This is a genomic window from Nonomuraea sp. NPDC003201, assembly GCF_053590415.1.
In genome coordinates, this window is record NZ_JBSFTC010000048.1 from 1 (window position 1) to 52,675 (window position 52,675).

General features: G+C 70.0%; 54 protein-coding genes and 1 riboswitch. Of the genes, 30 read left to right on the forward strand and 24 right to left on the reverse strand.

All coding sequences use genetic code 11. The features are described from left to right. From ACWDX9_RS19565 to ACWDX9_RS19575, 3 genes are all read right to left on the reverse strand, one after another. The coding region (locus ACWDX9_RS19565) for a DNRLRE domain-containing protein (protein ID WP_449955689.1) at positions 1-1,430 on the reverse strand (1,430 nt) is incomplete at its 3' end. A 142-nt stretch (positions 1,431-1,572) separates the two neighbouring features. Then, positions 1,573-2,028: an acyl-CoA thioesterase gene (locus ACWDX9_RS19570; RefSeq protein ID WP_449955692.1), complete on the reverse strand. Its 456-nt coding sequence runs from the start codon at positions 2,026-2,028 to the stop codon at positions 1,573-1,575. Continuing rightward, a complete protein-coding gene (locus ACWDX9_RS19575; protein WP_449955695.1) occupies positions 2,006-2,344 on the reverse strand; it encodes a hypothetical protein in 339 nt (112 codons plus the stop codon). Before ACWDX9_RS19575 ends, ACWDX9_RS19570 begins: the two co-directional genes overlap by 23 nt. 125 nt (positions 2,345-2,469) lie before the next feature. On the opposite strand from ACWDX9_RS19575, the gene ACWDX9_RS19580 reads away from it, so the two are divergent. From ACWDX9_RS19580 to ACWDX9_RS19590, 3 genes are all read left to right on the forward strand, one after another. Next, a complete protein-coding gene (locus ACWDX9_RS19580) occupies positions 2,470-3,447 on the forward strand; it encodes an NAD(P)-dependent alcohol dehydrogenase (protein WP_449955698.1) in 978 nt (325 codons plus the stop codon). A 38-nt stretch (positions 3,448-3,485) separates the two neighbouring features. Then, positions 3,486-4,133 (forward strand): class I SAM-dependent methyltransferase, encoded by a 648-nt coding sequence (locus ACWDX9_RS19585; RefSeq protein WP_449955701.1) that lies wholly within the window; start codon positions 3,486-3,488, stop codon positions 4,131-4,133. 135 nt (positions 4,134-4,268) lie between these two features. Beyond that, on the forward strand, positions 4,269-4,586 hold the full coding sequence (locus ACWDX9_RS19590; RefSeq protein WP_449955704.1) for an HIT family protein: 318 nt from the start codon (positions 4,269-4,271) through the stop codon (positions 4,584-4,586). Between the two features lie 130 nt (positions 4,587-4,716). Here ACWDX9_RS19590 and ACWDX9_RS19595 read toward each other — a convergent pair whose 3' ends face one another. Then, the gene (locus ACWDX9_RS19595; protein ID WP_449955706.1) at positions 4,717-5,181 is read right to left on the reverse strand and encodes a hypothetical protein; all 465 of its coding nucleotides are present in this window, start codon (positions 5,179-5,181) and stop codon (positions 4,717-4,719) included. 405 nt (positions 5,182-5,586) lie between these two features. Here ACWDX9_RS19595 and ACWDX9_RS19600 point away from each other — a divergent pair, with 405 nt between their 5' ends. The 5 genes from ACWDX9_RS19600 to ACWDX9_RS19620 all read left to right on the forward strand — a co-directional run bounded on the left by ACWDX9_RS19600 (position 5,587) and on the right by ACWDX9_RS19620 (position 8,874). Beyond that, positions 5,587-6,120, forward strand: a complete 534-nt coding sequence (locus tag ACWDX9_RS19600; RefSeq protein WP_363976163.1) for a PadR family transcriptional regulator — start codon at positions 5,587-5,589, stop codon at positions 6,118-6,120. Further along, complete coding sequence (locus ACWDX9_RS19605) at positions 6,117-6,836, forward strand: siderophore-interacting protein (RefSeq protein WP_449955709.1); 720 nt, start codon at positions 6,117-6,119, stop codon at positions 6,834-6,836. The genes ACWDX9_RS19600 and ACWDX9_RS19605 overlap by 4 nt, the downstream gene beginning before the upstream one ends. Positions 6,837-6,909: 73 nt before the next feature. Continuing rightward, positions 6,910-7,677: a type I methionyl aminopeptidase gene (map, locus tag ACWDX9_RS19610; protein WP_363976157.1), complete on the forward strand. Its 768-nt coding sequence runs from the start codon at positions 6,910-6,912 to the stop codon at positions 7,675-7,677. 464 nt (positions 7,678-8,141) lie between these two features. Then, entirely contained in the window at positions 8,142-8,405 is a 264-nt protein-coding gene (locus tag ACWDX9_RS19615; protein WP_192787646.1) for a hypothetical protein, read from the forward strand. Between the two features lie 205 nt (positions 8,406-8,610). Then, on the forward strand, positions 8,611-8,874 hold the full coding sequence (locus ACWDX9_RS19620) for a hypothetical protein (protein WP_355208778.1): 264 nt from the start codon (positions 8,611-8,613) through the stop codon (positions 8,872-8,874). 246 nt (positions 8,875-9,120) lie between these two features. Here the strand turns inward: ACWDX9_RS19620 and ACWDX9_RS19625 are convergent, their stop codons facing one another. Further along, on the reverse strand, positions 9,121-10,047 hold the full coding sequence (locus ACWDX9_RS19625) for an adenosine deaminase (protein WP_350729620.1): 927 nt from the start codon (positions 10,045-10,047) through the stop codon (positions 9,121-9,123). 88 nt (positions 10,048-10,135) lie between these two features. Between ACWDX9_RS19625 and ACWDX9_RS19630 the strand changes: the two genes are divergently transcribed. Continuing rightward, positions 10,136-11,293, forward strand: a complete 1,158-nt coding sequence (locus ACWDX9_RS19630) for a PucR family transcriptional regulator (RefSeq protein ID WP_449955714.1) — start codon at positions 10,136-10,138, stop codon at positions 11,291-11,293. Here the strand turns inward: ACWDX9_RS19630 and ACWDX9_RS19635 are convergent. Then, complete coding sequence (locus ACWDX9_RS19635; RefSeq protein WP_449955717.1) at positions 11,249-12,442, reverse strand: metal-dependent hydrolase family protein; 1,194 nt, start codon at positions 12,440-12,442, stop codon at positions 11,249-11,251. The two genes, ACWDX9_RS19630 and ACWDX9_RS19635, sit on opposite strands and share 45 nt — an antisense overlap. Positions 12,443-12,661: 219 nt before the next feature. Between ACWDX9_RS19635 and ACWDX9_RS19640 the strand changes: the two genes are divergently transcribed. The 4 genes from ACWDX9_RS19640 to ACWDX9_RS19655 are packed head-to-tail and all read left to right on the forward strand — an operon-like array spanning position 12,662 to position 15,979. Next, the gene (locus ACWDX9_RS19640) at positions 12,662-13,714 is read left to right on the forward strand and encodes an ABC transporter substrate-binding protein (RefSeq protein WP_449955720.1); all 1,053 of its coding nucleotides are present in this window, start codon (positions 12,662-12,664) and stop codon (positions 13,712-13,714) included. Continuing rightward, on the forward strand, positions 13,711-14,463 hold the full coding sequence (locus ACWDX9_RS19645; RefSeq protein WP_350729627.1) for an ABC transporter ATP-binding protein: 753 nt from the start codon (positions 13,711-13,713) through the stop codon (positions 14,461-14,463). Before ACWDX9_RS19640 ends, ACWDX9_RS19645 begins: the two co-directional genes overlap by 4 nt. After that, positions 14,460-15,209 carry an ABC transporter permease gene (locus ACWDX9_RS19650; RefSeq protein WP_350729629.1) on the forward strand — a complete coding sequence of 250 codons (750 nt, stop codon included), beginning with the start codon at positions 14,460-14,462 and terminating at the stop codon, positions 15,207-15,209. Before ACWDX9_RS19645 ends, ACWDX9_RS19650 begins: the two co-directional genes overlap by 4 nt. Further along, complete coding sequence (locus ACWDX9_RS19655; RefSeq protein ID WP_449955723.1) at positions 15,206-15,979, forward strand: ABC transporter permease; 774 nt, start codon at positions 15,206-15,208, stop codon at positions 15,977-15,979. Before ACWDX9_RS19650 ends, ACWDX9_RS19655 begins: the two co-directional genes overlap by 4 nt. Before the next feature lie 133 nt (positions 15,980-16,112). Here ACWDX9_RS19655 and ACWDX9_RS19660 read toward each other — a convergent pair whose 3' ends face one another. The 3 genes from ACWDX9_RS19660 to ACWDX9_RS19670 all read right to left on the reverse strand — a co-directional run bounded on the left by ACWDX9_RS19660 (position 16,113) and on the right by ACWDX9_RS19670 (position 19,285). Beyond that, complete coding sequence (locus ACWDX9_RS19660) at positions 16,113-16,904, reverse strand: CAP domain-containing protein (protein ID WP_449955726.1); 792 nt, start codon at positions 16,902-16,904, stop codon at positions 16,113-16,115. Positions 16,905-17,082: 178 nt separating this feature from the next. Beyond that, complete coding sequence (gene dacB / locus ACWDX9_RS19665) at positions 17,083-18,627, reverse strand: D-alanyl-D-alanine carboxypeptidase/D-alanyl-D-alanine endopeptidase (RefSeq protein WP_449955729.1); 1,545 nt, start codon at positions 18,625-18,627, stop codon at positions 17,083-17,085. 106 nt (positions 18,628-18,733) lie between these two features. Beyond that, complete coding sequence (locus ACWDX9_RS19670; RefSeq protein ID WP_350729636.1) at positions 18,734-19,285, reverse strand: DUF1707 and FHA domain-containing protein; 552 nt, start codon at positions 19,283-19,285, stop codon at positions 18,734-18,736. A gap of 88 nt (positions 19,286-19,373) precedes the next feature. On the opposite strand from ACWDX9_RS19670, the gene ACWDX9_RS19675 reads away from it, so the two are divergent. The 3 genes from ACWDX9_RS19675 to ACWDX9_RS19685 are packed head-to-tail and all read left to right on the forward strand — an operon-like array spanning position 19,374 to position 23,124. After that, entirely contained in the window at positions 19,374-19,895 is a 522-nt protein-coding gene (locus ACWDX9_RS19675) for a PadR family transcriptional regulator (protein ID WP_449955731.1), read from the forward strand. Beyond that, positions 19,892-20,572 carry an ABC transporter ATP-binding protein gene (locus ACWDX9_RS19680; RefSeq protein WP_449955734.1) on the forward strand — a complete coding sequence of 227 codons (681 nt, stop codon included), beginning with the start codon at positions 19,892-19,894 and terminating at the stop codon, positions 20,570-20,572. The genes ACWDX9_RS19675 and ACWDX9_RS19680 overlap by 4 nt, the downstream gene beginning before the upstream one ends. After that, positions 20,569-23,124, forward strand: a complete 2,556-nt coding sequence (locus tag ACWDX9_RS19685) for an FtsX-like permease family protein (protein ID WP_449955736.1) — start codon at positions 20,569-20,571, stop codon at positions 23,122-23,124. Before ACWDX9_RS19680 ends, ACWDX9_RS19685 begins: the two co-directional genes overlap by 4 nt. On the opposite strand, the gene ACWDX9_RS19690 is transcribed toward ACWDX9_RS19685, so the two are convergent. Then, positions 23,084-24,445 carry an MFS transporter gene (locus ACWDX9_RS19690; RefSeq protein ID WP_449955739.1) on the reverse strand — a complete coding sequence of 454 codons (1,362 nt, stop codon included), beginning with the start codon at positions 24,443-24,445 and terminating at the stop codon, positions 23,084-23,086. The genes ACWDX9_RS19685 and ACWDX9_RS19690 overlap by 41 nt on opposite strands. A 97-nt stretch (positions 24,446-24,542) precedes the next feature. Further along, entirely contained in the window at positions 24,543-25,304 is a 762-nt protein-coding gene (locus ACWDX9_RS19695; protein WP_350729645.1) for a hypothetical protein, read from the reverse strand. A 333-nt stretch (positions 25,305-25,637) separates the two neighbouring features. Between ACWDX9_RS19695 and serA the strand changes: the two genes are divergently transcribed. Next, complete coding sequence (gene serA, locus ACWDX9_RS19700) at positions 25,638-27,227, forward strand: phosphoglycerate dehydrogenase (RefSeq protein ID WP_449955743.1); 1,590 nt, start codon at positions 25,638-25,640, stop codon at positions 27,225-27,227. A gap of 353 nt (positions 27,228-27,580) precedes the next feature. Here serA and ACWDX9_RS19705 read toward each other — a convergent pair whose 3' ends face one another. The 5 genes from ACWDX9_RS19705 to ACWDX9_RS19725 are packed head-to-tail and all read right to left on the reverse strand — an operon-like array spanning position 27,581 to position 32,241. Continuing rightward, complete coding sequence (locus ACWDX9_RS19705; protein WP_449955746.1) at positions 27,581-28,396, reverse strand: class I SAM-dependent methyltransferase; 816 nt, start codon at positions 28,394-28,396, stop codon at positions 27,581-27,583. Positions 28,397-28,400: 4 nt separating this feature from the next. After that, positions 28,401-29,252, reverse strand: coding sequence for an ROK family protein (locus tag ACWDX9_RS19710; protein ID WP_449955749.1), 852 nt, complete (start codon positions 29,250-29,252; stop codon positions 28,401-28,403). After that, the gene (locus tag ACWDX9_RS19715) at positions 29,249-30,433 is read right to left on the reverse strand and encodes a sugar ABC transporter permease (protein WP_449955752.1); all 1,185 of its coding nucleotides are present in this window, start codon (positions 30,431-30,433) and stop codon (positions 29,249-29,251) included. Before ACWDX9_RS19715 ends, ACWDX9_RS19710 begins: the two co-directional genes overlap by 4 nt. After that, a complete protein-coding gene (locus ACWDX9_RS19720; RefSeq protein ID WP_449955755.1) occupies positions 30,430-31,149 on the reverse strand; it encodes an ATP-binding cassette domain-containing protein in 720 nt (239 codons plus the stop codon). The genes ACWDX9_RS19715 and ACWDX9_RS19720 overlap by 4 nt, the downstream gene beginning before the upstream one ends. Further along, positions 31,150-32,241, reverse strand: coding sequence for a sugar ABC transporter substrate-binding protein (locus ACWDX9_RS19725; protein ID WP_449955758.1), 1,092 nt, complete (start codon positions 32,239-32,241; stop codon positions 31,150-31,152). Positions 32,242-32,342: 101 nt separating this feature from the next. Between ACWDX9_RS19725 and ACWDX9_RS19730 the strand changes: the two genes are divergently transcribed. After that, entirely contained in the window at positions 32,343-33,509 is a 1,167-nt protein-coding gene (locus tag ACWDX9_RS19730) for an ROK family transcriptional regulator (protein WP_449955761.1), read from the forward strand. 32 nt (positions 33,510-33,541) lie between these two features. Here ACWDX9_RS19730 and ACWDX9_RS19735 read toward each other — a convergent pair whose 3' ends face one another. Then, entirely contained in the window at positions 33,542-34,072 is a 531-nt protein-coding gene (locus ACWDX9_RS19735; RefSeq protein WP_449955764.1) for a C40 family peptidase, read from the reverse strand. Positions 34,073-34,120: 48 nt separating this feature from the next. After that, a riboswitch (cyclic di-AMP (ydaO/yuaA leader) is annotated at positions 34,121-34,264 on the reverse strand. Between the two features lie 101 nt (positions 34,265-34,365). Between ACWDX9_RS19735 and ACWDX9_RS19740 the strand changes: the two genes are divergently transcribed. Next, positions 34,366-35,412, forward strand: a complete 1,047-nt coding sequence (locus ACWDX9_RS19740) for a 3-isopropylmalate dehydrogenase (RefSeq protein ID WP_397373053.1) — start codon at positions 34,366-34,368, stop codon at positions 35,410-35,412. Positions 35,413-35,627: 215 nt separating this feature from the next. Next, entirely contained in the window at positions 35,628-36,725 is a 1,098-nt protein-coding gene (locus ACWDX9_RS19745; RefSeq protein ID WP_364262491.1) for a branched-chain amino acid aminotransferase, read from the forward strand. A gap of 38 nt (positions 36,726-36,763) precedes the next feature. Here ACWDX9_RS19745 and ACWDX9_RS19750 read toward each other — a convergent pair whose 3' ends face one another. Then, positions 36,764-37,408, reverse strand: coding sequence for an O-methyltransferase (locus tag ACWDX9_RS19750; RefSeq protein WP_364262494.1), 645 nt, complete (start codon positions 37,406-37,408; stop codon positions 36,764-36,766). Positions 37,409-37,467: 59 nt separating this feature from the next. Here ACWDX9_RS19750 and ACWDX9_RS19755 point away from each other — a divergent pair, with 59 nt between their 5' ends. Then, a complete protein-coding gene (locus ACWDX9_RS19755; protein ID WP_449955767.1) occupies positions 37,468-38,112 on the forward strand; it encodes a DsbA family protein in 645 nt (214 codons plus the stop codon). A gap of 192 nt (positions 38,113-38,304) precedes the next feature. Continuing rightward, on the forward strand, positions 38,305-39,882 hold the full coding sequence (gene cimA / locus ACWDX9_RS19760) for a citramalate synthase (protein ID WP_449955770.1): 1,578 nt from the start codon (positions 38,305-38,307) through the stop codon (positions 39,880-39,882). Positions 39,883-40,197: 315 nt separating this feature from the next. Here the strand turns inward: cimA and ACWDX9_RS19765 are convergent, their stop codons facing one another. Both ACWDX9_RS19765 and ACWDX9_RS19770 read right to left on the reverse strand, forming a co-directional pair. After that, a complete protein-coding gene (locus tag ACWDX9_RS19765) occupies positions 40,198-41,148 on the reverse strand; it encodes a GNAT family N-acetyltransferase (protein WP_449955773.1) in 951 nt (316 codons plus the stop codon). Between the two features lie 368 nt (positions 41,149-41,516). Continuing rightward, positions 41,517-42,299 (reverse strand): helix-turn-helix domain-containing protein, encoded by a 783-nt coding sequence (locus tag ACWDX9_RS19770; protein ID WP_449955776.1) that lies wholly within the window; start codon positions 42,297-42,299, stop codon positions 41,517-41,519. Positions 42,300-42,395: 96 nt separating this feature from the next. On the opposite strand from ACWDX9_RS19770, the gene ACWDX9_RS19775 reads away from it, so the two are divergent. Then, positions 42,396-43,220 (forward strand): SDR family oxidoreductase, encoded by an 825-nt coding sequence (locus ACWDX9_RS19775; RefSeq protein WP_449955779.1) that lies wholly within the window; start codon positions 42,396-42,398, stop codon positions 43,218-43,220. A 67-nt stretch (positions 43,221-43,287) separates the two neighbouring features. On the opposite strand, the gene ACWDX9_RS19780 is transcribed toward ACWDX9_RS19775, so the two are convergent. Continuing rightward, positions 43,288-44,151 (reverse strand): helix-turn-helix domain-containing protein, encoded by an 864-nt coding sequence (locus ACWDX9_RS19780; RefSeq protein ID WP_449955782.1) that lies wholly within the window; start codon positions 44,149-44,151, stop codon positions 43,288-43,290. Positions 44,152-44,228: 77 nt separating this feature from the next. Between ACWDX9_RS19780 and ACWDX9_RS19785 the strand changes: the two genes are divergently transcribed. The 3 genes from ACWDX9_RS19785 (at position 44,229) to ACWDX9_RS19795 (ending at position 46,029) form a co-directional block, all read left to right on the forward strand. Continuing rightward, on the forward strand, positions 44,229-45,071 hold the full coding sequence (locus ACWDX9_RS19785; RefSeq protein WP_449955785.1) for an alpha/beta fold hydrolase: 843 nt from the start codon (positions 44,229-44,231) through the stop codon (positions 45,069-45,071). After that, the gene (locus ACWDX9_RS19790) at positions 45,061-45,555 is read left to right on the forward strand and encodes a VOC family protein (RefSeq protein ID WP_449955788.1); all 495 of its coding nucleotides are present in this window, start codon (positions 45,061-45,063) and stop codon (positions 45,553-45,555) included. The genes ACWDX9_RS19785 and ACWDX9_RS19790 overlap by 11 nt, the downstream gene beginning before the upstream one ends. 93 nt (positions 45,556-45,648) lie before the next feature. Continuing rightward, the gene (locus ACWDX9_RS19795) at positions 45,649-46,029 is read left to right on the forward strand and encodes a nuclear transport factor 2 family protein (RefSeq protein WP_449955791.1); all 381 of its coding nucleotides are present in this window, start codon (positions 45,649-45,651) and stop codon (positions 46,027-46,029) included. Between the two features lie 84 nt (positions 46,030-46,113). Here the strand turns inward: ACWDX9_RS19795 and ACWDX9_RS19800 are convergent, their stop codons facing one another. Then, a complete protein-coding gene (locus tag ACWDX9_RS19800; protein WP_449955794.1) occupies positions 46,114-46,734 on the reverse strand; it encodes a TetR/AcrR family transcriptional regulator in 621 nt (206 codons plus the stop codon). A gap of 73 nt (positions 46,735-46,807) precedes the next feature. Between ACWDX9_RS19800 and ACWDX9_RS19805 the strand changes: the two genes are divergently transcribed. Continuing rightward, positions 46,808-47,563: an SDR family NAD(P)-dependent oxidoreductase gene (locus ACWDX9_RS19805; RefSeq protein WP_449955797.1), complete on the forward strand. Its 756-nt coding sequence runs from the start codon at positions 46,808-46,810 to the stop codon at positions 47,561-47,563. A 35-nt stretch (positions 47,564-47,598) separates the two neighbouring features. Here the strand turns inward: ACWDX9_RS19805 and ACWDX9_RS19810 are convergent, their stop codons facing one another. Then, on the reverse strand, positions 47,599-49,155 hold the full coding sequence (locus tag ACWDX9_RS19810; protein WP_364262529.1) for a heparinase II/III family protein: 1,557 nt from the start codon (positions 49,153-49,155) through the stop codon (positions 47,599-47,601). A gap of 225 nt (positions 49,156-49,380) precedes the next feature. Here ACWDX9_RS19810 and ACWDX9_RS19815 point away from each other — a divergent pair, with 225 nt between their 5' ends. Continuing rightward, positions 49,381-49,977: an HD domain-containing protein gene (locus ACWDX9_RS19815; protein ID WP_449955800.1), complete on the forward strand. Its 597-nt coding sequence runs from the start codon at positions 49,381-49,383 to the stop codon at positions 49,975-49,977. 30 nt (positions 49,978-50,007) lie between these two features. On the opposite strand, the gene ACWDX9_RS19820 is transcribed toward ACWDX9_RS19815, so the two are convergent. After that, complete coding sequence (locus ACWDX9_RS19820; protein ID WP_355208858.1) at positions 50,008-50,364, reverse strand: antibiotic biosynthesis monooxygenase family protein; 357 nt, start codon at positions 50,362-50,364, stop codon at positions 50,008-50,010. Positions 50,365-50,503: 139 nt separating this feature from the next. On the opposite strand from ACWDX9_RS19820, the gene ACWDX9_RS19825 reads away from it, so the two are divergent. Next, complete coding sequence (locus ACWDX9_RS19825) at positions 50,504-51,280, forward strand: fumarylacetoacetate hydrolase family protein (RefSeq protein WP_185068095.1); 777 nt, start codon at positions 50,504-50,506, stop codon at positions 51,278-51,280. 34 nt (positions 51,281-51,314) lie between these two features. Beyond that, positions 51,315-52,646: a glutamate--tRNA ligase gene (gene gltX, locus ACWDX9_RS19830; protein WP_449955805.1), complete on the forward strand. Its 1,332-nt coding sequence runs from the start codon at positions 51,315-51,317 to the stop codon at positions 52,644-52,646. Positions 52,647-52,675: the final 29 nt, after the last annotated feature.

A 52,675-nucleotide genomic window follows, 5' to 3' on the forward strand; every position in this document is an offset into this window, starting at 1 on the left:
ACCGGCCGCCCGTCACCGGAGACGCAGGGACCGCCCGGGTCCGACCAGGCGTCGGCGGCGACCGGGTCGGACGGGATCGAGTTGTACTCGATGACCAGGCTCGGGTTGTTCTTGAACTTCTTCCACGCGTACACGTCGGTCTCGCTGGTGGCCCGCAGACCGATCGTGACGTTGGGCCACTTCTTGGCGGCGGCGTCCACGACCTGCGAGGTGACGTCGAACTCGACGCCGCCGGGCAGGCAGGACGAGCCCCAGCCCTTGGCCACGTTCACGGTGGAGAGCAGCTTGACCCACGAGGGCTGCTTGTTCCAGGTCGTGGCCTTGCTGATGGTGTTGGTGGCCCAGGCCTCGACCTTGCGGGCGCTGCACGAGTACGACCACGTCTCGTACGTGCGCAGCGTGGCCTTGATGATCTGCTTGCCGTGGATGGTCGCGCCGGTGTTCATCTGGAAGAACGTGCGGTTCTTCTGCGACTCGACGTGGCCGACCCGGGCGACGTCGCTGGAGTTGAGGTAGTTGGAGTTGGGCCAGTTGCTCCAGACCGCCGTCCAGGCGTTGCGGGCGGCCGAGAAGTACGGGTCGAGATAGACGGGGAACTTGGTGTTCGGGTCCGTCATCATCTTTCTGTCGGGCTTGAGCCGCAGTTGCTTACCCGCGAGTTCCACGCCCATCGTCGCCTCGCGCGCCTCCGGGGAGCGGCCCTCCTTGAGCGCCTGCGGGCTCGTGATGCCCTTGGAGTCCCACATCTTCGGGGTGGGCGCGGTGAAGATCGTGCCCTCGTTCTTGTCGACGGCCTCGATGTTGCCCGCCTTGTCCGACTCGACCGACAGGCCGGAGGCCGACAGCGGGAACGTCAGCTCCGTCATGCTCTCCGCGGCGGCCCGAGACTTGACCACCAGGATGTGGGAGAAGCCGTCCACGTCCGCGGTGACCTGGAGGTCCACGCCGGGCATGACCTCGGGGTAGGTGGCGGTGTCGCCGTTCAGCGTGGGCTTGGGCAGGGTGCCCTGCCAGCCCAGCTCCAGGGACTTGGCGCCGCGCGACAGCTTGGCCAGCGGGGCGTTGCCGCCGCCGGAGAACCTCAGCCCGATCGCCGTCGCGGCCGGGCTGACAGAGCCGTCGGGGTTGAGGCGGAGCGTGGTGTCGACGGGGACCCAGCCGCCCGCCTGCCTGACGCGCACCGGGCGGACGTTCAGCTCCATCGAGAGCGTGCCGTCCGGTTTGGCGAAGACCTGGCGGGTCTCCGTACGCATCGATTCGATCTCCACCGGCCGGCCGGCGCTCCGAGCGGCCGCGACCGCGGACTCCTCGGCTTTCGGCGGCTCCTGGACGGCCTTCGGTGGTTTCGGCACATCGTCGGCCTGGGCGGCGACCGCCGGAGAGATGGTTAAGATCAGCGCCGCCGTGAGCAGCCCATGTACTACCCGCATACGTCCTCGCCCGTGTTGAGCAGGGGTTACGCGCGGAACAAGAGCTGCCCGGCGTTTCCACGATCTTCGGATGGACGATCGGATTTTCACCCGCCCCGGAACCGGGAGTCCAGGGTTTTGTGCATTCTGCTCGAATATTTCTTCAGGGGCCGAATCTGCGGGTGAGGCCGAGGAGCTCGGGTTTGGCGGCTCTCGTGTGCCACTCGCGGTCGGGATCGGGCACCAGCCGGCGGGTCTTCAGGTCGAGCAGGCCGCTCACGTGGCTCACCTCGGCCGCCACGGTGCCGTCCACGCGCCGCAGGAGATGGTGCACCCGGTAGGTCTTCCCGTCGCTCCACTCCCAGTCGCAGGTGACGTCCACCTCGTCACCGCCGCGCAGCTCGCGGTGGTATTTGATGACGGTCTCGAGGTTGACGGGGCCGAGGCCGCTGTCGAGCAGCTCCTCGACCGACACCCCGGCGGCCCGGACGCAGGCGAAGCGGGCGTGGTCGGCGTACTGGATGTAGAAGCCGCCGTTGAGGTGGAGCTGCGGGTCGATCTCGTAGATGCGGACCTCGAGGCGGACGCTGAAGGGCTCAGTCACGGGGCTGTGCGTCATCGGGGGCTCCTTGTCCGGCCAGCCAGTGCAGCGAACGTTCGGTGAGATAGCGGCGACCGTCCTCGCGGACCTCCAGCCAGTCGCCGCGAACCCAGCCGCCGGCGGCCTGGGGGGAGAAGCCGTGCTTGCGGAACAACGCGCTGGCTTCAGCCCTGGTCAGGCCATCGCGCCCCCATTCGGCGATGAGCGCTCGATGCCGGCTGTCTGCTGGGGGTTGAGCCGGATCGGCCGAGATCGCATCCGCCAGCGCCGCGAATCCGGCGCTGATCTGGCGTAGCGCCGCGGCTATCTGATCTTTCTGCGGCCATGGCTCCATGTCCATAGGTTAGCAATTGCTACCGATTGGTGAGCATTGTCGATGGCGATCGGTGAGTGTTACCGTCTTTCATGTGTAAGAAGAATCTTACATATGACCGAAGTCTCTGACCAGGGAGCATTGCCATGAAGGCCGTCCGCTACCACTCCTACGGCTCGCCCGACGTCATCAAGCTCCTGGATGTCGACAAACCCGAGATCGGCGACGATGACGTGCTGGTCCGCGTCCGGGCGGCCTCCGTCAACGCGGGGGACTGGCACCTCCTGCGCGGCCTGCCCTACATCTTCAGGGCGCAGGCCGGGCTGACCCGCCCCAAGGCCCACCTGCTGGGCGGCGACCTGGCCGGGGAGGTCGTGGCGGCCGGCAAGAACGTCACCGCGCTGCGGCCCGGCGACGAGGTGTACGGCTTCTGCCGTGGCGCGTTCGCCGAGTACGTGTCCGTTCCGGCGGAGGGGTTCGTGGTGCGGAAACCCGCCGGGCTGACGTTCGAGGAGGCGGCGGCCGTGCCGGTGGCGGCCGTCACCGCGTTACAGGCCCTCCGTGACAAAGCGCAGGTCAGGGCCGGGCAGAAGGTGCTGGTCAACGGCGCCGGGGGCGGGGTGGGGCCGTTCGCGGTGCAGATCGCCAAGGCGTTGGGCGCCGAGGTGACCGGCGTGTGCGGGCCCGGGAACGTGAAGATCGTACGCTCGATCGGCGCCGATCACGTCGTCGACTACACCAAGGAGGACTTCACGCGGAGCGGCGAGCGCTACGACGTCATCCTCGACAACGTGGCCAACCGCTCCCTGGCGGACTGCCGGCGCGTCCTCGCCCCTCAGGGGATCTATCTGCACAACAGCGGCGACAAGGGCGGGCGCTGGGTGGGGGTCATGACCCGCATCATCCACGTGATGGTGTCGTCCCTGTTCGTACGGCAGAGCCTGCTCGCCGGATACGTGGCCGACGAGAACACGGACGATCTCGTGGCCCTGCGCGACCTGCTCGAAGCGGGGAAGATCAGGCCGGTCATCGACCGGACCCACCCGCTGAGCGAGGTCCCCGAGGCGATCGGCTACATCGAGCGCGGCCACGCCCGGGGCAAGGTCGTCATCACCATGGCATGACGGCGGGATTGTCGGTGGCGGTTGAAAGGATCGGGCCCATGTCCGATCTCACCTCCGCGATCACCGGCTACTGGGACGCCGCCGCCCCCACCTTCGACGAGGAGCCGGACCACGGCCTGCGGGCCGACCGCACGCGTGCCGCCTGGGACCGCCGCCTGCGCGCCTGGACCCCGGCCCACCCGGCCGACGTCCTCGACGTGGGCTGCGGCACCGGATCCCTGGCCATGCTGCTGGCCGCGGCCGGGCACCGGGTGACCGGCGTGGACGTGGCGCCACGGATGGTCGAGCAGGCCCGCGCCAAGCTGTCGTCCGCCGGGCTCGCGGGCCGGTTCCTGGTCGGCGACGCCGCCGCCCCGCCCACCGGCGACGACCGCTTCGACGTGGTGCTCTGCCGGCACCTGGTGTGGACCCTGCCCGACCCCGGGGCGGCGCTGCGCGAGTGGGCCGGCCGACTGCGCCCGTCCGGCAGGCTCGTGCTCGTGGAGGGACGCTGGCGGGAGACCGGGCAGCCCTATGTGGAGGGAGCCGGATCGCTGCCCTGGAACGGCGGTCTCAGCGCCGCCGACCTGGCCGCCGCCGTCCGCCCGCTGGTCGCCGACCTGCGCGTCGAGCCGCTCAGCGACGACACCGACCTTTGGGGCAGTCCCGTGCACGACGAGCGCTATGCGATCATCGCCGATGCCTGACACAACGACTGGATCCCGCTGGGGCACGGCCACGTGCTGCAATCCGGCCAGGGCGCGCTCCCCCACCGCCTGTTCGAGCAGGACGCCGGATAATCGGTTGAGCGGGTTTCGGTGGGGCTGCGAGCATCGTGATCCGTGACGGACACCGAGGCCGGGCGCGTCGCCGGTGGCATGAGCGGCGGCACGTGTGTCTTCTGCCGGATCGTCGAAGGGGTCGAGCCCGCACAGACGATCCACGAGGACGACCACACGATCGCTTTCCTCAACCTCGCCCAGGCCACCAAAGGGCACACGCTCGTCGTGCCGAGAGCGCATCATCGGGATCTGACGGACATCCCGCTCGACGAGGCGGCCCACGTCATGCGGGCCACCGTGGAGGTGGGGCGCCGGCTCACGGGCGCGCTGGGGGTGGAGATCCGCCGGTTCCGGTCAGTGCCCCGCCGCCTCTCCTGAAGCGGCGGGGCACTCACCCGTCAATCAGTTCTCGCCGAGCTTCCCGGCCCCGGCGTCGTACCTGTCCATGCCATCGCCCACGCCGGCCAGGTCGATGCCCCCCGTTGCCGGAAAGCAGGTCGTCGCCCGACTACATCTCGATCACGTTGCCGGAGCCGCCGATGGTGGCGGCCCCGTTCCCCGAGATGAGGTTGTCCCGCCCCGGCGCCAGGTTCGCCCGCATCGGCAGGCGCGTACGGTTCCGCAGCGTGTCGTCGCCCGGCCCGGTGACCGCCACGATCGACTCGATCTCGTCGGCCGGGCAGGCCACCCGGTTGGCGCTCTCCCGCCTGCACGGCGCGGACGCTTCGATCCTGTCGCCGGAGTTCGAAACGATCACCCAGCGGCCGGACAGGGACAGGTCGATGTTGTCGGACGCGTCGCCCCCGTAGACGTACAGTTCCGAACCGGACACGCTCACGTCGGTCGTGGCGTGCGCCGGCCCGGCGACGGCCAGCAGCGAGGCGGCCAGCGTCCCTCCCACGGCCAGCGCCCGCACGCCGTGCGCGCGCAGAGCGCTGATCCGCGGCCGCTTGCCGTTCCCCCGTGTACTCATCAATTCCCCCTGTGTTGGATGGCTCGCCCCGCGTGTCCGGGACCTTGGATGAGTACGGCGCCACGACGGCCGCGCTCCTGTGACGAAGCGGAGACACGTTCTGTGGTTTTGCCATGTTCGCCGAGGAGCCGGGCATAGGACAGGCCATAGCCTTGTTTTCAGGCGTCCGTCATAGCGAGCGTGGACGGAAGAGGGGCGTACGGTGCGCACACGCCCTCCGGCAACAAACGACTCCACACCTTCCACAACAGCACCGTTAGCCTCCATACCCCCGACAGTGGCATCACCAACCGCCACCACAATCTCCGAAGAAGAGCCCTGTCCTGCGGCTTTGCCGGGTGGCCGGGCCGCGATGGGCTCGATCAACAGTTGCTTAGCTATATCGTTCGATATAGCATCCGAGCCATGATGCACGCACGTCGCGGCCCCGAGCGGGGCCCCACCGGGCGCTTCTTCGGTCCTGGCGAGCTTCGCCTGGCCATCCTGGCCCTGATCGTCGAGCGGCCCGGTCACGGTTACGAGGTCATGGGCCGCCTCGCCGACCGCTTCAACGGCACCTACGAGCCCAGCGCCGGCTCCATCTACCCCACCCTCCAACTGCTCGAGGACGAAGGACTCGTACGCGTCGAGCAGACGGACGGCCGCAAGGTCTACCACGTCACCGAGGACGGCAGGCGGGCGGCCGAGGAGCAGGCCGACGTGATCGAGCGGCTGTGGGGGCGGGCGGCGAGCAGGGGCGAGTGGGGGATGTTCCGCGAGCCCGAGGCCGCCGAGATCGTCGGGCCGGCGTTGCGCCTGGTCAAAGCCGCCGTGAAGGCGCTGGCCCACGCGCACGGCGACCCGGCCGTGGTCGAGCGCATCCAGGAGGTCTTCGTGGAGGCTCGCCGCAGGATCGAGGAGCTGGACACCAGGAGACGGCCATGGAAGGAGGCGCCATGAGGCGGAGCGTCGCACGGCGGTTACTCGACCGGATGTTCCTCACCGGCGAGGTGGTCGAGGTCGAGGAGATGGCCGCCCGCATGCGGCGGGTCAGGATTGGGGGAGAGGCGCTCGCCGACCTGGAATGGACGCCCGGCCAGCACGTGCGCCTCTTCATCGGCGGCGGCGGCCTGCTGGGCGGCGTCCTGCGCACCTACTCGATCTGGCGGCACGACCCGGCCTGGGAGGCCCTCGACCTGATCGGCTACGACCACGGCGGCGACTCGCCGGGCGCCTCCTGGATCAGGACCGCCGAGCCCGGCATGGAGATCTCCTTCACCAGGCCGGACGGCAGTTTCGTCACGCAGGAAGCCCGTTACCACCTGTTCGCGGGTGAGGAGACGGCCTCGGTGGCGTTCGGCGCGATGTTGCGGGCGCTCCCGGAAGGCGTCGCGGCATACGGCGCGGTGGAGGCCGAGGGGCCGGGCGACCATCTGGAGCTGTCCAAGGAGCTGCTCAAGGTGTGCCGGGGCGGCAAGCCGGCGGCCAGGTCGGAGGTCCTGGTCAACGCCGTCAGGGAGCTGGACCTGCCGGATGAGCCCGGCGTGGCCTACCTGGCCGGGGAGGCGCGCACGATCCAGGCCATCCGTGCCCACCTGGTCAACGAGCGCGGCTGGCAGCGCAGGGACGTCCGTACGAAGCCCTTCTGGACGCCCGGCAGAAAGGGGCTCGACTAGAGCGGTGCGACAGGCCCTCGTAGCGTGATAGTAATACCGGTATAGTTATTGGTAACGCACGCGAGGAGGGGCCATGATCGAGCTGAAGAGTGCCGGGGAGATCGACGCGATGCGGGAGGCGGGGCGGGTCGTCGCCGCCGTCCACGCCGCGGTGCGCGAGCGGGCCGCCGTCGGCGTCTCGCTGAAGGCGCTCGACGAGGTGGCCCGGACGGTCATCGAGGACGCGAAGGCGGGAGCGTCGTTCCTCGGCTACCACCCGTCGTTCGGCGCGACCCCGTACCCGGGGGTGATCTGCACGTCCGTGAACGGGGTCATGCTGCACGGCCTGCCGAGCCCGTACCGGCTGCGTGACGGCGACCTGATCAGCGTCGACTGCGGCGCGTTCGTGGACGGGTGGCATGCCGACGGCACGGTCAGCTTCGCGGTCGGCGAGCAGCGCGCGGAGGACCTCAAGCTCATCAGGGTCGCCGAGGAGACGCTGGCCGCCGGCATCGAGGCGGCCGTGCCCGGCGGCCGGATGGGAGACATCGGCCACGCCATGTCCACGGTCGGGCGCGGCGCGGGATACGGCATGCAGAACGACTTCGGCGGCCACGGCATCGGGCGGGCCATGCACGAGTCGCCGTTCGTGCCCAACGAGGCCCGCGCGGGACGCGGGATGCGGCTGCGTCCCGGCCTGGTGATCGCGATCGAGCCGAGCCTGATGGCCGGGGGCGACGACGAGTACTACATGTCCGAGGACGGCTGGTCGGTGTGCTCGGGAGACGGCAGCAGGAGCGTGCACGTCGAGCACACGGTCGCCATCACCGCGGACGGGCCGGTCATCCTCACCGTGCCGTAGGCTCCCGCATCCCGAACGGGAACCTGGTGCGCCGCACCGGCACGTCGTAGGCCGGCGCGATCGCGACGACGAACGTGATCCGTGGAAGTCGTCCTGGGAGCCGAACACCGGCGACGCGTGGAAAACACCGGCCCGACCACCACCAGAGCGCGCCAGGAGCGCCGTTCGGGGGCGGTCGGAAGGGGCGGGTCGTTACGCATGGTCATGATCACCTCCCGTATGTACCAGTCTGAGGCCCCGAATGCGCCCGCGCCAAGGTCTGTGGCGAGGTGGGAAAAGGTACAGGAGTCACCACGGGGAAGCACTGCCACGTCAAGATCGACGATCTACATATCGGTTCGGCCATGCGCGCCATTTCGCCAGGTCAAGAGCGAAATTGTGGGCGTTTGTCGAAGTTGGGGGCCGGGGACATTCACTCTCGGCAGCTACGGAGAGTAGTGGACAGGTACCAGAGAGGAATCGATATGTACAGACATGGGCTCGTTCTGGCCGGCCTCGTCGCCGGGATGGCTGTGTTCGGCGGCTCCGCGTTCGCGGCCACCACCGGCTTTCCGAAGGACCACGACGACAACAGGAAGATCCTGTTCGTCTGTGGCGACGACAACTACATCGCCGGTGGCGACATCAACAAGAACGAGAACAAGCTGCTGAACATCGAGACCGGCGACATCCTCGGCATCCTCAGCGCCCACAGCGAGGACGACAACCGGAAGTGCACGCTCGCTTAAGCAGTCTCCTCAGCGGTTGAGAAACGTAACCACGGGGCCCGCCTGTCAGGCCGGGCCCCTTGGTCTTGCTCAACCACTCGTCTGTGAGAGAAGCGCCCACAGGGTCAAAAGTGAAAATTGTGGGCGTTTGTCGCAGTCGAGCGTCGGGGACATCTCCGTCCGACAGCTACGGAGAGTAGTTGAAATGCATCAGAGAGGAATCGACATGTACAGACATGGACTCGTTCTGGCCGGCCTCGTCGCCGGGATGGCCGTGTTCGGCGGCTCCGCGTTCGCGGCCACCACCGGTTTCCCGAAGGACCACGACGACAACAGGAAGATCCTGTTCGTCTGTGGCGACGACAACCTCATCGCCGGCGGCGACATCAACACGAACGAGAACAGCCTGCTGAGCGTCAAGACCGGCGACATCCTCGACATCCTCAGCCGTCACGACGAGAACGACAACCGGAAGTGCACGCTCGCCTAAGTAGTCTCTTCGGCGGTTGAGAAACGTGACCACGGGGCCCGCCCGCAGGGTCGGGCCTCACGGTCTCGCCCAGTCTCGTCTGTGAGAGAGGCCTCGCGCAGGTGGTCGGCCCGCACTTCGAATCCGCGTCCGTCACCCACGCAGGGCCACTCGGAGGCGGTGGTTGCGAACACCTCGCCAGAACAGCGATGCCGCTACGGGACCTGCTCCTCGGCGGCCGATGCCGAGGGGCAGGTCCCCGTAGTCTCACCCTTCGTACGCGAACGAAGCGTCGAAGGAGTTGCGGGCGATCCGGTCGAGCTGCTCGTCCGTCATCCCCAGCTCCCGCTGGAGCGCCGCGTAGTTGTCCTCGACGTAACCGCCGAAGTACGCGGGGTCGTCCGAGTTGACGGTCACGACGAGCCCTTCGTCCAGCATCGCGGGCAGGATGTGATCACGCAGGGACGGCACGGCGCGCAGCCGTACGTTCGACAGCGGGCACACCGTCAGCGGGATCCGCTCGTCCCTGAGCCTGGCCACGAGCTGCGGGTCCTCCATGGCCCTGATCCCGTGGTCCACCCGCTCGACGCGCAGGATGTCCAGCGCCTCCCACACGTAGTCGGGCCCGCCCTCCTCGCCCGCGTGCGCCACCCGGTGCAGCCCTTCGGCGGCCGCGATCTCGAAGACCCGCCTGAACAGCGACGGCGGGTAGCCCACCTCCGCCGAGTCCAGCCCCACCCCGATGAACGACTCCCGGTACGGCAGCGCCGCCCGCAGCACCTGCTCGGCCTCATCCGCCCCCTGGTCACGCAGGAAACACAGGATCAGCGCGGCCGACACGTCGCCGTCCTTCAGGGCCGCCGACAGCCCGCCGAACACGACCTCCAGCGGCACGCCCCGGCTCAGGTGCGCCTGCGGGTCGAAGAAGATCTCCGCGTGCCGCACGCCCTGCTCCTTGGCCCGTCGCAGGTAGGCGGCGGCGAGGTCGTAGAAGTCCTCCTCGGTGCGCAGGACCGCCATGTGCTCGTAGTAGAGGTCCAGGAAGGACTGCAGGTCGGTGAAGGAGTAGCGGGAGCGGATGGCGTCCACGTCGAAGGTCGGCAGGTCGATCCGGTTACGCCGGGCCAGCTCGACGACGAGCTCGGGCTCGAGGGTGCCTTCGATGTGCAGATGGAGCTCTGCTTTGGGACGCATGACCACGAGTAAACCCGACCCCGCGAGGCCGGAGTATCGTGCGAACCTCTGAACTCTTGGCTATTGAGCTGGCATAACATCAGATTTCATGAGGCTGTCGGACCTGCTCGCGCGCGACGACCTGCGGCTGACGCTGGTGACGGGTCACGAGGGGGTCGACCGCGAGATCCGGCGCGCGTACCCGACGGACCTGCCCGACCCCCGACGCTACCTGCAGTCCGGCGACCTCGTGCTCACCAGCGGCGTCTGGTACGGCGAGCCGGCCGACTGTGAGCGCTTCGCCGACGCGCTGTGGGCCACCGACGCCGCCGGCCTGGTCGTGGGGCTGATCGTGCTGGGAGAGCTGCCCGAGGAGCTGGTCAAGGCGTGCGAACGGCGCCGGCTGCCGCTGCTCCTGGCCGCTCCCGACCAGTCGTTCGGCGTGATCACGCAGGTCGTGACGGCCGAGGGGTTCGCGGCCGAGCAGCGCAGGGCCGAACGGGTGAGGGCGCAGACGCTGCTCGACGTGCTGGGCCACATCCCGCCGGGCGAGGTCTCCGCGCACCTGCGGCTGCTCGGCGCCGACCCGGGCCTGCCGACGGCCGCCATGGCGATCACGCGGACAGGACCGGCGAATGACGAGTACGACCTGCCCGAGGTCCTGCACGAGGGCCTGGCCAGGAGGGGCCGGCACCTGATCGTCGGCGGCACCTCGCAGGAGGCGATCGTGCTGGTCAACGGCCGGGCGTCACGCAAGAGCCTGGCCGACGAGCTGCGCGGCCTGGTGGCCGAGCGCCCCGGGCTGAGCATCGCCGCCGGGATCAGCGAGATGGCGGCCAGCGTGTCACAGCTCGGCGAGGCGCTGGAGACGGCCAGGCGGGGCATGGAATCGGCGCGGGGCGGCCCGGGGCCGGTGTCGATCATGTCGGTGGCCGACATCGACAGCTTCGACCTGCTGATGGCCGCGCTGCCGGCCAGCGTGCGCCGGTCCTTCCGCGATCACCTGCTGGGGCCGGTGGAGGAGTACGACGCGCGGCACGGCTCCGAGCTGCTGCGCACGCTCGACATCTTCCTGGAGACGTGCGGCTCCTGGCAGCGCACCGCCGACGAGCTGTACGTGCACGTCAACACGTTGCGCTACCGGATGCAGCGGATCGAGGAGCTGACCGGGCGGCGCATGTCGTCGATGCGCGACCGTACCGACCTCTACCTGGCGCTGCGGTCAGGGAGAGACGGGCAGGCGGCCCGCGACGACGCGCCCCCGTGAGACCACGGCCACGATGTTCTCCGTGGCCAGGTCCTCGATGCGCTCCCACGGACGCCCGCGCAGCACGACGAAGTCGGCGCCCAGCCCCGGCGCGATCCGCCCCACGGGCATGCCGATCGAGTCGGCCGCGTCGGAGGTGGCCGCGCGCAGCGCGGACTCGGCGTCCATGCCGAGCACCCGCGTCATGTGGACGACCTCGGCGAACTGGTCGCCGAACTGCACGTGGTGGCCGTTCGCGTCGGTGCCGAGCACGAACCGCACGCCCAGCGCGGCGGCCTGGGCCAGCAGCACGTCGCGGCGGGCGATCAGCTCGGCGGCCTTGGCACTGGCCTCGGGCGTGACGGGGACGCGGCCCTCGGCGATGGCCTCGTTGATCAGCAGCGTCGGCGCGACCGGCGTGCCCCGGGCGGCCAGCGTCTCGGCCAGGTCCTTGCTCATGAGCGTGCCGTGCTCGATCGAGTCGACACCCTCCTCGACGGCCACGCGGATGCCGTCCTCGGAGTGGGCGTGCGAGGCCACCAGCATGCCGAGCGCGTGCGCCTCGTCCACGACCGCCCTGATCTCGTCGCGGGTGTAGTTGCGCCAGGCGTTCTTGTCGCCGATCGACAGCACGCCGCCGCTGGTCGTGAGCTTGATGCCGTCCATGCCGGCGCGGGCCCAGGCGCGTACGAGCTTGCGGCACTCGTCGGGGCCGTCCGCCGTGGGCTTGCGCACGGGGAACGCGGGCGGCACGAACAGGTCGTTGTGCCCGGCCGTCATCCCCACCACGCCGTGCACCTGGACGCGCGGCCCGGGCAGGACCCCGGCGTCGAACACCCGGCGCAGCGCGATCTGAGCCTCGTCGCCCGCCAGGTCGCGCAGGGTCGTCACGCCGTGCCGCATGGCCCGCTGGGCGTGGGCGGCGCCGTGCAGCACCTGCTCGTCCCGGGTGGTCACCAGCGGCCAGGTCGCGAAGTCCGGCGGGTCGCCGGGTCCCGCGTAGCCGACCAGGTGCACGTGCGTGTCCACCAGGCCGGGAAGCACGCACAGACCGTCGTGGCCGGGCAGGGCGTCCGGCTGCACGCTGATGATCCGGTCCGGCTCCCAGCTCAGATCGACTGGGCCGCGATATTCGATACCGTCCCAAAGGGGGATTCCGTCGAGTCTCATTTCAGGCACGACGCTACCGGAGCCGCCGGGTGGCTGGAGGGATCTACGGTCCTCGGGTGGCGCTCTCGTAGGGACCTACAGGGCTCGCCAGCGGTTTTCCCGCATTCTCCCTGCGTGACGGCTTCCGGTGCCCGGGCGTCCAAAACCACCGTCACACGATGGTAATAATCAATGGATACCGTCCTGACCTGCACGTTCACCGCCGCTCAAGGATGAATTATGGCTATTTCCCTCGATCGCCGCGCGTTCCTGCGGACAACAGGTCTGGCTGGTCTGGCGCTCGGCCTGGCCGCCTGCGGCGAGCCCACGGCCGCCGGCGGCGGCGGAGAAACGAGCGGGCTGGGCTCGGTCAAGCTCCAGCTCTCCTGGAAGAAGAACGTCGAGTTCGCCGGCGAGTACTTCGCGGACACCAAGGGCTACTTCAAGGCCGCCGGGTTCTCGCAGGTCGAGCTCCTGTCGGGCGGTGGCTCCGGCACCTCGGTCGAGTCGGGCCTGGCCACGGGCCGCTGCTGGGCGGGCCTGTCCGCGCCCACGATCACCGCCCCGGCCGTCCTGCAGGGCGCCCAGCTGAAGATCGTCGGTGCGACCTTCCAGAAGAACCCGTTCGCGATCGTCTCGCTCAACAAGAACCCGATCAAGGACGCCAAGGACCTGGTCGGCAAGAAGATCGGCGTTCAGGACTCCAACGAGCTGGTCTGGAACGCGCTGCTCAAGGCCAACAACCTCGACCCGTCGAGCGTGACCCGCGTGCCGTTCCAGTCGGACCCCTCGATGCTCACCTCCGGGCAGCTCGACGGTTACGTCGGCTACGTCACCAGCGGTCCCGTACGGCTGCGGATGCAGGGCCACGACCCCGCCTACCTGCTGTTCGCCGACGCCGGCCTGCCGCTGGTCGCCGAGACGTTCACGGTGACGCAGGAGACGATCGACAAGGAGCGCGACAAGCTCAAGGCGTTCCTGACCGCCGAGATCAAGGGCTGGAGGGACGCCGTCGCCGACCCGGCCAAGTCCGCCGAGCTGGCCGCCACCGTCTACGGCAAGGACCAGAACCTCGATGTCAAGGAGCAGACCGAGGAGGCCAAGATGCAGAACGAGCTCGTGGTCACCCCCGACGTCAAGGCCAACGGCCTGTTCACGATGACGCCGGAGCTGATCGAGCAGAACATCGCCTCGCTCGCCAAGGCCGGCCTGACCATCAAGGCCGAGCAGCTGTTCGACCTGACGATCCTGGACGAGATCTACAAGGCCGACCCGAGCCTGAAGCTGTCATGACGGGGATCAGCATCGCGGGGCTGAGCAAGTCCTTCGGCAAGGGAGTGACCGCGCTCCAGGGCGTCGACATCCAGACGCCGAAGGGCTCGTTCCTGTCGCTGCTCGGCCCCTCCGGCTGCGGCAAGTCCACGGTGCTGCGCATCCTCGCCGGGCTGGAGGAGCCCACGTCGGGCGAGATCCGGGTGAACGGCGAGACGCCCGAGGAGCTGCGCAGGAGCCACCACCTCGGCATCGCCTTCCAGGACTCCGCGCTGCTGCCCTGGCGCAGCGTCGCGGCCAACATCCGGCTGCCGCTGGAGGTCGCCGGGCTCAAGCCGGAGCCCGGCGTGATCGAGGACCTGATCAAGCTGGTCGGGCTGGAGGGGTTCGAGAAGGCCCGGCCCGCCGAGCTGTCCGGCGGCATGCGGCAGCGCGTGTCCATCGCCCGCGCGCTCGTGGTCAAGCCCAGCGTGCTGCTGCTCGACGAGCCGTTCGGCGCGCTGGACGACATGACCAGGCAGCGGCTCAACCTGGAGCTGCTGCGCATCTGGACCGAGAAGCCCGCCACGACGCTCATGGTCACCCACGGCATCGGCGAGGCCATCTTCCTCTCGGACGTGGTCGCCGTCATGAGCCCGCGCCCGGGGCGGGTCATCGAGATGGTGGAGATCGGGCTGCCCCGGCCCCGCACCCCCGAGATGATGCGTACGCCCGAGTTCCACGCGATCCACGACCACCTCAGCGACCTGCTGTTCGGGCACGGCGCATGAGGCGCGTCCAAGGGCTGCTCGGTGTCGTCGCGCTCGTCGCGCTGTGGTGGCTGCTCGCCGTCACCGTGTTCGCCGGCGGCGGCGCGGTGCCCACCCCGTGGGCGGTGCTGGCCGCCATGGGCGCCGACGGCTGGGCCTTCTACGGCCCGAACGTCTCGGCCACGCTCGGCGCGGCGGTCCAGGGCTTCCTGTGGGGCAACGGGCTGGCCATCGGCGTGGCGCTGCTGGTGCTGCTCGTGCCCCGGCTGGAGGCCGTCGCCACCCAGCTCGCCGTCATCAGCTACTGCATCCCGCTGCTCGCCATCGGCCCCATCGTGCTGGTGGTCTTCGGCGGCGACGCCACCGTGGTCTTCCTCGCCGCCATCTCCGTCTTCTTCACCACGCTCATCGGCGCCCTGCTCGGGCTGCGCTCCGCCGACCGGGCCAGCCTGGACGTCGTCACCGTGTACGGCGGCGGCCGGCTGGCCAGGCTCCGCTACGTGCAGATCATCTCCGCCCTGCCCAGCACGTTCGCGGGCCTGAAGATCTCCGCGCCCTCCGCGCTGCTCGGCGCGATCATCGGCGAGTACCTCGGCAGCAACGACTCCGGGCTGGGCGTCTCCCTGATGATCTCCCAGCAGCAGTTCCAGGTGCCGCGCACGTGGGGGCTCGCGCTCGTGTCCGGGCTGATCGCCGGGCTCGGGTACGCGATCGTCGCCCTCCTCGCGCGCGTGGTCACCCCCTGGTCGAGAGGCGAGTCACAGTGATCGGCCGCACCGTGCTGAGGATCGTCGGGCCGCTGGTTCCTTCCGTAGTCATCGTCGTGGCCGCGTGGTGGGTGGCCCTGGAGGCGTTCGGGATCAGCCCGCTCGTCGGCAAGCGCCCGCCGCAGGTCTGGGAGTACCTGACCTCGTCGGCCGCCCATCGCGAGGCCGTGTTCGGCGCGCTGGGCATCACGATCAGGGACGCGGCCATCGGGTTCGCCACCGGGATGATCGCCGCCATGGTCGTGGCGGTCGCGTTCGTGCTGTTCAGGACCGTCGAGCAGACGTTCATGCCGGTCGCGATGCTGCTGCGCTCGGTGCCGCTCGTGGTGATGACGCCGCTGATCACCCTGATCTTCGGCCGCGACCTGCTGGGCGTGGCCGTGATCGGCGGCATCGTGGTCTTCTTCCCCGCGCTGGTGAACATCGCCTTCGGGCTGCGCTCCGCCTCGCCGCAGGCCACCGACCTGATCATGGCGTACGGCGGGACGCGCCTGACCGTCCTGCGCAAGGTGGCCGTGCCGACCGCGATGCCCTCCGTCTTCGCCTCGGCCCGGATCTCCGTGCCCGCCTCGATCATCGGGGCGCTCATCGCGGAGTGGCTGGCCACGGGCCGGGGGATCGGCGCCGAGATCCTGCGGGCGATCGGCGGCTTCCGCTACGACGAGGTGTGGGCGGACATCGTGGTGGTCACCGCCGTGTCGATCCTGGCGTACGCGATCGTCGGCGTGGTCGAGTCGTTGGTCCTGGCCCGCTTCTCCGACCGCTCGTAAGCGGGGAGTTTGCGGGCCCGGCCGCGGTCCTGTGTGCGGGGGAGACGCGGCCGGACCCGCTCGGAAGGGAGCGCGTGGGCGTGCGGTGGGATACCGGCGGGTGTGGCCGGTGGAGGCCCGACGCTCCCGTGGCTCAGGGGGTGGCGAGGATCTGGGTCCAGGTTGGTCCCTTGGCGTTGTGCCCGACACCGATGTGGGTGAAGGAGCAGTTGAGGATGTTGGCCCGGTTTGCTGAGCTCTTGAGCCAGCCGCTCATCACGGAGGCCGCGGTGGGCTGGCCCATGGCGATGTTCTCGGCGGCTGAGCTGAAGGAGAAACCGGCGGCCCTGATGCGCCGGTCGAACGTGCGGCCGTCGCGTGAGTCGTGCGAGAAGTAGTTGTTCTCCCCCATGTCGGCCGAATGGCGTTCGGCGGCGAGGTGCAGCCTGGGGTCGTGGATGAGGGGACGGCAGCCCTTCTTCGCCCTGGCCCTGTTCGTGATCTTGACGACCTCCGTCTCGATCGAGGACGCGAAGCCGCCGCCCGACGCGCACGACAGCCTCACCGGGCGTGACCGGCTGCCGCGCCCCTTGGAGTCGACCGCGACCACGTAGTAGCTGCGCGGGGTGGGGGAGCACCGCACGCCTGCGGTGATCCGCCCGGTGCCGACCGTCTTCGAGCCGCTCTTGAGGACCCGGTCGGAGCCCGACGCGACGACGTGGATGCGTACCCTGAGCCGGGCCTGGTCGGTGCAGCCCGTCCTGGTGGCGGTGCCTCGGACCACGCCCCTGGTCACGACCGGCTTGGCCGCGACCACGCGGCACGTCTGCGCCGAGGCAGCCTGGGTGGCCTGGGTGGCCTGGGTGGCCGCCTGCGCGGCGGTCGCGGGGAAGCTCAACGCCGCCAGACTCCCGAGGCAGATGAGTGCCTGGAGCTGTCCGCGCATTCTTTCCTCCGGTTCAGGGCTCGACATTGCGTCGAACCCGCATTCTGGCGCTCCCGAGTCGACCATGTACGGAGATTTCAGACCTAACTTGGAGCTCCAAGTGGCTGAATCGTGATCCAGCCCGGTAAACCACAGCGGCCCCCTGAGCGTCAGAGGGCCGCGCGGATTCAGGTGCCGGCTAGCACTGCACGGGCTTCAGCCAGGAGCATTCGAGATCTCCCGCCTCGCCCTGCTCCGTGGCGCGGAGCTGCGTGGCGTCGGCGGTCGCGGTGGCGCGCGTGAACTGGGCGAGCCGGATGGCGATCTTGTCCTCGATGTCCTTGGGGGAGCCGGACAGGTACTGGTTCAGCATGATCGAGAAGATCAGCGGCTCGCCCTCGGCGCTCGTGACGTACCCGGACAGCGAGGTCACCCCGGTCAGCGAGCCCGTCTTGGCGTGGACGTTGTTCGCGGCCGGCGTGTTCCGCATCCGGCTGCGCAGGGTGCCGCCCACGAAGCGCTCGGCGTTGCCCGCGATGGGCAGGGACTCGTACCAGGTGGTGAACCAGGGCTTGCTCCGCACCGCCGTCAGCAGCTGCACGATCGAGCCCGGCGAGAAGCCGTCACGGCGCGACAGGCCGGAGCCGTCCCGCATGTTGATCACCTGCACCCCGTTCGCCTTGGCGAAGTCGGTGCTGACCTTGAGCCCGGCCGACCACGTGCCCTGGTTCGCGACCTTGCGGCCCATGGCCTTGGTGAGGATCTCGGCGTGGATGTTGTTGCTCAGCTTCAGGAACGGGACCAGCAGCTCGCCCAGCGTCATCGACTGGTGCCCGGCCAGCTCCTTGGCCTCGGCCGGGGCGGCATCCGTGACGGTCGGCCCGAGCACCTTGACGCCGTGCTTGGTCAGCGACGTGCGGAACAGCGACGCGACGTACGCCGTGGGGTCGTCCACGGCCACCCACTCCTGGTACGGGTCCTTCACCGTGCCGGTGATCACGACGGTGCGGCTGTTGTGCTGCCGCTCGATGAGCACGTCGGTCTCCGAGCCGACCGTGGCCTTGTTGACGATCTTCAGGTAGCCGGTCTCCGGGGTGGTGGACACCTTGACCTTGTCACCGTCGGCGGCCACGGAGACGATCACCGAGCCGGCGTCGTAGTCCCTGTCGGGCGAGGCGGTCAGCGCGGAGATGGGCGCCGCGTAGTAGGCGGTCTCGTCGTCCCACGACCAGTCGTTGCCGAGCCGCTGCGAGTCGAACCAGGTGTCGTCGGTCACCAGCTTGCCCGTCACGACCTTGACGCCCGCGGCGGCGACCTTGGCGGCCAGCGCGTCGTAGTCCTCGGCCAGCATGGTCGGGTCGCCGGTTCCGCGCAGCACCAGGTCCCCGGCCAGCAGCGACCCGGCCTTGCGGCCCGAGGAGAGCACGGTGGTGGAGAAGCGGTAGTCGAGCCCGAGGGTCTCGGCGGCCGCGGCGGAGGTGAACAGCTTGGTGTTGGAGGCGGGGGTGAGGAGCTTGCCCGCGTCCGTGGCGTACAGCTCCTCGCCGGTGGCGGCGCTCTTGACGACCACGCCCGCTCTGGCGATCGTGAGCCGGGAGTCGCTGAGGATCTTGTTGATGTCCTGGTTGAGGTCCGCCACGCCCGCGGAGGGCTCCAGGGCGACGGCTGGGGAGGAGGGGCTGGACGCCCACGCGAGGGCCGCGACAAGCGTGCCCGCGACGAGGGATGCTGAGGTGCGCCGCATGGGGGGTCTCCAAATGAATGGGGAATCGCCATGCCAGCGTGGATCACCGCAAGCCAGCTGTAATCCGCAAATATCCGTATTTGTCGGGAGACTCTGGGCGGACGCGTCAGAAGGACGGCTGGCCCGAGCTCACCATGAAACCGCAGTCGCCGAACGAGATCTCGTCACCCGACCGCACCCGCGCCGGCCCCACCAGTCGCCACCCGTTGAGCCGGGTGCCGTTGAGCGAGCCCAGGTCCACCAGCATCCACTCGCCGTCGTCCTCGCGGCGCAGCTCGGCGTGGACCCGGGAGACGGTTAAGTCCGACAGGACGAGGTCGCACGCCGACCCGCGCCCCACCACGTAACGCAGCCGGTCGTCGTCGGGCAGTGCCAGCTTGGGCAGCCGGGGACGCCGCCACGCGGACTGCACCCGGGTGGTGAACTCGGAGACCGACGCGACGGCGTCGGTCAGCCGCTGCCTGATCGTCGGCTTGCGCGGCAGGTCCGCGACCAGTTTGTCGAGCTCGTGCCGGTTCTGCGCGCGCAACGCCTGGTCAACCCGGCCTACGAACGTGTCGTGGGAGATCCGGCCCTCCACGGCCTGGTCCCTGAGCTCACCGATCGCGCGGTCGCGTTCCCCGTCTGATGCGCGAAAAGGCGGCTGCGTCGAGCTCATGTAGCGAGTATCGGACCGAAGGGCGCTCGCTGTCCAGAAAACGCGGATCGCTTGCAAGGGGCATACTCGGTATGCATACTCAGTATCCATGTCGATCAGACACGGACTGCTCGCGTTGCTGAGCAGCGGACCGCGTTACGGCTATCAGCTCAGGGTGGAGTTCGAGGCGTCCACGGGGGCGACCTGGCCGCTGAACATCGGCCAGGTCTACACGACGCTCTCCCGGCTTGAGCGCGATGGCCTGGTGGCCCCAGGGGGAGCCGACGAGCAGGGCCGCGCGGTCTACACGATCACCGAGGCCGGTCGGGAGGAGCTGGAGCGATGGTTCAGCACCCCCGTCGCCCAGTCCGACCGGCCTCGGGACGAGCTGGCCATCAAGATCGCGATGGCCGTGGCCGGTGGCCTGGACGTGGCCGAGGTCATCCAGACCCAGCGCGTGGCCACCATGCGCGGGCTGCAGGAGCTGACCCGGGCCAAACGGGCCGCGGCAGGTGGGTTCGCACAGCGGCTGGTCCTCGACTCGCTGATTTTCAAGGCCGAGGCGGAGCAGCGCTGGCTGGACCACTGCGAGGCCGTTTCCAAGCAGATGTCCAAGGAGCAAGAGCGATGACTGTGGTGAGTTTGCGGGACGTGACCCGCGAGCACGGCCAGGTGCAGGCCCTGAAGGGCGTGAGCCTGGAGGTGGCGGCGGGGGAGCTGGTCGCGGTCATGGGCCCGTCGGGCTCGGGCAAGTCGACCTTGCTCAACGTGGCGGGCGGTCTCGACCGGCCCACCTCGGGGACCGTGACCATCGAGGGCGAGGACCTGACCAGGGTGAAGGACCTGGCCGCGCTCAGGCGCACCAGCGTCGGGTACGTCTTCCAGGACCTGAACCTGATCCCGTCCCTGACGGCCGCCGAGAACGTGATGCTGCCGAGGGAGCTTGACGGCGTGCGCTCCGGGACCGCCCGCGAGGAGGCGCTGGCCGTGCTCGCCGAGGTGGGGGCCGGGGAGGTCGCCGGCCGTTTCCCCGAGGAGCTGTCCGGCGGGCAGCGCCAGCGCGTGGCCATCGCCAGGGCGCTGGTCGGCGAGCGGCGGCTGCTGCTGGCCGACGAGCCGACCGGCGCGCTCGACACCGCCACCGGGGACGAGATCCTGCAGCTGCTGCGCACCCGTTGCGACGAGGGCGCGGCGGTCCTGCTGGTCACCCACGAACCGCGGTACGCGGGCTGGGCCGACCGGGTGGTCTACCTGCGTGACGGCGTCATCGTGGAGTCGAGCGCCGTGCGGCTGGAGAGCGCCCGATGAGCGCGTTCCGCGCCGCGCTGCGCATCTCCCGCAGGGACGCCCTGCGCTTCAAGGGCCGTACCGCCCTGATCATGGTGATGATCGGCCTGCCCGTCCTGGTCATCACGGCGGTGCTCACCGGCGCCGCCACCACGAGCATCACCCTCCGCGACCAACTGGACTCGCAACTGGGCGCGGCCGACGCCCGCATCAACACGCTTCCGTTCCGCATCCAGGTCGAGCAGAGCGCAGACGGACAGTCCACCTACCAGAGCGGCTCGCAGGGTCGCGGGCAGCCGTGGACGCCCGCCGAGATCGGCACGCTGCTCCCGGGCCGCCTGCTCCGCTACCAGTCGAATGTCGTCCAGGCCCGCCTGGCGGACGGCTACAGCAGGGTCGACGTGTTCGAGGCCGATCTGCGCGACCCCTTGACCAGGGGGATGCGCCGCCTGGTCGAGGGCAGGTTCGCCGCCGCACCCGGCGAGGTCGCCGTGTCCCCCGCGCTGATCGACAGCGGGGTCCGGATCGGCGACACGATCAAGACGTGGCGGCCGGACCGCACCGTGCGGGTGGTCGGGGTCGCCGAGCACCCGAACCGGCCCGGCGTGCGCGAGATGCTCGCCCTGCCGGACGGGCTGCTCCCGCACCAGAACGACGGCAACAGCAGCGGCTGGCTCATCGACACAGCCGCCCCCGTCCAGTGGCCGGACGTGCGGAGGCTCAACAAGGCGGGCCTGGCCGTCAACTCGCGGGCCTTGATCGAGCGCTCCGACGCCGGCGACTTCGGTCCCCGGGACCTGCACGGGCTGGTCGAGCTGGGTGTCGCCGTCGTGCTCATCGTGACCGAGACCGTCCTGCTCGCGGGCCCCGCCTTCGCGGTCGGCCTGCGCCGCAGGCGCAGGGAGCTGGCCGTGATCGCCGCGCAGGGCGGCTCCGGGCGGCACCTCAAGACCATCGTGCTGGCCGACGGCATGGTGCTCGGCGGCGCGGCGGCCCTGCTGGGCGGCGCCCTGGGCATCGGCGCCGGGCTGCTGGGGGAGTGGTTCGCGGCCCGCCGGCTGGACTGGACGCACGGTCCGGCGGACGTGCCGTGGGCGCAGGTGCTCGGCGTGGCCGCGTTGGGCGTGGTGAGCGCGCTGACCGCGGCCATCGTGCCCGCGATCCAGGCGAGCCGGCAGAGCCCCGTGCACGTGCTGGCCGGGCGTGCCGCCGTGGACACGTCGGGCCGCGCGGGCCGTCCCGTGCTCGGGGCCGCGCTGGTGCTGCTCGGGCTGGCCGCGACGGGGGTCGCCCTGCACCGGGGCATGCTGTCGGTCGCGCTGGCCTCGACACTGGTGGTGTTCGGGCTGGTCGCGCTGATGCCGTGGCTGGTCCAGGCCACGGGGCGGCTCGCCGGGCGGCTGCCGCTCCCGCTGCGCCTGACCGTGCGCGACGCCTCCCGCCACCGCGTCCGTACGGCCTCCGCCACCGCCGCGGTCATGGCGGCCACGATGGGGGCCGTCACGCTGGGTATCGGCCTCAACAGCAACTATGTCGACCAGGAGGCGAGACGCAACTCGATCGTCCCCGCGGACACCTTGATGGTCCGCGCCTGGAAGACGGACGATCAGGGGTGGGCGCGGGTGCGGGCGCTCGTCCAGCAGAAGCTGCCGGGCGTGAGCCTGGTCAACGGGCTGAACGTGAACGACGCGCAGGGTAAGCCCCTCAGCCTGAGCGTCGCCCTGCCGGAGGACTGCACGTCCCTGTGCGAGCCCCGCGACCATGACTACGGCTCCGCGGAGGTGGCCGACGAGGAGGTGCTCGCCTTCCTCCAGAAACGCAGGGATCCGCGGGCGGCGGCGGCACTGGCGGCGGGCAAGGCCGTGGCGTTCAGCCCGGGCGCGGTGCGCGACGGCGTCATCAGGATCCATGTCGAGGACTGGGACGACAAGCTGGTCACGACCCTCCGGATCCCCGCCGTGGCGGCGGCGCCGGCCGAGGCCGGTCAGACAGGCGTGCTGATCCCACCGTCCGTGCTGACGCAGGCGGGACTCAAGGTGCTGCAGCGGACCTTTTACGCGGCGTACACAGATGTCGACGATCAGCGGCTGACCACGGAGATCAAGATCCTCATCGGCGAACAGGCCTACGCCCTCGCGGAGCGGGGCAACGCCGAGAGCCGCTTCGTCACCCTGCTGGTCCTGCTCGCGGCCGCGCTGGTCCTTGTGCTCGGCGGCACGTTCGCGGCCACCGGGCTGGCCGCCGCCGACATGCGCCCGGACCTCGACACCCTGTCCGCCGTCGGCGGGACCGCGCGGGTGCGCAGGCTCGTGGTGGCGGCCCAGGCCGCCTACATCTCCGGCCTCGGCGCCCTGGTGGGCCTGGTGGCGGGCACCGTCAGCGGCATCGCGCTGACCTGGCCGCTGACCCGGAGGGCTTACGGGACCATGGAGCTCTTCAACCCGGGAGCCACGACGATCGCCGTCCCCTGGCTCTTCCTGGCCGGGGTCGTGGTGGGGTTGCCTCTGCTGGCGGCGCTGACGGCCGGGCTGTTCACGCGGACGCGTCTGGTGCTGGCGCGCCGGGTGGCGTGAGGCGGTACCTCAGCGTCATCAGCACCGACAGGAAGATGATCAGTGCCGGGACCGCGGTCTGCCCGATCAGGACCGCGGTCACCGCGCTGTCCGGCTGCTCGACCGGCCTGCTCGGCTCGGACTCGATGAAGCCGCCGATCGACAGGATCACCCCGAAGATCAGCGCGCCGAACGCGCTGACGCCGCTCTCGATGGCCGTCCACAGCCCGGTCAGCACGCCCGCCCGCCGCTTGCCGGTCTCGGCCGCGTCCGCCGCGATCACGTCCGCCAGCATCGAGAACTGCAGCAGTTGCACCCCCGCGTAGCCGACGCCGACCACCAGGATCGTCACGTGCGCCCACACGATGCCGAGGACCGGCGTGGCCAGGGCCGCCGTGGTGCCGCCGGCGTACAGGAGCGCCGCCAGGATCATCGCGCCCCGCTTGTCGAAGCGCTTGGCCAGGCGCACCCACAGCGGCATCGTCAGCAGGATCGGGCCGACCAGCGCGGCGAAGAGCGTCTGCGTGGCCTTCGGCGAGCCGAGCGTGTACGCGGCGAAGTACGGCGCGGCGGCCAGCATCATGCTCACGGCGAGCATCTGCGTGCAGGCCAGCATGGTCAGCCACAGGAACGGCCGGTTGCCCTTGATCGCGGCGAACTGCTCGCGCCACCCTCCCCGGTCCGCCTCCGGCGCGCCGGTCATGGGCGCGCGGGCGGTGCCGAAGAAGGAGCCCAGCATGGCGAGGAGCAGGATGACCGCGATCACCGCGGCCATCAGCCGGTAGCTGTCCAGCGTGCCGTGCTCGCCCTGGCTCGTGACGATGGCCGGGGCGAGCACGCCGCTGACCGCGGTGGCCGCGCCGATGAAGATCATGCGCCACTGCAGCAGCGAGGTGCGCTCGTGGTAGTCGTGGGTCATCTCGCCGGGCATCGCCTTGTACGGCACCTCGAACAGCGCGTACGCCGTCGCCGTCACGAGGAAGCACACCCCCACGTAGAGCGCGGCGGGCACGCCCGTCAGCGGCGGCCCCGCGAACACCAGGAAGAACGCGATCGGCAGCGTGCAGGCGCCCGCCAGCAGCCAGGGCCGCCGGGGGCCCAGCCGCGACCGGGTCCGGTCCGACCAGCGGCCGATCAGCGGGTTGACGATCAGGTCCCAGACCTTGGGCGCGGTCACCACGACCCCGGCCAGCCAGGCGGGCACGGCCAGGAAATTGGTCATGTAGTACAGCAGGAGCAGGCCGGGCACGGTGGAGACCGTGGCCGTGCAGAAGGACCCGACGCCGTAGCCGAGGCGCACGCCCCTGGAGACCGTGGACGAGCGCACCGCCGGTGTGATCATTTACTCATTGAACCCGAGCGAGGGCTTGTTCGGGAGGGCCCACTTTTTCCCATGCCGCGGGGCCCGGTCACCCGGGCTCCGCGGCACATGGCTCGCGTCAGTCGATGACGTTCGCGCACACCACGTGCGCGCCGATCTCGATCATCCGTTGCTCGCTGCGCGCGTCCGCCACCCTCGCCATGAGGATCGGCGCCCCGGAGGCCGCGAACTGCGGCAGCCGGGCGCGTACCAGGCGGTGCAGGTCGCGTACGACGTCCTCGGCGGCCGACATGTGCACCTTCACGTGCAGCATGATCCCCGGAGCCCCGGACGCCGTGCGCGCCTCGGAGATCCAGACGTGGTGCACCAGCGGGAAGTCCATGAGCAGCAGCCCGATGGCCTGCCGCAGCGCGGGCAGGATCGGATGCGCGCACCGCCGGTAGCCGGGGTCCACCTGCTGCATGGGCCCCGACAGGTGCGGCCGGGGCGCGGGCACCCACGGCAGCGTCGGCGCCTGCGGAGTCGGAGGTGCCACCTGGGCCAGCGCGGCACCGCGTGAGACGGTCGCCATCGCCCCCGTCGCGTACGCGGCCGGCACCGCCCCCGAGAGGACGGGCGTCGGCCCCGAACGCGACGAGGACATGAAGCGCTGGAGGTCGTCGATGGGCACGGCCGCGGCGGCTGGTCCGGCCGCGTCGATCACGATCTCCCGCACGCCGGTGACGCGCTGGATGTCCAGGATGGTGTCGGCGTCGCACGCCGATAGGGAATGACTGCCGCGGTGCCTGGCATAGGTGACAGAGCCGGTGTAACCGAGCAACACCCGGTCTCCGGCCTGGGTCGTCCCGAGGACGACCGAGCGGTCTGACCGCACTGCCACCAGGACTCCACCGTCGGCGAGAGCGCTCAGCAGGCGATGCGGAGTGCCATGCTGAGCGAGCGCGTCGGCAAGCGCAGGATTCCCGATGCTCATAAGACGAACCCTAGGTACTCGGCCACGGCTTATCAGGCTAATGGCGAATAAATCTCCCGATCAAGACAAAGATGTAAGCGGAGTGGATGAGTTTCTTCCCCCGGGGGTAGAGCGGAGCTGTCTCACATCGTGGGTGCCTCGTGAACGCGTTCACAAGCGCCGGATAGAATCTGTGGGACCGTCGGGGGATCCGTGGACGTGTCCCCCGAATGCCCGCCGTGCCGTTAAGGATCCACACCAGTGAACAAGCCCGTCGTTCTGGTCGCAGAGGAGCTGTCCGAGGCTGGCCTCGCCGTACTCGGCGCTGATTTCGAGGTCCGCCACACCGACGGCGCCGACCGTTCCCAGCTGCTGCCCGCCCTCGCCGGGGTGGACGCCCTGATCGTGCGCTCCGCCACGCAGGTCGACGCCGAGGCCATCGCCGCCGCGCCGAAGCTGCGCGTGGTCGCCCGTGCGGGCGTCGGCCTCGACAACGTCGACGTCGAAGCCGCCACCAAGGCCGGTGTCATGGTCGTCAACGCGCCGACCTCCAACATCACCAGCGCCGCCGAGCAGACCATCGCGCTCATCCTGGCCAGCGCGCGCAACACGGCCCAGGCCCACGCCGCGCTGAAGAACGGTGAGTGGAAGCGCTCCAAGTACACCGGTGTCGAGCTCGACGAGAAGGTCGTCGGCATCCTCGGTCTGGGCAAGATCGGCCAGCTTGTGGCCCAGCGGCTGCAGCCGTTCGGCGTCGAGCTGATCGCCTACGACCCCTACCTGCCGCCGGCCCGCGCCGCGCAGATGGGCGTCAAGCTCCTCAGCCTCGAAGAGGTGCTCAAGCAGGCCGACTTCATCACCGTCCACCTGCCCAAGTCCAAGGAGACCCTCGGTCTCATCGGCGACAGGGAGCTGCACCAGGTCAAGCCGTCGGTGCGCATCATCAACGTCGCCCGCGGCGGCATCGTGGACGAGGGCGCCCTCTACTCGGCGATCAAGGAGGGGCGCGTCGCGGGAGCGGGTCTCGACGTGTTCTCCAAGGAGCCGTGCACCGACAGCCCGCTGTTCGAGCTCGACCAGGTCGTCGCCACGCCGCACCTGGGCGCCTCCACGCACGAGGCTCAGGAGAAGGCCGGCACCCAGGTCGCGCGGAGCGTGAAGCTGGCGCTCGCGGGCGAGTTCGTGCCGGACGCGGTCAACGTCCAGGGCGGCGTGGTGGCCGAGGACGTCAAGCCGGGCCTGCCGCTGGCCGAGAAGCTCGGCCGCGTCTTCACCGCGCTGGCCGGCGAGGTGGCCACCAAGCTCGACGTCGAGGTGCGCGGCGAGATCGCCTCCGAGGACGTGCGGGTGATCGAGCTGGCGGCCCTCAAGGGCGTGTTCACCGACGTGATCGAGGAGCAGGTCACGTACGTCAACGCGCCGCTGCTGGCCAAGGACCGCGGTCTCAACGTGGAGCTGGTGACCAGCTCGGAGAGCCCCGACTGGCGCAACGTGGTGACCGTGCGCGGCGTGCTCGCCGACGGCCGCCAGGTCTCGGTGTCCGGCACGCTCTCCGGCCCGCGCCAGATCACGAAGATCGTCGAGGTCAACGGCTACGAGATGGAGATCGAGCCGACGGCCCACCTGGCGTTCTTCACCTACACCGACCGTCCCGGCATCGTCGGCGTGGTCGGCCGCCTCCTCGGCGAGCACAGCGTCAACATCGCCTCGATGCAGGTGGCCCGCTCCACCAAGGGCGGCAACGCGCTCATCGCGCTGACCGTCGACTCGGCGATCCCGGCCGACGTGATCGACCAGATCGGGAACGAGATCGGCGCCGAGAGCGGCCGCTCCGTGGACCTGGAGGGCTGAGCCTCCTTCCCGGCCTGAAGGCCGCCACCCGGTTCCGGGTGGCGGCCTTTGCTGTCTCAGCATGCAAGATACTAGGACATCCAATGAGATTGCTGGGGTACTGTTGCTGGTAATGCGCCAGGTGCTCGTACTTATTACCTGCCGCGGCGGGGCCTGTTAGGGCAGGTCGACGACTCGCCGCGGGGCGTCGTGGTGTGTCGGCCAATAAGTCCCATTCGTCCGCCGAACGGCTCGCGAAATGAGATGAGTCACATGTACGACATGTATGCCTGGAACCGTGCCGAGGAGCATGAGGACGAGGCCGCGCAGGCCCTGCAGACCGCCCTGGACCGCAGGGACAACGGCGGCGCCCCTCAGAACCCGAGCCGGTAGAACACCGCCGCCCGCTTCACCCCCGGCAGCAGCCCGGCGATCCGGGCCGCGACGCGGTGCGGCGTCGGCAGGCGGTCGAACCCCTCGATGTCGAACGCGCTCACCGCGCTCAGGCAACGCAACCTCGGATGGATCGCCAGCAGCTCGCCCGGCCCGTCGATGCCCCAGACCAGGTGGGCGTCCGCCTTGCGCACCGGCCTGTTGAGCTTCTGCGTCTTGAGCCCGAGCGGGCTCACCGCGTCGAAGACGAACTGGCCGCCGGGGAAGCGCTCGACGATCGCCCTGATGAGGGCCCGGCCCTCGCCGGGGTCGAGATAGTAGAGCAGGCCCTCGGCCACGACCAGCACAGGGGCATGGCCCGGGACCTGCTCCAGCCACTTCAGCTCGGTGACCGACGAGCCGATCAGGCGGTAGCCGGGCCGCTCGGGGAACAGGCGTCGCCGCAGCTCGATCACGTCGGGGTAGTCCACGTCGTACCAGCGGACGCTGGGCGGCGGGTCCAGCCGGTGGACGCGGGTGTCGAGGCCGCAGCCCAGGTGGAGCACGGTGGCCTCGGGATGGGTGGCCAGGAACCCGGCCGCCCACCGGTCGATGAACCGCGCTCTGATCGCGACCGAGACGGCCAGGCCGGCGTTCATCCCGGTCTCGGTGAAGTCGTGGTCGATGCGTTCGACCGCCTCGGCGGCCAGGTCGTCGCCGAGGATCGGATCCGGGGACCGCGCGTCCAGCGCCCGCCCGTACAGGGTGGCGAGCAGGGTGGCCTTCTCCCCGGTGAGATGCACCTGCTCCAGTGCCATACCCCTACGCTACCGCCGCGCGGGCCAGCGCCAGCGCGCCCAGCAGGGGCGCGTCGTCCGCGAAGCGGGCCGGGCGCACCTCCGGCGGGAACGGCACCACCCGGCCGACCTCGGCCGTCAGCCTCGGCAGGATCAGCTCCGCCGCGCCCATCATGCCGCCGCCGACCACCAGGCGCTCGGGATCGAGGACCACGCACAGGTTCGCCACGCTCATGGCCAGCGTCCGCAGCGCCTCGTCCACCAGCTCCCGCGCGTGACCCCCGCCGAGGAGTTCGGCCGCCGTGACGGGGCGGCCCAGGAGCGCGGTGCCGCGGGCGGCCAGCGCGCCGCCCGCGACGCGCTCCTCCAGGGGCACCCGGCCGTCGGCGAAGGCGGGCTCGCCCGGCGTCACCTGGAGGTAGCCGATCTCGCCTGCCGCGCCGTGGGCGCCCGGCACCACCCGGCCGTCCACCACCAGGGCCGCCGCCAGGCCGGTGCCCAGGTTCAGGTAGACGCCCGTGGAGACCCCGCGCAGGGCGCCCCAGCGCAGCTCCGCGGCGGCCGCCGCGTTCACGTCGTTGTCGATGGACACCGGAGTGGCGCCGTACGCCTCCTGGAGCAGCCTCGGCAGTTCGAGGCCCTCCCAGCCGGGGACGTTCGGGGCGAGCCGTACCACGCCATCGCGGATCACCCCGCACGTCGAGAAGCCCACGGCGGCGGGCGCGCCGTCCAGGGCCCGGGCCGCCGTGAGCGCCCGCGCGAGCGTGTCAGGCCCGGTGTCCAGGCGGACGTGGGCGGACAGCGTGGGGCCGTCGGCCGTGGACACCCCGATGGCCACCTTCGTCCCGCCCACGTCGATGCCCAGGACCCGGGTCACCGGGCGGCGCCCCTGCGGGCGAGCGAGTCGATGGCCACGGCCAGCGCCAGCACCGCGGCGGTCACCATGAACCGCACCGAGGAGTCCACGCTGAGCAGGTACATGCCGTTGGAGATGGCCTGGATGACCAGGACGCCGAGCAGCGCGTCGTAGGCCCGGCCGCGCCCGCCGAACAGCGAGGTGCCGCCGATGACCGCGGTGGCGATCGCCATGAGGAGGATGTCGCTGCCGCCCGAGCCCTGATTGACGGCCGACAGGCGGCTGGCGGCGAGGATGCCCCCGGCCGCCGCCAGGGTGGAGGCCAGCATGAACGCGAGGATCCTGATCCTGGTGACGTTGATGCCGGCGCGCCTGGCGGCCTCGGCGTTGCCGCCGACCGCGTACAGGTGCCGACCGAACGTGGTGTGCCTCAGCATGAGGTCGAGCAGCACCACCAGCGCCCCGAAGATGATCAGCAGGAGCGGCACGCCGCGGTCCGCCGACATGACGATCACGGCCGCGGCGAGCAGCACCGCCAGCCCGCCCGCCTTGGCCAGCGACCACCACAGCGGCGTCACCGGCAGCCCGGCCGCCAGCCGCAGCCTCCTGACCGCGAGCGACGCGCCCGCCGACACGGCCACCAGGGCCGCCGCGACCGTCCACGCGAGCCAGCCCGGCAGCCAGGTGTCGCTCAGCTTGGAGATGAACCCGGTGAACGGCAGGTTGATCGTCCCGCCCTGCCGCAGCAGGTAGAGCAGCAGGCCGAGCCAGCCCATCAGCCCGGCCAGCGTCACGACGAACGACGGCATCCGCAGCTTGGTCAGCATCAGGCCGTGCAGGAACCCGATCGCCGCGCCGGCGGCGAGCGCCAGGAGGATGGCGAGCAGCGGGTTCCAGCCCTGCTTGACGTGGACGATCGTCATGATCGTGGCGCACAGGCCGCTGACCGAGCCCGCCGACAGGTCGATCTCGCCGAGCAGCAGCACCATGATGATGCCCAGCGCGATCGTGCCGGTGGCGGCCATCTGGAGCACGAGGTTGGTGAGGTTCTCGGGGGACAGGAAGCGGTCGTTCAGCGTGCTGAACACGATCGCGATCGCGATCAGCCCGCCGACCACCGGCCACGCGCCGACGTCCCCCTGGCGCAGCCGCTCGACGGCGACCTTCGGCGTGTACGGGCTGCGTACCAGCGTGTCGGTCATGTCCCTGCCCCCGTGATCGCGGCCACGATCTCCTCCTGGGAGGCGGTGGCCGTGGTGAACTCGCCGGCGTTGCGGCCCAGCCGCAGCACCACCACGCGGTCGCTCACCGCGCGTACGTCGGCGAGGTTGTGCGAGATGACCAGCACCGCGAGCCCGCGCTCGCGCAGCCGCCCGATCAGCGCCAGCACCTGCGCCGTCTGCTCGACCCCCAGGGCCGCCGTGGGCTCGTCGAGGATGACCAGCCGCGGCTCGCCGATGAGCGCCCTGGCGATGGCCACCGACTGCCGCTGGCCGCCCGACAGCATGGCGACCGGCACCCTGATGTCCCTGATGCGCACGTCGAGCTGGCCGAGGAGCTCGCGGGTCGCGCGTTCCATGGCGATGTGGCGCAGGAGCGAGCCGCGGCGGCGCTCGGTGCCCAGGAAGAGGTTGGCCACGACGTCGAGGTTCTCGCAGAGCGCGAGGTCCTGGTAGACGGTCGAGACGCCGAGGGCCTGCGCGTCGTGCGGGTTGGCGATCCTGACCGGCGAGCCGTCCACGGTGATCGTGCCGGCGTCCGGCGTCACGACCCCCGAGATGGCCTTGACCAGCGTGGACTTGCCCGCGCCGTTGTCGCCCATGAGGGCCACGACCTCGCCGGGGCGCAGGTCCAGGCGGGCCCCGTCGAGCGCCTGGACCGCCCCGTACCGTTTGGAGATGTCTGTCGCCGAGAGCATCTACTCGATGCCCTGCTTCTCGCAGGCGGCCTTGACCTCGCCCGTGCAGAGCTGGGCGGCGGTGTAGAAGCCGTCCTTGACGATCGTGTCCTTGACCTTGTCGGTCGTGACGGGGATGGGGTCGAGGAGGAACGCCGGGATGTCGGCCGTGCCGTTGTTGACCTTGGCGGGCGCGGTGGGCTGCTCGCCCTTGGCGACCGCGACGGCGAGCTCGGCGGACTTCTCCGCCTCCGCCCTGATGTCCAGATATATGGTCATGTACTGCTCGCCGGTGAGAATGCGCTGGACGGCGGCCAGCTCGGCGTCCTGGCCGGTGATCGGCGGGAGCTGCTTGTAGCCCGCGCGCTTCATGGCCGCGATCGCGCCGCCCGCCATGCCGTCGTTCGCGGACAGCACGCCGGTGATGGTGTCCTTGCCCAGCGCGGTGATGGCCTGCTCCATCTCCTGCTGCGCCTTGTCGGGGCTCCAGTCCGGCGTGTCGAACTCCCTGCCGACCTTCACCTTCCCGTCCAGCACGCTCTTGGCGCCCTTCTTGTAGTCGGCCGAGCTGGGGTCGGTGGGGGAGCCGTGGATCATCACGATCTGGCCCTTCGCCGCCGTGCCCCTGGCGGTCATGGCGTCGAGCAGGGCCTGGCCCTGCATCTCACCCACCCGTACGTTGTTGAACGAGACGTAGTACGCGTAGTCGATGCCCGAGATCAGCCGGTCGTAGGCGATGACCGGGACCTTCTTCTGCTTGGCCTGGTTCACCAGGGGAGCCACGGCGTTGGCGTCCACGGCGTCGAGCACGAGCACGTCGGCCTGCTGGGTGAGCGCGGCCTCGACCTGTTGCTGCTGCTTGGGGGCGTCCTGCTCGGCGTTGCTGTAGAGGATCTTGCAGTCGGGGCAGAGCGACTTGACCTTCGCCTCGAACAGCGGGCGGTCGAACGCCTCGTACCGGGTGGTCTTGGACTCGGGCAGGAACAGCGCGATCGTCTTGCCGCCCTGGCCCTGCGTGGTCGTGGTGGTGGCGCCGGTGCTGTTGCCGGTGTTTCCACAGGCGGCGGCCAGGAGGACCGCCGCGACAGGGATTGATCGCCATGCTCGGTGCATCGCACTTCGTCCTTCCGGATGTGCCGCCCCTGTGCTTGGTAAGAAAGGTAATTTACTATCAGGCGAGTTGGCTAGGGTTTGCTTCTTCAAGGGAGGGTGAGATGCGGGGCGACCTGGGTAATCCGCGGCTGCTGCGAGTGCTGAACGAGCGCCGCCTGCTCGACCATCTTCAGGAGCACGGCCCCGCCTCGCGCGCCGACCTCGCCAAGGTCACCGGCCTGTCGAAGCCCACGGTGTCCGCGGCCCTGGCCGGGCTGGAGGAGGACGGGCTCGTTCACCTCGTCGGCGAGGTCTCCGGCCGCCCGGGGCCGGTCACGTCCCTGTACGACGTCAACGCCGCCGCCACCCACGTCGCCGGCGTCGACATCGGGCGTGACTGGATCAGGGTCGCCGTCGCCGACCTGCGCGGGAAATTCGCCGGCCGGAGGGACGGGCGCAACACCGCCCTCACCTCCGCCGAACTGGCCGTCCTGGTCGGACAGCTGTGCCGGGCCGCCGCCCGCGAGGCCGTCGTCGACTGGCCCGCCATCGCCTGCGCCGTCGTCGGCACGCCCGGCGTGTACAACCCGGAGCTCGGCCGCCTGGAGTTCGCCCCCAACCTGCCCGGCTCCGACCTGGCCGAGCGCCTGCGCGCCGAGATGGAGGTCGACCTCGTCATCGAGAACGACATCAACCTGGCCGCCGTCGGCGAGCACACGCACGGGGCGGGGCGCGGCAAGTCCAACTTCGCGCTGGTGTCCGTCGGCACCGGCGTCGGGATGGGCATCGTGATCAACGGTGAGCTGTACGTGGGCGCCCGGGGAGCGGCGGGGGAGGTCTCGTACGTGCCCGCGACCGAGGACCCGGCGCCGCCGGCGGGCGACGCCCTGGCCCACGGCGCCACGGAGGCGGTCGCCGCCGCGCCCGGAGTGGTCCGCGCGGCCCGCGCCGCCGGCCTGAGCCTGGAGACGGCCAAGAAGGTCTTCGCCGCGGCGGCCTCCGGCGACGGCGTGGCCCGCTCGGTGGTGGAGGCCGAGGGGCGCCGCATCGGCGGCCTGCTGGTGGCGGTGGCCGCCGTGCTGGATCCGGAGGTGATCGTGCTCAGCGGCGGCGTGGGCCGCAACCTGGACCTCCTGGGGGAGGCCATCGAGGCCCGCATCGCCGAGCTCGGCCCGCTGCGGCCCTCGGTGGTGGCCAGCACGCTGGGGGACAGCGGCGTCCTGCTGGGCGCGGTGGCCCACGCCAGGACCCGTGCCTGGGACCTCATCTTCGACGCCCGCCTCCCCTGACCGTCGCGTGGGGAGGCGGACGCCGCGGCCTCCTACAGGGTGGCCGTGAGGGTGGTGGGTGTTTCGTCGCGCTGCTCCTGGAGCTTGGACCAGAGCCGTACGCCCTTGCGGTCGGGGCGGACGCCACCCACGAAGGAGTCCCTGCGCCAGGAGGTCAGGCGCTCTTCCTTGACCACGTCACCCGTGTGCGGCGAGTGGACCATGTAGCCGGGCCGGGAGATCATCCCGACATGCCCGAGGCCGTGGAAGAAGACCAGATCGCCGGGTTTGAGGTCCTGCCAGGCGATCTTCTTGGTGAACGCGCCGTACTGTTCGGCGGCGGTGCGGGGGAGTTCGATTCCGGCGTGCTCGTACGCCCTGAGCATGAGCCCGGAGCAGTCGTAGCCGCTCGGGCTGGCGCCGCCCCACACGTACGGGGTGCCGCGCTTGCTCATGGCGAACTTGATGGCGACCTTCCAGGCGGGCTTCGGAGCCTGTTTCTCCTGGATTTTTTTGATCTGGCCGCCGGTCAGGGTGGTGAGGTCGTCGATCTTGGACGAGGCATGGGCGGGGGAGGCCAGCATGAGCCCGGCGGCGCCCGCCGCCAGGACAATGGCGATTCGAGACAGGGGTCTGTCCTTCCATAAGGCCGGCCGGGTTAGCTGACGGGCTCGGGCCTGGAAGTAGCCCTACGGCATGGGGATGCCGACTCGCCCCAGGGGGAATGTGGGTCCCCGGCTCCACGCAACGGCGCGCGGATTAGGCTGGTCGGTGACTTTAACGAAACGGTCAAAGAACCGCAATACCGGACAAAGGGGGCGTCCGAAAGATGAGATGAAGTGTTCGTCAGCCGAGACGACGCGGTAAGGTACCGCCCATGGAGTCGCGTAACATCCGTCTGGCCGTCATCCCCGGCGATGGGATCGGCACCGAGGTCGTGGCCGAAGGGCTCAAGGTCCTGGAGGCAGTGGGCACGAAGATCGAGCCCACTCACTACGACCTGGGAGCCGCACGCTATCACCGTACCGGCGAGACGCTGCCCGACGCCGTGCTCGAAGAGCTGCGCGGCTACGACGCGATCCTGCTCGGCGCCGTGGGCGACCCCAGCGTGCCGCCGGGCATCCTCGAGCGCGATCTGCTGCTGCGGCTCCGCTTCGAGTTCGACCACTACGTCAACCTGCGCCCGGTCAAGCTGTTCCCCGGCGTGGAGACCCCGCTGGCCGACACGCCGCCGGAGAACATCGACATGATCGTCGTCCGCGAGGGCACCGAGGGCCTCTACGCGGGCACCGGTGGCGCCATGCGGCGCGGCACCCCGCACGAGATCGCCACCCAGGAGTCGCTCAACACCGCCTACGGTGTCGAGCGCGTGGTGCGCTACGCGTTCGAGAAGGCCGTCACGCGGCCGCGCAAGAAGCTGACGCTCGTCCACAAGACCAACGTCCTCACCTTCGCCGGTGACCTGTGGCAGCGCACGGTCAACCGCCTGGCGGCGGAATATCCCGACGTCACGACCGACTACTGCCACATCGACGCGGCCTCGATGTTCTTCGTGAGCCAGCCGGAGCGGTTCGACGTGGTCGTCACCGACAACCTGTTCGGCGACATCATCACCGACCTGGGCGCCGCCATCGCGGGCGGCATCGGCCTGGCCGCCAGCGGCAACATCAACCCCGAGCGGTCCGCGCCGAGCATGTTCGAGCCGGTGCACGGCAGCGCCCCGGACATCGCCGGTCAGGGCAAGGCCGACCCCACCGCGACCATCCTGTCCGTCGCCATGCTCCTCGACCACCTCGGCCTGCACACCGAGGCGGCCAAGGTCGAGCAGGCGGTCGCCGATGACATCCTCGAGCGGCTGGCCGGCTGGGCGGGTCGCACCACCCACGAGATCGGTGACGACATCACCGCGCGAGTATCCGGCTAGGACCGCCTAGCCCCAACGCGCCTGGTGGTCCGACGAGGGCCGCCAGGCGCTTTTTTGCGTCCAAAAGGGCTGATCGCCGCATTGGCCGCTTGCCATCCCATATAGCGAGACAATAGGAAGTACCGGGGCTGCCTTCCGGGCAGCGCCCGCTTACCAGCACCGATCCGCAGATTTCTGTAGATTTGGGCAGATTCGCAGAGAGAAGGACCGACGTCATGACCATCGCTCAGAAGCTCAGCTTCGACGTGCAGCTATCCGACCACGCTCGCACCGCGGCCGAGCGGGAGCAGGTACTGGCGAACCCCGGCTTCGGGCAGACCTTCACGGATCACATGGTCTCGATCGACTACACCGAGGGGCAGGGCTGGCACGACGCCAAGCTCCTTCCGTACGGCCCGCTCTCGCTCGACCCGGCGACCTCGGTCTTCCACTACGCGCAGGAGCTGTTCGAGGGGCTCAAGGCCTACCGCCAGGCCAACGGCTCGATCGTCGCGTTCCGCCCGTACGCGAACGCCGCCCGCTTCAACCGCTCCGCGCTCCGGATGGCCATGCCGGAGCTGCCGGAGGAGGCTTTCGTGGAGTCGCTCGAACTCCTCGTCCAGACCGACAAGGAATGGGTGCCCACGACCGAGGGTCACAGCCTCTACCTGCGCCCCTTCATGATCGCCACCCAGGCGGGGCTCGGCGTCAACTACCCGTCGAAGTCGTACAAGTACATGGTCATCGCCTCCCCGGCGGCCTCGTACTTCACGGGTGGGCTCAAGCCCGTCTCCGTCTGGCTGTCCACCGAGTACACGCGGGCCGCCCCCGGCGGCACGGGCTTCGCGAAGTGCGGCGGCAACTACGCGGCCGCGTTCGTCGCGCAGCGGCAGGCCGTGGAGAACGGCTGCGACCAGGTGGTGTGGCTGGACGCCCACGAGCACAAGTACGTCGAGGAGATGGGCGGGATGAACCTGTTCTTCGTCCTCGGCGGCAAGCTCGTCACCCCCGCGCTGACCGGCACCCTGCTGCCCGGCATCACCAGGGACTCCATCCTGGAGCTGGCCGGCGACCTGGGCCTGGAGACCGAGGAGCGCCTCATCTCGATCGACGAGTGGCAGGCCGGATGCGAGTCCGGCGAGCTCACCGAGGTGTTCGCGTGCGGCACGGCGGCCGTGGTCACGCCGGTGGGCACCGTGAAGGGCGCCGACCGCTCCTGGAGCGTCGCCGACGGCAACCCCGGCCCGGTGACGATGCGGGTGCGTGAGGAGCTGGTGGGCATCCAGTACGGCGCCCGCCCCGACGCCCACAACTGGATCCACAAGATCGTCTAGTGGGGACGGCCGGGTCCGCGAGGGCCCGGCCGCCGCGCCTAGTTCTTCCTGATCAGGGTCATCCCGTCCGCGACCGGCAGCAAGAGGACCGTCACCCGCGGATCCTCCATCACCAGGTCGTTGAACTGCCGGATGTCCACGGTGGTCTGCTCCTCGTGCGCCGGGTCCGCCACGTGGCCCCGGCGCAGCGTGTTGTCCGCCACGATCAGGCCGCCGGGCCGCAGGCGCTCCATGAGCAGCTCGTAGTAGCCGGGGTAGTTGCCCTTGTCGGCGTCGAGGAAGGCCAGGTCGACAGTCTGGTCGAAGGCGGCGAGCGTCTCCAGCGCGGGGCCGAGCGTGAGCGTCACGCGGTCCTCCACCCCGGCCTCGCGCCAGTAGCGGCGGGCGACGGAGGTCCACTCGTCGCTCACGTCGAAGCAGTGCAGCCGCCCGCCGGACAGGCCCCTGGCGATGCACACGGACGAGTAGCCGGTGAACGTCCCCACCTCGACGACGACCTGGGGCGCCACGAGCTGGGTGATCATGGTCAGGAAGGTGCCCTGGTCGGGCGAGATCTGCATGCCGGCGGCGTCCCCGGTGGCGCTGAGCGTCTCCTTCGCCAGCTCGTCCAGCAGGGCGTCGGGCGGGGTCGTGTGCGCGAGGACGTACTGTGCTACGGCGGGATCTAGGAGGTATGCCTTCATATATCCATTCTCCCGGCATCGGGTAGGGTCTGCGCGATCAATGAGGTGAGAGTGGGCTGATGATGAAGCGGTTGCTGGCGGTGGCGCTCGCGTGCGTGGCCATCGCCATACTCGGGGTGGTGTCGTTCTCGGAGCCGGGCCGGTCGTCCGACGGGGTGCGGCTGACCCGGCAGATGGACGGATCGATGGTCCTGGCCGACCGGGGCGGGGACGCCCCCGTGCTGGACGTGTACGAGGACTTCGACTGCCCGGTCTGCAAGGACATGCACGCCAAGGTAGACGGCACCATCAGGAAACTCGCCCTGGAGGGCAAGGTCAAGGTCGTCTTCCACCCGGTGACGATCTTCCAGGACGAGCCCATGCGCTCCAACTCCATCCGCGCCGCCGCTGCCGCCCGCTGCGTCCCCGAGGAGAACTGGCTCAGCTTCAGGGACGAGCTGTACGCCATGCAGCCCGCGCCGCACGGCGAGGCGTCCGGATTCGCCGTCGAGGACCTGGTCAAGGCAGCCAGGCAGGCGGGGGCGTCGGTGGACGAGTGCGTCAGGTCGCAGTCGTACGCGCAGGCCCATCTGGCGGAGACCGCGAAGGTGCGCCTCCAGGGCACGCCCACGGTGCTGCTCGACGGGAAGCTGCTGGGCAACGAGGCGTTCGACCCGGCCGCGCTCGAGCGCGTCATCACAGGTGGTGACGGCGTCACCGTGTAAAGGCTCGTCCCAGAAGCTGAGATCGATGTGCCAGATGCTGAATGCATATGGCAGACTGGGCGGCACCATGTTCTACGGTCTGCTCATTATCAGCAGGCGCGCTGGCTGACAAGGGACACCGCCAGCGCGCAGACCTCTCACGTCCGTGAGGGGTCTTTTTGCTTTCCAGAGGCTTCCAGAGAAGAGAGACTCATGGCCGACGACCGCTTCCACGTATACGACACGACGCTGCGTGACGGCGCCCAGCAGGAGGGGCTCAGCCTCACCGTCGCCGACAAGCTCGCCGTCGCGCGCCACTTGGACAGCCTGGGCGTCGGTTTCATCGAAGGGGGCTGGCCGGGCGCCAACCCCAAGGACACAGAGTTCTTCAGGCAGGCTCAAACAGAGCTGGACCTGAAGCACGCGCAGCTCGCCGCGTTCGGTGCGACCCGCCGAGCCGGTGTGAAGGCAGCCGACGACCCGTTGGTGGCCGCATTGCGCGAATCCGGCGCGCCGGTCGTGACCCTTGTCGCCAAGAGCCACGACCGGCACGTGGAGCTGGCCCTCCGCACGACTCTCCAGGAGAACCTCGCGATGATCCGCGACACGGTCTCTCACCTTCGTGCGGAGGGACAGCGAGTCTTCCTCGACGCCGAGCACTTCTTCGACGGTTACAAGTCCAACCCAGCCTACGCGCTCGAAGTCCTCAGGACCGCCGCCGAAGCCGGGGCCGACGTCATCGCCCTGTGCGACACGAACGGCGGCATGCTCCCCGACGAGCTGGCCGAGATCGTCCACGAGGCCGTCCTGACCAGCGCCCGCGTCGGCATCCACTGCCACGACGACACCGGCTGCGCCGTCGCCAACACCCTGGCCGCCGTCAAGGCCGGTGCCACGCACGTACAGGGCTGCGCGAACGGCTACGGCGAGCGCTCCGGCAACGCCAACCTCTTCACGGTCGTGGCGAACCTCCAGCTCAAGCGCGGCTTCGACCTCGTCCCCACGACCGCCCTCGCCGAAATGACCCGCATCGCCCACGCGATCACCGAGGTCACCAACGTCACCCCCAACTCCCACGCCCCGTACGTCGGCACCTCCGCCTTCGCCCACAAGGCCGGTCTGCACGCCAGCGCCATCAAGGTCGACCCCAACCTCTACCAGCACATCGACCCCGCCGCCGTCGGCAACGACATGCGCATGCTCGTCTCCGACATGGCCGGCCGCGCCTCGGTCGAGCTCAAGGGCCGCGAACTCGGCTACGACCTCACCCCGGAACACACCAAGACCCTGGTCGAACGCGTCAAGGACCTGGAGTCGCGCGGATTCACCTTCGAGGCCGCGGACGCGTCGTTCGAGCTGCTGCTGCGCGACACCGTGGAGGGGAAGCGCAAGCGCCACTTCGAGGTCGAGTCGTGGCGCGTGATCGTGGAGCGCACGAAGGGCGGCGAACTGGTCAGCGAGGCCACCGTCAAGCTCCACGCCAAGGGCGAGCGCATCGTCGCCACGGGCGAGGGCAACGGCCCCGTCAACGCCCTGGACAAGGCCGTGCGGCTGGGGCTGGAGCAGCTGTACCCCGAGCTGGCGAAGCTGGAACTGGTGGACTACAAGGTCCGCATACTCGAGGGCACCCACGGCACGGACGCCATCACCCGCGTCCTCATCACCTCCAGCGACGACACGTCCGAGTGGGCCACGGTCGGGGTGGCGGAGAACATCATCGACGCGTCGTGGCAGGCCCTGGAGCAGGCAGTCACCTACGGCCTCCTCCGCGCCGGCCACAAGACCGCCTGAGCGGGAAACCGCCCGGTCCTCCGCGATAGGGGCGCTGCGGGCAGCGCCTCCCGGGAGGGCTCCCGCCCCCTTCGATCCCCGAAACCCCCGCTCGCTGCGCCCGCCCGTCGCCCTGTTACGCGGTGGGCCTGCTGGAGCCCACCCAAGCCTGCTCGCTCGCCCGCACAGCGGGACGTGAGGGGCGACGATTGCTCAGAATGACTCCCAGCGCGGGACGGCTGCCGGCAGACGGAGCCGCCTGGACCGAAGGGCTTTCGCCTGATGTGGCCGAGCCGGGCGGGAAGGTCGTTCGTGGCCTCCCGCCCGATGCCCGGATCAGTCCCAGGTCATGTTGATCGTCCGTTCGAAGTTGACGTATCCGGCGCGTTGGAAGGCGCTCGCCATGGGAACGTTGCCGAGATCCGTGGCCGCCCGGATACGCGGGACGTCCTGCGCGCTGAGGATACGGGTGCCTTCGGCAAGGATGTCGTGGATGTAGCCGTTGCCTCGGTGTGCGGGCAGCACGGCGAGGTAACCGATGATGGGGTTGTAGTCGTTGCGGGCCGGGGTGACGAACCCCACCGGCTCGCCGTCCGGCAGCGTCGCGACCCGCCACCAGTCCCGCGGGCTCCGATAGTGCGCAAGCTCGTCCTCATAGTGTCTGACCGCCGCTTCGCGGGGAGACATCCGGGTCAGGTCGTCGCGGCTGTGCGCGTCCAGCGTGCCATCCAGGACCAAGGTCATCAGGGCGAGGATTTCTTCGGTGTCGCGGACCGGCCGGAACGCCAGGCGTCCACCGGGATCGGAGATCGGCGTCCCGGGGCGCCACTCCAGGCGCAGCCGTTCGACGAGCAGGCGAGCGCCGGTCCGTTCCAGGGCGGCCATGCGGTCCTCGACGACGCGCCTGCTCACTCCGGCCTCGCGCCAATCAGGCGGGACCATGCGGCTGTACCCGGGGGGACGGGTGCCTGCCGGGACGACTTCCGCCATGGCGGTCTGCAGCAGCCGTACGCCGATGTCTATGCGCTCGCGATCCGCGCCGCTGTCGTCGATGTCGAAAATGTCCAAGAGGAATGGTGTGTCGTCGCCGCTCCGGCCCCACCAGGCGGCTCTGGCCAGCAGCTGGTCGCCGCGGAGGGCCGCCCACATCCACTGCGGTCGGCGGCGACCGGCGGCGAGGTCGTCCGCCAGTTCCTCGTTGAGGACGTAGGGAAGTCGGGAGAAGAGGTCGAGTTCTTCGCGGCCGGTGATCGGGCGGATGGTCAGGTCGTTCTGGTTCACGGTCAAGGCACTCTCCGGTGAAGGCGCCTGTCCGCTCCGGGGTCAGACGTGGTCCGTGCCCCGGGAGGACACAAGCGCGGTGATCATGGGGATCATGGGCTTATCCCTCCTCTCGATGTCCTCGGTCCTGCTGACAGGAGTCCGGCAGCAAGGTCTATCTGATCGCCGCCCCTCGCGCAAACCTATTGTGATCAGCGCGCCCGGAGACGGATGTCGTTGAGGCGGCGCATCGCAGACGGAGCGTAGCCTCCGGGGAATCGGCGATGATCAGAGGATCCCGTTCGAGGTCTGTGTGGGATGGATGCAGCGCACGTGATTGGAGGCCATGGAGATCGGCGCGAGCGGGAGAACTGGCGACAGTGGAGAGCCGTTGATCATGAGGCCGCCAGGCGACGCAGGTAGGCGGTGGTCGTGGGGTCGGCGGGGAAGAGGGTTTCGATGGCGATCTCTTCGAGGGTGATGTCGAAGGCCGCGCCGAACGTCGTGATCGTGCTGAAGAAGCTCAATTCGACCCCGTCGTGCCGGAGCCGGATGGGCATGGCGATGTCGGCGGCCCCGGCGGTGGGCGGGTCGTCCTCGGTGCCGTAGGAGCGGAGTTCCTCGTACAGCGCGCTCAGCTCGGGGTCTCCCGTGCGGGCGGCCTGGCGGGCGAGCCGGGGCAGCAGGTACGCCCGTACCTGCCCCAGATTCTGCAGCCGGGGTGCGAACCCGCGCGGGTCCAGGCCCAGCCGCATCATGTTGACCGGCGATTTCAGGAGCTCCGGGTCGACGCCGTCCAGGAAGATCTCCATGGCCGGGTTGCTGAGCAGTACGTTCCAGCGGTGGTCCACGGCGACGGCGGGGAACGGCTCGTGGCCGCGCAGCACGCCCTGGATGGCCTCGTACGCCTGCGCCAGCTCCGGGTCCTCCAGCGGGCGCCGCTCGTAGGCGGGGGCGTACCCGGCGGCGACCAGGAGCCGGTTGCGTTCGCGCAGGGGGACGTCCAGGTGCTGGGCCAGGTGCAGGAGCATCCGGCGGCTGGGGACCGTACGGCCGGTCTCGACGAAGCTGATGTGCCGGCTGGACACGTCCGCCTGTACGGCCAGGTCGAGCTGGCTCAGCCGGCGCCGCCGGCGCCACTCCCGCAGCAGCTCGCCGACCGTGCGATCGCGATGCATGCTCCAGTTCTACCGGGCCGCCGTGGTGGGCCGGGCGGGACCTACCACTACCGGCGTAACGTCGTGACGTAGCACGGTCCGCTACGGTCGCAGCTCATGAGAATCCTCATCGTGGGCGGCAGCGGCTTTCTCGGCGCCGAACTCGTACGGCAGTCCGCGACGGCCGGTGACGTCGTGGCCGCGACCTGCCTGACGCGGCCGGGAACGGCGGCAGGGGCCGACTGGCTGCCGCTCGATGTCCGCGACCGTACGGCCGTGGCCGACCTGATCGGCGCGTTCAGCCCTGACGTCGTCATCAACGCGGCCTACCGCCAGTCGGACTGGGTGACGACGGCCATGGGCGCCGCTCACGTGGCCGTCGCGGCCTCCGGGAACGGCGCACGTTTGGTGCACGTGTCCAGCGACGCCGTCTTCTCGGGCAGGGCGATCACCTATGCCGAGGACTGCGTGCCCGACCCGGTCAGTCCGTACGGAGCGGCGAAGGCGGCCGCGGAGGTGGCCGTGCGGGCGATCGATCCTGCGGCGGTGGTCGTACGGACGTCTCTGATCATCGGTGACGGCGGCTCTCCACACGAGGACTTCGTGCACGCGCTGGCCTCAGGAGGCACGCATGGGGTGTTGTTCACCGACGACGTGCGCTGTCCGGTGCATGTCGGTGATCTGGCGGCGGCCCTCCTGGAGCTCGCGAACTCCGATCGCGCCGGGATCCACCATGTGGCCGGGGCGGACGCGGTGAGCCGATATGAGCTGGGCTGCCTTGTCGCCCGGCGCGACGGACTGGATCCGGCTCGGTTGCCGTCCGGCCGGCGGGCCGACACCGACCTGCCCGGGCCGCTCGATGTGCGGTTGGACTGCACCCTGACCCAGCGGCAGCTGCGGACCAGGCTGCGCGGTGCGAGGGAGTTCGTGACCGCCCGTTAGCGGTGGCCACCTCACATCTGGCCAGCGACCGTCTCACGTGCGGTCGGCGACCGAAGCGGTGACCATCTCACATGCGGCCGGCCGGCGAACCGGCGGGTGTCGCGTGGCTGGGCCACGCGATGTCGTCGACCGCCAGAAACGGCTCGCCGGCCACGGTGGCGGGTGTCACCCCGGTGAACGCCACGACGTCCCGATGCAGGTGGGACTGGTCGGCGTAGCCGGCGTCGGCCGCGACCCGGGCCGCGCCCTCACCCGCGACCAGGCGATGGGCGGCATGATCGAAGCGGACCAGCTTCACGGCGCGTTTGGGCGGCAGGCCGATCTGCGAGCGGAACCGGGACCACAGGCGCTTACGGCTCCACCCGACCTCGGCCGCCAGGCCGTCGACCCGGACCCGGCCGCGGCCGGCGACGATCCGCTGCCAGGCCCAGGCCACCTCCGGGTCCACCGGCGGCCCCGCCTCGTGCCGGCGGGCGAGCAGCGCGTCCGTCAACGCGAAACGATCCTGCCACGACGAGACCTCGCTCAGCCGCTCGCGGATCCGTGACGCCTCCCGGCCCCACAGGTCGTCGAGGGCCACCACGGCGCCGTCGAGGTCGGCGGGGGAGACGTCCAGAACCGCGCGCGCGATCGCCGGGGACAGGCGCACCTGCACGCACTCGACGTTCTCACCCCGCGCCTGGACCGCGCCTCCGGCCCCGAGCCCGGGCCCCGCGACGATGCTTCCCCGCTGCTGCCGCCCGGCGGCGTACTCCATGACGGCCGAACCGGCGCCGAACTCCACCAGCAGCGTCACGGCCGGATGCGGGACCATCCGGAGCGTGTCCAGGTCACGGACCCGGAACCCGGCCATGGTGACACCGGCCACCCGGCTGGGCCGCCGCGGGCATGCCACGTCCCACACAGCCGCGCCGTGCACGAATGTCCGCACCGTTTCATGCTACGCGGGCCGATCCAGGGGAACATTTGTCCAATCCACCGGCGCGTACCGGCGGCGACAGTGGCCTCATGACCATTTCTGACGGCGGAACCGAAGCCACCGAGAGCTCGACCCTGCCCCTGGACGACGGCGACATCCACGTCCGCCAGGACGGCCCCCGCGACGCGCCCCCACTCCTGCTCATCCACGGGACGGCATCCTCGGCCATGTGGTGGGACCTGCTGGTTCCGCTGCTGACCAGATCCCATCGCGTCATCCGGATCGACCTGCTCGGCCACGGCCGGTCGGGCCAACCGGCCGACGGCAGTTACGCGGTCCCGGACCAGGCACGCCGGGCCGGTGCGGCGCTGGACCGGCTCGGCGTCGAGCACGCCGTGGTCGCCGGCCATTCCAGCGGCGGCGCGGTCGCCACCGCCCTCGCCGAGCAACGGCCCGACCTGGTGACCGCGCTCGCGCTCATCAACACCGGACCCAGCATGGACGCCTTCATCGCACAGGAGTCCGCCGCGATCGGACCCTCGCAGTGGCCGCCGAGCGACGAGCTGATCCGCCAGTTCTCGAGCACCGGTTTCAGGCGGGCGGACCACCCGATCCCGCAGGCGTTCGTGGACGAGCTGCGCGGTATGAGCTTCCCTGCGTTCGTCGCGATCATGCAGGCGCCCCGCGAATACCTGGAGGAGCGGGCGCTCCCCGATCGGCTTAAGGACCTCGGCAAGCCGCTGCTGGTGATCTTCGGTGTGGAGGACCGGAGGTGGCGATCCTCGTCCGCGGCCGACTATGGCGTCGTTCCGGGCGCGAAGGTCGAGCTGCTACCGGGTTCCGGACACTCGCCCATCGTGGAAGACCCGCCGCGGACCGCCGAACTGCTCCTGGCCTTCACCGCGATCCACCGTCGATCACATGGGCAATGACGTCGGCGGGTTCGGCAAGGTCGGCGCACATAGGCTGCTGCTGTGCCGCGCTGCGCAGAGAGGGCAGTGCGGGCATCGCCGACAACCGATGCAGTCGAGCCGACAGGACAAAGGGATATCCATGATCACCCACATCAACGTCGCCGTCATGTACGTAGCCGATCAGCAGCGGTCGGTGGATTTCTACGTCGACAAGCTCGGCTTCACCAAGACCGTCGATGCCGAGATGTGGCCGGGCGCGCGCTGGGTGGAGGTCAAGCCGCCGAACGGACAGACCTCGATCACCTTGCACAGCGCGGAGGCGTTCGACAAGAAGCCGGGCGAGGGCGCCTTTCTCACCTTCGCCTGCGATGACATCCACGAGACGGTGCGTCAGTTGCGCGAGCTCGGCGTCACCGTGACCGACCCGGTAGAGGAGGCCTGGGGCACCTACATCAAGGCCACCGACCCGGACGGCCACGAGGTCATGATCTCCAAGAAGTGACGGACCAGGGGCTCCCCGGACCCCCTGGTAGCCGGTTGTCCATTACATGGGATGTAATCGACGGGCCGGGCCGGGGCGCCGCATGGTGGCCCCATGAGTGAGAACGGCGTTGCCGAACGCAACAAGGAAATCGTCCTGCGCGGCTTCTCGGAGTTCGCGGCGGGGAACGTGGAGATACTTCGCGACCTGCTCCGGGAGGACTTCGTCGAGCACAGCCCGGGAAATCCCTCAGGCAGAGACGCGTTCATCGAGTTCATCGCGAGCGCCCCGGTCGCCGGGGCGAAGCTCGACCTCAAGCGGGTCGTCGCCGAGGACGACCACGTGATGCTGCACTATCACATGGTCCCGCCAGGGGATGAGCGCGGGATCGCGGTCGTCGACATATGGCGGATGGTGGACGGGCAGATCGTCGAGCACTGGGACGTGGTGCAGCCGGTGCCCGATCCTGGCGAGATCCCGTACGGGATGTTCTGACGGCGAAGGCGCCGATTTCGCCGCCGGTTCACGATGAGGCGCGCGGTTCAGGGTGAGACGCGCGGTTCACGATGAGACGACGGCTCAGGGTGAGGCGCCGACCATCAGGGGCCAGACCGCCGCGGAGAGCTCCTCGGGGGTGCCCGGGCACCCCCGCCGCACCCAGTCCGCCGCCACCGACAGCAGCGCCCCCGCGACGAACGCCGCCGGAACGTCATGAGGGATGTCCGCAGGATCGTCGACGTGGGTGGAGCCGCCGTCGTCCGGTGAGGTGTGCTGTCCGCTGACGTGGACGGCGACGGTCATGCGGTGTCGCAGGTGGTCCTGGAGCCGGGCGCTGCCGTCGGGGCCCAGCAGCGCCCGGTACAGGTGCGCGTGCTCGGCGACGTGCGCGAACAACCGCGTGGTCTCGACGGGCGGCTCGCTCCGGGCCACCACGTACCGGCCCAGCTTCGGCGCGGCGGCGACCAGGCCGTCGAACATCGCCGCGCAGGCCGACTCCGCGAGGGCGTGGACGTCGGGGAAGTGGTCGTAGAAGGTCGAGCGGTTCAGGCCGGCCCGCTTGGTGACGTCGGCCACCGTGATCTGCCCCAGCTCCTTGTCCAGGACCAGATCCAGCAGCGCCTGCTGCAGCGCGGCCAGGGATCGCCGCGCGCGGGGGTCGGCCTGGACGCGGCCGGTGAGCGGGGGCTTCTCTTCGGGCACGGGCTCAGTGTACTTTGACGGCACCTGTTGTTTAGCCGACAGGTGTTGGATAGTGCGAAGGGAAGGAGCCGTCATGGGTTCGTTGGAGGGCAAGGTCGCGATAGTGACCGGCGCCGGGCAGGGGATCGGGCGCGGCATCGCCATGGCCATGGCCAAGGAGGGCGCCTCGATCGCCGTCGTCGACCTCAACGGCGAGGCGGCGGCCGGGACGGCCGGCGAGATCGAGCGCCTCGGCGCGGCGGCGATCCCGCTGACCTGCGACATCCGCGACTCCGCCGCCGTCGGCGCCGCGGTGGCCGCGGTGGTCGAGCGGTTCGGCACCGTGGACATCCTGGTCAACAACGCGATGGCGGCCCGCGTCGGGGTGCCGCTGGAGGAGATCACCGACGAGGATCTCGAGCTGGCGTTCCGCACCGGCCCCATGGCCAGCACGTACTTCATGCGGGCCTGCTTCCCCCACCTCAAGAGCGGCGGGCGCGTCATCAACCTGCGCTCCGGCTCCGAGGTCCAGGGGCTGGTCGGTTACGGCGCGTACGTCTCGGCGAAGGCCGCCGTCGGCGGCCTCACCAGGACCGCGGCCCGCGAGTGGGGTGCCCACGACATCACGGTCAACGCGATCTGCCCCTTCGCGCTCAGCGAAGGGGCGAAGTCCTACTTCGACACGCGGCCGGACGAGCTGGAGGCGGCGCTGTCCGGCCTGTCGCTGCGCCGCACCGGTGACGCGGAGGCCGACATCGGCCGCGCCGCCGTCTTCCTGGCCGGGCCGGACGCCTCATTCATCACCGGCTGCTCGATCATGGTGGATGGAGGCGGCTCTTTCCTGGGCTGACGGCAGGAGGCGAGGTTAGACGGCAGGAGGCGAGGTTAGAACGCCTTGGCGGAGAACGAGGTGCCGTCCACCGTGACCTTCCCGCCCGAGCAGGACACCTTGGGCGAGTCCGTCCCGGGCACGATCACCGTCAGCAGCGACTGCGCCGCCGGTGACACCACCACATTGGTCGGCAGCTTCGACAGGTACGTGGGAGAAACCCAGCCCACCTTCCCGCCGCGCTCCACCTTCTGCCCGCCGACCCGGTCGCACGACGACGAGAACTGCAGCAGGGTGACCTTGAACTTGCCGTCCCCGAGCACGACCTTGCCCCCGCCGTTGGACACCAGCTTGAGCGACGGGTCGAACCGCCAGAGGTTGCTGATCTTCTTGCCGCCCGAGGCCGTGTCCAGCACCGCCATCAGGTCCTCGCCGTGGTTCACCAGGACCGACCTGGTGCGGCTCACCCCGTACGCCTTGTCGGTCAGCTTGAACGACTGCCGGTCCTTGCCGTACTTCGACGCCACGAGCTTCGAGGACGTCCGCGGCTTGAAGCGGGCCCCGACCACCGTCGGCACGTTGTGGGCCTCGGGGGAGAGCGTCCAGTAGCGGTAGGCGCTCTTCTCGTAGGAGTGGAAGCCGCCGTCCACCAGGAGGTTGCGGCCCTGGGCGTAGTACGTGACGCCCAGGTGGTCCTCGTGGCCGTGGAACTTCAGCCCGGGCCCGAACCTGATCGAGTAGTACGCCGAGTCCGGCTTGCCCCAGGCCGTGCGGCCGAAGACGTAGCCCGCCCGGTAGGTCTTGACCTCCTGCTTCGGCGTCCCCGTCTCGATCTTCGGCTCGGTCTCGGCGGTGCCGTCGCCGATGGGCACCATGTAGCCGGTCGGCATGGTGGCGTGGGCGATGAAGTCCTTCATCGCCTCGGCCCGCTTGGCGATCTCGCCGGGCACCTTCCTGCCGCACGCCTTCATGTTGGTGATCGCGACCTGCAGCCGGCTGTAGACGTACACCGCATAGCGCGGGGCCTGCTCCATGAGCGCGCCCTGCGAGTCGACGTCGAGCTTCACCGTGCCGGTCAGCCGGCGGGAGGCCAGGTCCGACCAGTCCTTGCGGCCGTACCTGCAGCCGATGCCCATGAGCGCGATGTCCTGGTCGATGCCGTGGTTGTGGCCCTTCTTGTAGAGCCGCGAGTCCGACAGGAGCCTGGCGTGGTCGGCGAGGCTGTCCTTCAGCCAGCTCTCCTTGACGTGCATGCTCAGGCAGAGCAGCGGCTGCGTCCGCAGCGAGACCGGGTGGTCCTTCCACGTGTACGGCTTGGTGCCGCGCGCCCCGGGCTTGTTGTTCGCGACCCAGTCCTTGGTGATCTCGGTGGCGCGATCCAAATAGCTGCGGTCACCGCTGTTCTCGTACGCGACGACCAGCGTGCCCATCCAGCGCAGCGACTGGAACACGAACTCCCACGAACGGTTCCCGTACGGGCTCGCGCTCCAGTTGATCTTCTTGCCGAGCTTGTACGCGGGCAGCCCGACCAGCGAGATCTCGCCCTTCATGACGTCGTCGGCCGTGGGGGTGCCGGGCAGCCAGTCGCCCTGGCACTCCGCGGTCCGGGTCACCTTGTCGGCATGCGCGGGGCTGCCTAACCCGCCGAGCGCCAGTAAAAGGGCAAGAGGTATCGCGAGCCGGCGCACGCCAGTTCCTTTCGGGACAAAAAGTGAAGGTGGGACATGCTTTCCGAATCGCGATCAATGGGTCAAGTTGAGTGGCGGATTCGTTAGATGCTCGATGCGTCCCCGGTGTCCCGCATGGCGTAGCCGTACCTGGCGCGACATGCTGGTGCGGTGACATTCGACGACCTCGTGATCCCGGACACACCCGCCTGCCGCGGGGCGCTGGAGGTGGCCGCCCGCTACCACACGCCCTCGCTGCTCAACCACTCGATCAGGGCCTACCTGTGGGCGGCCGCGTACGCGCGTGAGCACGGCATCGCGTTCGACGCGGAGCTGCTCTACGTGTCGGCCATGCTGCACGACCTCGGGCTGGTGGCCGAGTTCGACAGCCACTCGGTGCCGTTCGAGGAGGCCGGCGGCGACGTGGCCTGGGTCTTCTGCGCCGGCGCCGGCTGGTCGCCCGAGCGGAGGGTACGCGCCCGCGAGGTGATCATCCGGCACATGTGGGACGAGGTGCCCCTGGAGGAGGACCCGGAGGGCCACCTGCTGGAGCTCTCGACCGGCATGGACATCTCGGGCCGCCGTACGGAGGAGATCCCCGAGGCGATCAGGCGCGAGGTCCTGGAGCGCTACCCGAGGCTGGAGATCGCCAAGGAATTCGGGGCGTGCATCTCGGAGCAGGGCGCGCGCAAGCCGTCCAGCATCGCCGGCCAGTTCGTCCGCGCCGGCATCGTGAACCGGATCGCGCGCAACCCGCTGGACGCCTGACCCCGAAAGGGGCCTTGGAAGCCGGATCGGCTATGACTTGGGGCCGGTGCTCTCGGCGACCTCGAAGGTCCACACCTCCGAGCCGGTCGCCGCGGGCCCCTGCCCGTGGCCGTGACCGTGGCCGTGCCCCTGTTCCTGGGCGGCCTGGGCGGCCTGCGCGTGCCCGCGCCGGAAGGCCTCACCCTGCTGCCAGTTCTGGAAGTCCTCCTCGCTGCGCCAGCGCGTGTAGACGAGGTAACGCTCGGTGCCCTCCACCGGCCTGAGCAGCTCGAACCACTCGAACCCGTCGGCCGACTCCACCATGCCCGCCCGGTTGGCGAAGCGCCGTTCGAGCTCCTCGCGCATGTCGGCGGGCACGTTAAGGACGTTGATCTTCACGACGGACAACGGGGCCCCTCTCGTCGGCGACACCACCTGCTGAGATATCCAGGCTAACGCGGGCGGCCTCAGGGTCCTGCTCCTGGTCCGGCGCGGCACGAGGTACGCGTTGGGCGGAGCCTGGCGGTGGCGGCGATAGCCTTGTCAGGTGCGTATAGCGAGGTTCTCCACAGGCGAAGGCGTGTCGTTCGGCGTGGTCGAGGGCGGCCCGGGCGAGGAGGTCATCTCCGCGGTCGCCGGTCACCCGTTCGGCCAGGTGCAGTTCACCGGCGAGCGGCACCCGCTGTCCCAGGTGAAACTGCTGGCCCCGATGCTGCCGAGCAAAGTGGTCGCCATCGGCAGAAACTACGCCGAGCACGCGGCCGAGCTGGGCAACGAGGTGCCCGAGGAACCGCTGATCTTCATGAAGCCGTCCACGTCGGTGATCGGCCACGGCGAGAACATCGCGTACCCCACGACGCTGTCCGACCGCGTCGACTACGAGGGGGAGCTGGCCGTGGTGATCGGCAGGCTGTGCCGCGAGGTGCCGGTCGAGCGGGTCAAGGACGTCATCTTCGGCTACACCTGCGCCAACGACGTCACCGCCCGCGATCTCCAGAAGAAGGACGTGCAGTTCACCCGGGCCAAGGGGTTCGACACGTTCTGCCCGCTGGGGCCGTGGATCCAGACCGACCTCGACGCGAGCGACCTGGCGCTGACGACCACGGTCAACGGCGAGATCCGGCAGAGCGGCCGCACCAGCCAGCTCATCAACGACATCCCCGCGCTGGTGGCCTACGTCAGCGCGGTCATGACCCTGATCCCCGGCGACGTCATCCTGACCGGCACCCCCGCGGGCGTCGGCCCGCTGGAGATCGGCGACGAGGTCAGCGTCGGCATCGAAGGCATCGGCACACTCACGAACAAGGTGGTCTCCCGTGACTGAAGTACGGGTGCGGTTCGCCCCGTCCCCAACCGGCATGTTCCATGTGGGCGGTGCCCGCACGGCGCTGTTCAACTGGGCGCTGGCCGAACAGTCCGGCGGCCGCTTCGTGCTGCGCATCGAGGACACCGACGCGTCGCGAAACCGTCCGGAGTGGACCGAGGGCATCATCTCCGCCCTCGACTGGATCGGCATCAACGGCGGCAACCCGGCGTTCGAGGGCCCCTACTTCCAGTCGGCGTACGAGGCCCAGCACCGCGAGGCGGTGGCGAAGCTGCTGGCCGACGGCCGGGCCTACTACTGCGACTGCACGCGTGAGCTGCTGGTGGCCCGCACCGGCTCCGAGCATCGGGGCTACGACGGCCACTGCCGCGACCGCGGCCTGACCGAGGGCGCGGTCCGCTTCCGCACCCCCGACGACGGCGTCACGGTCGTCGAGGACCTCATCCGGGGCAACGTGGAGTTCCCCAACGAGGCGCAGGAGGACTTCGTCATCGCCCGCACCGACGGCTCGCCGCTCTACGTGCTGGCCAACGCGGTCGACGACATCACCCAGAACATCACCCACGTCGTCCGCGGCGAGGAGCACCTGGGCAACGCCGCCAAGCAGATGCTGCTGTGGCCGGCGCTGGGCGCCACGCCGCCGGTCTGGGCGCACCTGCCGGTGATCGTCAACGAGCAGCGCAAGAAGCTGTCCAAGCGCCGCGACAAGGTGGCCCTGGAGGACTACCGCGCGGAGGGCTACCTCGCGGAGTCCACGGTCAACTACCTGATGCTGCTGGGCTGGGGGCCGGGCGAGGACCGCGAGATCATGCCGTGGTCGGAGATGATGCCGCTGTTCCGGCTGGAGGACGTCAACTCCGCCAGCGCGTTCTTCGACGAGAAGAAGCTGCGCGCGTTCAACGGCGAGTACATCCGGGCGCTGCCGCTGGAGACGTTCGAGCAGCGCTGCGAGCCCTACCTCGACCCGTCCTGGGACCGCGAGCTGTTCAGCAAGGTCGCGGCGCTGGCCCAGACCCGCATCGCGGTGCTGTCGGAGATCCGGCAGAACGTCGACTTCCTCTTCCTCGACGAGCCGGTCTTCGACCAGGCGTCCTGGGACAAGGCGATGAAGAACTCGCCGGTGGAGATCCTCACCGACTACCTGTCGCGGCTGGAGACGGTCAGCTGGGACCCCGAGTCGCTCAAGGAGACGCTGGAGGAGGTCGGGACCGCGTACGGGCTCAAGCTCGGCAAGGCCCAGGCCCCGGTCCGCGTGGCGATCACCGGCCGGACGGTGGGCCTGCCGCTGTTCGAGTCGATCGAGGTGCTCGGCCGCGCCCGGGCGCAGGAGCGCCTGCGCGCCGCCCTGGCCCGCCTGAAGGGCTGATCCGGCGGCCGGCGGCCCGCAGGGCGGGC

What these genes read in the sequence shown, in the direction of transcription:
- ACWDX9_RS19570 (WP_449955692.1), bottom strand. Translation starts at nt 2,028, where the DNA reads ATGACGCACAGCCCCGTGACTGAGCCCTTCAGCGTCCGCCTCGAGGTC.
- ACWDX9_RS19575 (WP_449955695.1), bottom strand. Translation starts at nt 2,344, where the DNA reads ATGGAGCCATGGCCGCAGAAAGATCAGATAGCCGCGGCGCTACGCCAG.
- ACWDX9_RS19580 (WP_449955698.1), top strand. Translation starts at nt 2,470, where the DNA reads ATGAAGGCCGTCCGCTACCACTCCTACGGCTCGCCCGACGTCATCAAG.
- ACWDX9_RS19585 (WP_449955701.1), top strand. Translation starts at nt 3,486, where the DNA reads ATGTCCGATCTCACCTCCGCGATCACCGGCTACTGGGACGCCGCCGCC.
- ACWDX9_RS19595 (WP_449955706.1), bottom strand. Translation starts at nt 5,181, where the DNA reads ATGAGTACACGGGGGAACGGCAAGCGGCCGCGGATCAGCGCTCTGCGC.
- ACWDX9_RS19600 (WP_363976163.1), top strand. Translation starts at nt 5,587, where the DNA reads ATGATGCACGCACGTCGCGGCCCCGAGCGGGGCCCCACCGGGCGCTTC.
- ACWDX9_RS19605 (WP_449955709.1), top strand. Translation starts at nt 6,117, where the DNA reads ATGAGGCGGAGCGTCGCACGGCGGTTACTCGACCGGATGTTCCTCACC.
- map (WP_363976157.1), top strand. Translation starts at nt 6,910, where the DNA reads ATGATCGAGCTGAAGAGTGCCGGGGAGATCGACGCGATGCGGGAGGCG.
- ACWDX9_RS19615 (WP_192787646.1), top strand. Translation starts at nt 8,142, where the DNA reads ATGTACAGACATGGGCTCGTTCTGGCCGGCCTCGTCGCCGGGATGGCT.
- ACWDX9_RS19620 (WP_355208778.1), top strand. Translation starts at nt 8,611, where the DNA reads ATGTACAGACATGGACTCGTTCTGGCCGGCCTCGTCGCCGGGATGGCC.
- ACWDX9_RS19625 (WP_350729620.1), bottom strand. Translation starts at nt 10,047, where the DNA reads ATGCGTCCCAAAGCAGAGCTCCATCTGCACATCGAAGGCACCCTCGAG.
- ACWDX9_RS19630 (WP_449955714.1), top strand. Translation starts at nt 10,136, where the DNA reads ATGAGGCTGTCGGACCTGCTCGCGCGCGACGACCTGCGGCTGACGCTG.
- ACWDX9_RS19635 (WP_449955717.1), bottom strand. Translation starts at nt 12,442, where the DNA reads ATGAGACTCGACGGAATCCCCCTTTGGGACGGTATCGAATATCGCGGC.
- ACWDX9_RS19640 (WP_449955720.1), top strand. Translation starts at nt 12,662, where the DNA reads ATGGCTATTTCCCTCGATCGCCGCGCGTTCCTGCGGACAACAGGTCTG.
- ACWDX9_RS19645 (WP_350729627.1), top strand. Translation starts at nt 13,711, where the DNA reads ATGACGGGGATCAGCATCGCGGGGCTGAGCAAGTCCTTCGGCAAGGGA.
- ACWDX9_RS19650 (WP_350729629.1), top strand. Translation starts at nt 14,460, where the DNA reads ATGAGGCGCGTCCAAGGGCTGCTCGGTGTCGTCGCGCTCGTCGCGCTG.
- ACWDX9_RS19660 (WP_449955726.1), bottom strand. Translation starts at nt 16,904, where the DNA reads ATGCGCGGACAGCTCCAGGCACTCATCTGCCTCGGGAGTCTGGCGGCG.
- dacB (WP_449955729.1), bottom strand. Translation starts at nt 18,627, where the DNA reads ATGCGGCGCACCTCAGCATCCCTCGTCGCGGGCACGCTTGTCGCGGCC.
- ACWDX9_RS19670 (WP_350729636.1), bottom strand. Translation starts at nt 19,285, where the DNA reads ATGAGCTCGACGCAGCCGCCTTTTCGCGCATCAGACGGGGAACGCGAC.
- ACWDX9_RS19675 (WP_449955731.1), top strand. Translation starts at nt 19,374, where the DNA reads ATGTCGATCAGACACGGACTGCTCGCGTTGCTGAGCAGCGGACCGCGT.
- ACWDX9_RS19680 (WP_449955734.1), top strand. Translation starts at nt 19,892, where the DNA reads ATGACTGTGGTGAGTTTGCGGGACGTGACCCGCGAGCACGGCCAGGTG.
- ACWDX9_RS19685 (WP_449955736.1), top strand. Translation starts at nt 20,569, where the DNA reads ATGAGCGCGTTCCGCGCCGCGCTGCGCATCTCCCGCAGGGACGCCCTG.
- ACWDX9_RS19690 (WP_449955739.1), bottom strand. Translation starts at nt 24,445, where the DNA reads ATGATCACACCGGCGGTGCGCTCGTCCACGGTCTCCAGGGGCGTGCGC.
- ACWDX9_RS19705 (WP_449955746.1), bottom strand. Translation starts at nt 28,396, where the DNA reads ATGGCACTGGAGCAGGTGCATCTCACCGGGGAGAAGGCCACCCTGCTC.
- ACWDX9_RS19715 (WP_449955752.1), bottom strand. Translation starts at nt 30,433, where the DNA reads ATGACCGACACGCTGGTACGCAGCCCGTACACGCCGAAGGTCGCCGTC.
- ACWDX9_RS19720 (WP_449955755.1), bottom strand. Translation starts at nt 31,149, where the DNA reads ATGCTCTCGGCGACAGACATCTCCAAACGGTACGGGGCGGTCCAGGCG.
- ACWDX9_RS19725 (WP_449955758.1), bottom strand. Translation starts at nt 32,241, where the DNA reads ATGCACCGAGCATGGCGATCAATCCCTGTCGCGGCGGTCCTCCTGGCC.
- ACWDX9_RS19730 (WP_449955761.1), top strand. Translation starts at nt 32,343, where the DNA reads ATGCGGGGCGACCTGGGTAATCCGCGGCTGCTGCGAGTGCTGAACGAG.
- ACWDX9_RS19735 (WP_449955764.1), bottom strand. Translation starts at nt 34,072, where the DNA reads ATGCTGGCCTCCCCCGCCCATGCCTCGTCCAAGATCGACGACCTCACC.
- ACWDX9_RS19740 (WP_397373053.1), top strand. Translation starts at nt 34,366, where the DNA reads ATGGAGTCGCGTAACATCCGTCTGGCCGTCATCCCCGGCGATGGGATC.
- ACWDX9_RS19745 (WP_364262491.1), top strand. Translation starts at nt 35,628, where the DNA reads ATGACCATCGCTCAGAAGCTCAGCTTCGACGTGCAGCTATCCGACCAC.
- ACWDX9_RS19750 (WP_364262494.1), bottom strand. Translation starts at nt 37,408, where the DNA reads ATGAAGGCATACCTCCTAGATCCCGCCGTAGCACAGTACGTCCTCGCG.
- ACWDX9_RS19755 (WP_449955767.1), top strand. Translation starts at nt 37,468, where the DNA reads ATGATGAAGCGGTTGCTGGCGGTGGCGCTCGCGTGCGTGGCCATCGCC.
- cimA (WP_449955770.1), top strand. Translation starts at nt 38,305, where the DNA reads ATGGCCGACGACCGCTTCCACGTATACGACACGACGCTGCGTGACGGC.
- ACWDX9_RS19770 (WP_449955776.1), bottom strand. Translation starts at nt 42,299, where the DNA reads ATGCATCGCGATCGCACGGTCGGCGAGCTGCTGCGGGAGTGGCGCCGG.
- ACWDX9_RS19775 (WP_449955779.1), top strand. Translation starts at nt 42,396, where the DNA reads ATGAGAATCCTCATCGTGGGCGGCAGCGGCTTTCTCGGCGCCGAACTC.
- ACWDX9_RS19785 (WP_449955785.1), top strand. Translation starts at nt 44,229, where the DNA reads ATGACCATTTCTGACGGCGGAACCGAAGCCACCGAGAGCTCGACCCTG.
- ACWDX9_RS19790 (WP_449955788.1), top strand. Translation starts at nt 45,061, where the DNA reads ATGGGCAATGACGTCGGCGGGTTCGGCAAGGTCGGCGCACATAGGCTG.
- ACWDX9_RS19795 (WP_449955791.1), top strand. Translation starts at nt 45,649, where the DNA reads ATGAGTGAGAACGGCGTTGCCGAACGCAACAAGGAAATCGTCCTGCGC.
- ACWDX9_RS19805 (WP_449955797.1), top strand. Translation starts at nt 46,808, where the DNA reads ATGGGTTCGTTGGAGGGCAAGGTCGCGATAGTGACCGGCGCCGGGCAG.
- gltX (WP_449955805.1), top strand. Translation starts at nt 51,315, where the DNA reads ATGTTCCATGTGGGCGGTGCCCGCACGGCGCTGTTCAACTGGGCGCTG.